The 56913-nt window shown below is 61.7% G+C and carries 53 protein-coding genes and 1 riboswitch (2 of these 54 running past the window's edge); of the genes, 19 read left to right on the top strand and 34 right to left on the bottom strand.

The window, feature by feature from the left end; genetic code table 11:
- The 5 genes from I6E81_RS14145 to I6E81_RS14125 all read right to left on the bottom strand — a co-directional run.
- Positions 1 to 832: the 5' portion of an ABC transporter permease gene (locus I6E81_RS14145; RefSeq protein WP_231600222.1), read on the bottom strand. Its footprint begins 104 nt before the window's first position; only the first 832 of its 936 coding nucleotides appear in the window; it begins with the start codon at positions 830 to 832; the stop codon falls past the left edge of the window.
- 147 nt (positions 833 to 979) lie between these two features.
- Positions 980 to 2059: an ABC transporter permease gene (locus I6E81_RS14140; protein ID WP_197109007.1), complete on the bottom strand. Its 1080-nt coding sequence runs from the start codon at positions 2057 to 2059 to the stop codon at positions 980 to 982.
- Positions 2056 to 2865 carry an ABC transporter ATP-binding protein gene (locus tag I6E81_RS14135; RefSeq protein WP_197109006.1) on the bottom strand — a complete coding sequence of 270 codons (810 nt, stop codon included), beginning with the start codon at positions 2863 to 2865 and terminating at the stop codon, positions 2056 to 2058. Before I6E81_RS14135 ends, I6E81_RS14140 begins: the two co-directional genes overlap by 4 nt.
- Complete coding sequence (locus I6E81_RS14130; protein ID WP_197109005.1) at positions 2862 to 3686, bottom strand: ABC transporter ATP-binding protein; 825 nt, start codon at positions 3684 to 3686, stop codon at positions 2862 to 2864. The genes I6E81_RS14135 and I6E81_RS14130 overlap by 4 nt, the downstream gene beginning before the upstream one ends.
- Positions 3687 to 3822: 136 nt before the next feature.
- On the bottom strand, positions 3823 to 5475 hold the full coding sequence (locus I6E81_RS14125; RefSeq protein WP_197109004.1) for an ABC transporter substrate-binding protein: 1653 nt from the start codon (positions 5473 to 5475) through the stop codon (positions 3823 to 3825).
- 207 nt (positions 5476 to 5682) lie between these two features.
- Here I6E81_RS14125 and I6E81_RS14120 point away from each other — a divergent pair, with 207 nt between their 5' ends.
- The 3 genes from I6E81_RS14120 (at position 5683) to I6E81_RS14110 (ending at position 8126) form a co-directional block, all read left to right on the top strand.
- Entirely contained in the window at positions 5683 to 6315 is a 633-nt protein-coding gene (locus tag I6E81_RS14120) for a TetR/AcrR family transcriptional regulator (RefSeq protein ID WP_197109003.1), read from the top strand.
- Positions 6316 to 6465: 150 nt separating this feature from the next.
- Positions 6466 to 7371 carry a dihydropteroate synthase gene (gene folP / locus I6E81_RS14115; protein WP_197109002.1) on the top strand — a complete coding sequence of 302 codons (906 nt, stop codon included), beginning with the start codon at positions 6466 to 6468 and terminating at the stop codon, positions 7369 to 7371.
- A gap of 5 nt (positions 7372 to 7376) precedes the next feature.
- Positions 7377 to 8126: a pyrimidine reductase family protein gene (locus I6E81_RS14110; protein WP_197109001.1), complete on the top strand. Its 750-nt coding sequence runs from the start codon at positions 7377 to 7379 to the stop codon at positions 8124 to 8126.
- 30 nt (positions 8127 to 8156) lie between these two features.
- Here the strand turns inward: I6E81_RS14110 and I6E81_RS14105 are convergent, their stop codons facing one another.
- The 7 genes from I6E81_RS14105 to aroA form a co-directional block, all read right to left on the bottom strand.
- Positions 8157 to 9554 carry an L-serine ammonia-lyase gene (locus I6E81_RS14105; RefSeq protein WP_197109021.1) on the bottom strand — a complete coding sequence of 466 codons (1398 nt, stop codon included), beginning with the start codon at positions 9552 to 9554 and terminating at the stop codon, positions 8157 to 8159.
- A 204-nt stretch (positions 9555 to 9758) separates the two neighbouring features.
- Positions 9759 to 9854: riboswitch (glycine riboswitch) on the bottom strand.
- A gap of 133 nt (positions 9855 to 9987) precedes the next feature.
- Complete coding sequence (locus I6E81_RS14100) at positions 9988 to 10818, bottom strand: siderophore-interacting protein (RefSeq protein WP_197109000.1); 831 nt, start codon at positions 10816 to 10818, stop codon at positions 9988 to 9990.
- 80 nt (positions 10819 to 10898) lie between these two features.
- Complete coding sequence (locus I6E81_RS14095; protein WP_197108999.1) at positions 10899 to 12170, bottom strand: alpha/beta fold hydrolase; 1272 nt, start codon at positions 12168 to 12170, stop codon at positions 10899 to 10901.
- 144 nt (positions 12171 to 12314) lie between these two features.
- Positions 12315 to 12815 carry a septum formation family protein gene (locus tag I6E81_RS14090; protein WP_197108998.1) on the bottom strand — a complete coding sequence of 167 codons (501 nt, stop codon included), beginning with the start codon at positions 12813 to 12815 and terminating at the stop codon, positions 12315 to 12317.
- Positions 12816 to 12911: 96 nt separating this feature from the next.
- On the bottom strand, positions 12912 to 13703 hold the full coding sequence (locus I6E81_RS14085) for an inositol monophosphatase family protein (protein ID WP_197108997.1): 792 nt from the start codon (positions 13701 to 13703) through the stop codon (positions 12912 to 12914).
- Between the two features lie 2 nt (positions 13704 to 13705).
- The gene (gene rsgA / locus I6E81_RS14080; protein WP_197108996.1) at positions 13706 to 14767 is read right to left on the bottom strand and encodes a ribosome small subunit-dependent GTPase A; all 1062 of its coding nucleotides are present in this window, start codon (positions 14765 to 14767) and stop codon (positions 13706 to 13708) included.
- A 2-nt stretch (positions 14768 to 14769) separates the two neighbouring features.
- Entirely contained in the window at positions 14770 to 16176 is a 1407-nt protein-coding gene (gene aroA / locus I6E81_RS14075) for a 3-phosphoshikimate 1-carboxyvinyltransferase (RefSeq protein WP_197108995.1), read from the bottom strand.
- A gap of 109 nt (positions 16177 to 16285) precedes the next feature.
- Between aroA and I6E81_RS14070 the strand changes: the two genes are divergently transcribed.
- Together I6E81_RS14070 and I6E81_RS14065 are read left to right on the top strand one after the other, a co-directional pair.
- Positions 16286 to 16912, top strand: a complete 627-nt coding sequence (locus I6E81_RS14070) for a sigma-70 family RNA polymerase sigma factor (protein ID WP_231601028.1) — start codon at positions 16286 to 16288, stop codon at positions 16910 to 16912.
- Positions 16909 to 17139 (top strand): anti-sigma factor, encoded by a 231-nt coding sequence (locus tag I6E81_RS14065; protein ID WP_197108994.1) that lies wholly within the window; start codon positions 16909 to 16911, stop codon positions 17137 to 17139. Before I6E81_RS14070 ends, I6E81_RS14065 begins: the two co-directional genes overlap by 4 nt.
- Positions 17140 to 17238: 99 nt before the next feature.
- On the opposite strand, the gene I6E81_RS14060 is transcribed toward I6E81_RS14065, so the two are convergent.
- The gene (locus tag I6E81_RS14060; protein WP_197108993.1) at positions 17239 to 21063 is read right to left on the bottom strand and encodes a multifunctional oxoglutarate decarboxylase/oxoglutarate dehydrogenase thiamine pyrophosphate-binding subunit/dihydrolipoyllysine-residue succinyltransferase subunit; all 3825 of its coding nucleotides are present in this window, start codon (positions 21061 to 21063) and stop codon (positions 17239 to 17241) included.
- 180 nt (positions 21064 to 21243) lie between these two features.
- On the opposite strand from I6E81_RS14060, the gene I6E81_RS14055 reads away from it, so the two are divergent.
- The 6 genes from I6E81_RS14055 (at position 21244) to I6E81_RS14030 (ending at position 27668) form a co-directional block, all read left to right on the top strand.
- Positions 21244 to 22680 (top strand): GuaB1 family IMP dehydrogenase-related protein, encoded by a 1437-nt coding sequence (locus I6E81_RS14055; RefSeq protein ID WP_197108992.1) that lies wholly within the window; start codon positions 21244 to 21246, stop codon positions 22678 to 22680.
- Between the two features lie 149 nt (positions 22681 to 22829).
- Positions 22830 to 24152 carry a hemolysin family protein gene (locus I6E81_RS14050; protein WP_197108991.1) on the top strand — a complete coding sequence of 441 codons (1323 nt, stop codon included), beginning with the start codon at positions 22830 to 22832 and terminating at the stop codon, positions 24150 to 24152.
- Positions 24152 to 25186, top strand: a complete 1035-nt coding sequence (locus tag I6E81_RS14045) for a hemolysin family protein (RefSeq protein WP_197108990.1) — start codon at positions 24152 to 24154, stop codon at positions 25184 to 25186. The genes I6E81_RS14050 and I6E81_RS14045 overlap by 1 nt, the downstream gene beginning before the upstream one ends.
- A gap of 27 nt (positions 25187 to 25213) precedes the next feature.
- Positions 25214 to 26068: an ADP/ATP-dependent (S)-NAD(P)H-hydrate dehydratase gene (locus I6E81_RS14040; RefSeq protein WP_197108989.1), complete on the top strand. Its 855-nt coding sequence runs from the start codon at positions 25214 to 25216 to the stop codon at positions 26066 to 26068.
- The gene (locus I6E81_RS14035; protein WP_197108988.1) at positions 26062 to 27360 is read left to right on the top strand and encodes a glycosyltransferase 87 family protein; all 1299 of its coding nucleotides are present in this window, start codon (positions 26062 to 26064) and stop codon (positions 27358 to 27360) included. The genes I6E81_RS14040 and I6E81_RS14035 overlap by 7 nt, the downstream gene beginning before the upstream one ends.
- Positions 27357 to 27668: a thiamine-binding protein gene (locus I6E81_RS14030; RefSeq protein ID WP_100389925.1), complete on the top strand. Its 312-nt coding sequence runs from the start codon at positions 27357 to 27359 to the stop codon at positions 27666 to 27668. The genes I6E81_RS14035 and I6E81_RS14030 overlap by 4 nt, the downstream gene beginning before the upstream one ends.
- Positions 27669 to 27831: 163 nt before the next feature.
- On the opposite strand, the gene I6E81_RS14025 is transcribed toward I6E81_RS14030, so the two are convergent.
- The 6 genes from I6E81_RS14025 to I6E81_RS14000 all read right to left on the bottom strand — a co-directional run bounded on the left by I6E81_RS14025 (position 27832) and on the right by I6E81_RS14000 (position 34924).
- Positions 27832 to 28503 (bottom strand): response regulator transcription factor, encoded by a 672-nt coding sequence (locus I6E81_RS14025; protein ID WP_197108987.1) that lies wholly within the window; start codon positions 28501 to 28503, stop codon positions 27832 to 27834.
- A 38-nt stretch (positions 28504 to 28541) separates the two neighbouring features.
- Positions 28542 to 29795 carry a hypothetical protein gene (locus tag I6E81_RS14020; protein WP_197108986.1) on the bottom strand — a complete coding sequence of 418 codons (1254 nt, stop codon included), beginning with the start codon at positions 29793 to 29795 and terminating at the stop codon, positions 28542 to 28544.
- Positions 29792 to 30955 carry a sensor histidine kinase gene (locus I6E81_RS14015; protein ID WP_197108985.1) on the bottom strand — a complete coding sequence of 388 codons (1164 nt, stop codon included), beginning with the start codon at positions 30953 to 30955 and terminating at the stop codon, positions 29792 to 29794. Before I6E81_RS14015 ends, I6E81_RS14020 begins: the two co-directional genes overlap by 4 nt.
- 116 nt (positions 30956 to 31071) lie before the next feature.
- Positions 31072 to 32277: a homoserine O-acetyltransferase gene (locus I6E81_RS14010; RefSeq protein ID WP_197108984.1), complete on the bottom strand. Its 1206-nt coding sequence runs from the start codon at positions 32275 to 32277 to the stop codon at positions 31072 to 31074.
- A gap of 132 nt (positions 32278 to 32409) precedes the next feature.
- The gene (locus tag I6E81_RS14005; RefSeq protein WP_197108983.1) at positions 32410 to 33729 is read right to left on the bottom strand and encodes a bifunctional o-acetylhomoserine/o-acetylserine sulfhydrylase; all 1320 of its coding nucleotides are present in this window, start codon (positions 33727 to 33729) and stop codon (positions 32410 to 32412) included.
- A gap of 100 nt (positions 33730 to 33829) precedes the next feature.
- Positions 33830 to 34924 (bottom strand): acyltransferase family protein, encoded by a 1095-nt coding sequence (locus tag I6E81_RS14000; RefSeq protein WP_197108982.1) that lies wholly within the window; start codon positions 34922 to 34924, stop codon positions 33830 to 33832.
- Positions 34925 to 35030: 106 nt separating this feature from the next.
- Here I6E81_RS14000 and I6E81_RS13995 point away from each other — a divergent pair, with 106 nt between their 5' ends.
- Both I6E81_RS13995 and I6E81_RS13990 read left to right on the top strand, forming a co-directional pair.
- Positions 35031 to 36023, top strand: coding sequence for an NAD-dependent epimerase/dehydratase family protein (locus I6E81_RS13995; RefSeq protein ID WP_197108981.1), 993 nt, complete (start codon positions 35031 to 35033; stop codon positions 36021 to 36023).
- Positions 36024 to 36092: 69 nt separating this feature from the next.
- Positions 36093 to 36866, top strand: a complete 774-nt coding sequence (locus I6E81_RS13990) for an SDR family oxidoreductase (protein WP_197108980.1) — start codon at positions 36093 to 36095, stop codon at positions 36864 to 36866.
- On the opposite strand, the gene I6E81_RS13985 is transcribed toward I6E81_RS13990, so the two are convergent.
- Positions 36863 to 38392, bottom strand: a complete 1530-nt coding sequence (locus tag I6E81_RS13985) for an MFS transporter (protein ID WP_231604412.1) — start codon at positions 38390 to 38392, stop codon at positions 36863 to 36865. The genes I6E81_RS13990 and I6E81_RS13985 overlap by 4 nt on opposite strands.
- A gap of 44 nt (positions 38393 to 38436) precedes the next feature.
- On the opposite strand from I6E81_RS13985, the gene I6E81_RS13980 reads away from it, so the two are divergent.
- Both I6E81_RS13980 and I6E81_RS13975 read left to right on the top strand, forming a co-directional pair.
- On the top strand, positions 38437 to 39117 hold the full coding sequence (locus I6E81_RS13980) for a uracil-DNA glycosylase (RefSeq protein WP_197108979.1): 681 nt from the start codon (positions 38437 to 38439) through the stop codon (positions 39115 to 39117).
- A gap of 77 nt (positions 39118 to 39194) precedes the next feature.
- On the top strand, positions 39195 to 39701 hold the full coding sequence (locus I6E81_RS13975) for a GNAT family N-acetyltransferase (RefSeq protein WP_197108978.1): 507 nt from the start codon (positions 39195 to 39197) through the stop codon (positions 39699 to 39701).
- 110 nt (positions 39702 to 39811) lie between these two features.
- On the opposite strand, the gene I6E81_RS13970 is transcribed toward I6E81_RS13975, so the two are convergent.
- Genes I6E81_RS13970 through I6E81_RS13960 form a run of 3 tightly spaced genes read right to left on the bottom strand, consistent with a single transcriptional unit; the run spans position 39812 to position 41825 of the window.
- Entirely contained in the window at positions 39812 to 40582 is a 771-nt protein-coding gene (locus tag I6E81_RS13970) for an ABC transporter permease (RefSeq protein WP_197108977.1), read from the bottom strand.
- Positions 40579 to 41469 carry an ABC transporter ATP-binding protein gene (locus I6E81_RS13965; protein WP_197108976.1) on the bottom strand — a complete coding sequence of 297 codons (891 nt, stop codon included), beginning with the start codon at positions 41467 to 41469 and terminating at the stop codon, positions 40579 to 40581. Before I6E81_RS13965 ends, I6E81_RS13970 begins: the two co-directional genes overlap by 4 nt.
- Positions 41466 to 41825: a GntR family transcriptional regulator gene (locus I6E81_RS13960; RefSeq protein WP_100389938.1), complete on the bottom strand. Its 360-nt coding sequence runs from the start codon at positions 41823 to 41825 to the stop codon at positions 41466 to 41468. The genes I6E81_RS13965 and I6E81_RS13960 overlap by 4 nt, the downstream gene beginning before the upstream one ends.
- Positions 41826 to 41966: 141 nt before the next feature.
- On the opposite strand from I6E81_RS13960, the gene I6E81_RS13955 reads away from it, so the two are divergent.
- Entirely contained in the window at positions 41967 to 43382 is a 1416-nt protein-coding gene (locus tag I6E81_RS13955; protein ID WP_197108975.1) for an amidase, read from the top strand.
- A gap of 2 nt (positions 43383 to 43384) precedes the next feature.
- On the opposite strand, the gene I6E81_RS13950 is transcribed toward I6E81_RS13955, so the two are convergent.
- Entirely contained in the window at positions 43385 to 43804 is a 420-nt protein-coding gene (locus I6E81_RS13950; protein WP_197108974.1) for a hypothetical protein, read from the bottom strand.
- 835 nt (positions 43805 to 44639) lie between these two features.
- On the opposite strand from I6E81_RS13950, the gene I6E81_RS13945 reads away from it, so the two are divergent.
- Positions 44640 to 44993, top strand: a complete 354-nt coding sequence (locus I6E81_RS13945; protein WP_010205043.1) for a siderophore-interacting protein — start codon at positions 44640 to 44642, stop codon at positions 44991 to 44993.
- Positions 44994 to 45014: 21 nt separating this feature from the next.
- Here I6E81_RS13945 and I6E81_RS13940 read toward each other — a convergent pair whose 3' ends face one another.
- From I6E81_RS13940 to I6E81_RS13930, 3 genes are read right to left on the bottom strand one after another with little or no spacing between them, the layout of a single operon-like run.
- Entirely contained in the window at positions 45015 to 45482 is a 468-nt protein-coding gene (locus I6E81_RS13940) for a hypothetical protein (RefSeq protein WP_307784180.1), read from the bottom strand.
- Positions 45479 to 46891: an NAD(P)/FAD-dependent oxidoreductase gene (locus tag I6E81_RS13935; protein ID WP_197108973.1), complete on the bottom strand. Its 1413-nt coding sequence runs from the start codon at positions 46889 to 46891 to the stop codon at positions 45479 to 45481. The genes I6E81_RS13940 and I6E81_RS13935 overlap by 4 nt, the downstream gene beginning before the upstream one ends.
- Positions 46892 to 46949: 58 nt before the next feature.
- Complete coding sequence (locus tag I6E81_RS13930; RefSeq protein WP_197108972.1) at positions 46950 to 47750, bottom strand: crotonase/enoyl-CoA hydratase family protein; 801 nt, start codon at positions 47748 to 47750, stop codon at positions 46950 to 46952.
- An 84-nt stretch (positions 47751 to 47834) separates the two neighbouring features.
- Here I6E81_RS13930 and I6E81_RS13925 point away from each other — a divergent pair, with 84 nt between their 5' ends.
- The gene (locus I6E81_RS13925; RefSeq protein WP_197108971.1) at positions 47835 to 48152 is read left to right on the top strand and encodes a DUF4333 domain-containing protein; all 318 of its coding nucleotides are present in this window, start codon (positions 47835 to 47837) and stop codon (positions 48150 to 48152) included.
- Here the strand turns inward: I6E81_RS13925 and I6E81_RS13920 are convergent.
- From I6E81_RS13920 to I6E81_RS13895, 6 genes are all read right to left on the bottom strand, one after another.
- The gene (locus tag I6E81_RS13920; RefSeq protein WP_197108970.1) at positions 48110 to 48973 is read right to left on the bottom strand and encodes an arginase family protein; all 864 of its coding nucleotides are present in this window, start codon (positions 48971 to 48973) and stop codon (positions 48110 to 48112) included. The two genes, I6E81_RS13925 and I6E81_RS13920, sit on opposite strands and share 43 nt — an antisense overlap.
- Positions 48974 to 48997: 24 nt before the next feature.
- A complete protein-coding gene (locus tag I6E81_RS13915) occupies positions 48998 to 49735 on the bottom strand; it encodes a PspA/IM30 family protein (protein WP_197108969.1) in 738 nt (245 codons plus the stop codon).
- A 37-nt stretch (positions 49736 to 49772) separates the two neighbouring features.
- Entirely contained in the window at positions 49773 to 51824 is a 2052-nt protein-coding gene (locus I6E81_RS14525; protein WP_197108968.1) for a TPM domain-containing protein, read from the bottom strand.
- A 57-nt stretch (positions 51825 to 51881) separates the two neighbouring features.
- Positions 51882 to 52619, bottom strand: coding sequence for a hypothetical protein (locus tag I6E81_RS13905; RefSeq protein ID WP_197108967.1), 738 nt, complete (start codon positions 52617 to 52619; stop codon positions 51882 to 51884).
- Complete coding sequence (locus I6E81_RS13900) at positions 52612 to 53151, bottom strand: sigma-70 family RNA polymerase sigma factor (protein WP_197108966.1); 540 nt, start codon at positions 53149 to 53151, stop codon at positions 52612 to 52614. The genes I6E81_RS13905 and I6E81_RS13900 overlap by 8 nt, the downstream gene beginning before the upstream one ends.
- Positions 53152 to 53255: 104 nt before the next feature.
- Positions 53256 to 55085, bottom strand: a complete 1830-nt coding sequence (locus I6E81_RS13895) for a phosphoenolpyruvate carboxykinase (GTP) (protein ID WP_197108965.1) — start codon at positions 55083 to 55085, stop codon at positions 53256 to 53258.
- Between the two features lie 125 nt (positions 55086 to 55210).
- Between I6E81_RS13895 and I6E81_RS13890 the strand changes: the two genes are divergently transcribed.
- Positions 55211 to 56647, top strand: coding sequence for a helix-turn-helix domain-containing protein (locus I6E81_RS13890; RefSeq protein ID WP_197108964.1), 1437 nt, complete (start codon positions 55211 to 55213; stop codon positions 56645 to 56647).
- Between the two features lie 30 nt (positions 56648 to 56677).
- Here the strand turns inward: I6E81_RS13890 and I6E81_RS13885 are convergent, their stop codons facing one another.
- Positions 56678 to 56913, bottom strand: the 3' portion of a protein-coding gene (locus tag I6E81_RS13885; RefSeq protein ID WP_197108963.1) for a rhodanese-like domain-containing protein. Its footprint extends 205 nt past the window's final position; 236 of the gene's 441 nt are visible here — the last part of the coding sequence; its start codon lies off the right edge, out of view; the stop codon is at positions 56678 to 56680.

Genomic DNA, 56913 nt, shown 5'->3' with positions numbered 1-56913 from the left:
GTGCCCGTTCTCCGGCAGACCTCAATCGTGGGTTGACGTATTCGTCGATACCGAAATTGATCAGCGACAGGGCGACGCCGATGGCCGCGATGCAGAGTCCCGGAGGCATGTACCACCACCACTGATCTTGGCGAAACGCGCCTTGGGCACCTGCCCAGTTGAGAATCGTGCCCCAGTTGTAGGTTGTGACAGGGATAACCCCGATGTACGACAGAGTCGTGAGCCCGAGGATCGCCGCGGTCACGGTCCCCACGAAGCTCGCAGCGATAAGCGCCATGAGGTTGGGAAGCATTTCGACCAGGATGATTCGGTGGAGCGGCTCGCCGTTGGCGCGGGCTGCTTGAATGAAATCGCGATTGCGCAGAGACATCGTCTGGGCGCGCAACACCCGCGCGCCCCACGCCCATCCGATGACACCAAGTACCGCAGCGATCAGGATCAAAGGTGGATCATCGAACATCGATGCAACGATGATGATGAGCGGCAACCCCGGGATCACAAGGAAGACATTCGTGAGAGCAGAGAGTCCCTCGCTGCGCCAGCCTCGTACGTAGCCAGAGATAACTCCGACGATAATCGCGATCGTGGTGGCGATGATTGCAGCAAGAAAGCCCACAACGATGACACCACGAGTGCCGTGGATTACTTGACTCAACACATCCTCGCCGATGTGGGTGGTGCCCAACCAGTGCGCCGCGGACGGGGGTTGAAAGCGAGCGGTGTTGTCGATGGCTGTGGGCGAATATGGCGCCAGCACATCAGCGAAAATTGCCACGAGTACGAAAAAGCCGAGGATCGACAGTCCCGCGATCGATTTGCCGTTACGGAACATCGCAAAGGCTGAACCCAGCTTCGTCCAGAACGTTGGCTTCTCGGGACCGTAGCCACCGCGGCGCTTGTGGAGTGTATTGATTAGCGCAGTTTCTGGAGTCCACGCCGGGCGGCTGGTCGAGGTATCGTTCACACTTGTTTTCATGGCTCAGTCCTCCGTCTGACGCGTGCGCGGGTCAAGGAATGCGTAGGCAATGTCTGCGAGCACATTCGCCAGCAACACTGAGAGAGTGATCACGAGGAAGACACCCTGCATGAGCGCGTAGTCCTTCGCATTGGTGGCATCGAGGAGCAGTTTGCCCAGCCCCGGGTAGCTGAACACCACCTCCATCACGATCGTGCCGCCGACTATGAATCCGATCGATAAGGCAAAGCTCTGAATCTGGGGGAGCACAGCATTGCGTGCCGCATATCCCCAGAGCACTCGGCTGTTCGGCATTCCCTTGGCCTGCGCCACCATGACATAGTCCTCATCGAGCACGGTGAGCATCATGTTGCGCATGCCGAGCATCCATCCGCCCAGTGACGCGATGACGATGGTGAGCGCTGGCAAGGTTCCGTGATGGATCACTTGGCCGATGAACTCGAACGAGAGCTCCGGCGAGATCCCGACACCGTATGCCTTGCCGATCGGGAACCAGCCGAGGTTCACCGAGAAGAGGGCGATTGCGAGTAGGCCAAGCCAGAAGTAAGGGATGGTGCTCAGGAATGTGGTGATGGGAATGAGGGCATCGAGCTTGCTCCCGCGTCGCCATCCGACAATCGCGCCGCCAATGGTTCCGATCGCGAAAGAGATGAGGGTCGCGAAGCCTACGAGACCCAGAGTCCAGGGGAGGGATTGACTGATGACTTCAGTGACGGGGCGCAGGCCGTGCAGCAGCGAGACTCCGAGATCGCCGCGAAGCAGAAGACCTAGGTACTCCACATACTGCTGCAGAAGTGATTTATCGGTGTCGAGGCCGAGGAGCGAGCGCAGCGCCTCGGCGGCCTCGGGAGTGACGTTGCGGTTTCGGGCGAGGTATTGGGTGACCGCGTCGCCCTTCATCATGCGGGGCAGGAAAAAATTGATCGTGATCGCGGCCCATAGCGTGAAGAGGTAGAACAGCGCGCGGCCGCCGAGGAACCTCCAGGGGATACGCGAGTGTCCCTTGACGGCGTTCGTGGGGGTGGTGTCAGCATCGACGCTGTCAGAATCGTCGGTGAAAGGCTGAGGCTGGATAGCGGTCACTGGGTTCCTCCGAGAATGCCGGTTGCCGACCCGAAGTGCCTATCGGGATCGGGGGATGCCGCACGAAGCCTTTGTGTGTAGGGGTTTTGCGGGCGAAGTATGACGTCATCGGCGGCTCCGCGTTCGACCACCCGACCCTGGTTGAGCACGATAATCTCGTCGCTGAAGTGGCGAGCGGTCGCCAGATCGTGGGTGATGTACAGCACCCCGAGGCCCTCTTCGCGTTGAAGATCGGCGAGCAAGTTGAGCACCCCGAGACGGATTGACACATCGAGCATCGAGACTGGTTCATCGGCGACGAGGAACTGTGGCCGAGAAGCAAGCGCGCGGGCAATGGCAACGCGCTGCCGCTGGCCTCCGGAAAGTTCGTGGGGCCGTCGGTCGATGACGGTGTTTGGCTCAAGGTGCACGCGGCCGAGAAGGCGTCGCACTTCGTCGTCGAGCTGTTCCTTCGGCACGACATTGTCGAGCTGAAGCGGACGCTGGATGTGGTAACCGATCGAGTGGTACGGGTTGAGCGAGGCGAACGGATCTTGGAAGACCATACGCAGCTGCTGGCGGTAGGAGCGAAGACCCTTCCCGCGACGGGGGATCGGCTTTCCCCCCAAACGCACCTCGCCGGTCGTTGGCGTTTCGAGTTGAGTGAGAATCTTCGCGATTGTCGACTTGCCGCTTCCTGACTGGCCGACAAGCCCGGTTGTGTGGCCGGACTGGAGCGTAAAGCTCACATCATCCAGCGCCTTAATCTGGCCGGCGCCCCGTACAGAGTAAATCTTGGTGACAGCATCGAATTCGAGAAGGCTCATCGCGAAACCAGGCCTTTCTCACCGGTGAGGCGCGGGAAGGATGCCAGTAGTGACTTTGTGTAATCGTTTTGCGGATTAGTCCAGATTTGCTCTGCCGTGTCGAGCTCAACGATCTCGCCGTCTCGCATGATCGCGATGCGATCGCTGATTTCGAGGAGAAGGGGGAGGTCATGTGTGATGAAGATGACAGAGAAGCCGAATTCATGGCGCAAAGCAGAAATTTGACGCAGAATCTCGCGCTGCACGAGCACATCGAGTGCTGTGGTCGGCTCATCCATCACCATCAGCTGCGGGCGGAGGGCGAGTGCCATAGCGATCATTACGCGCTGGCGCATACCGCCGGACAGCTCGTGGGGAAAGGAGCGGTACCGCTGTACGCCAACTTTGACGATCTCAAGCAGTTCACTAACCGCGGTGCGTCGCTCCGCTTTGGTGTGTGTCGGCCGGTGGACCTCGAAAACGTCTTCGAGCTGTGATCCGATCGTCGCTACGGGGTTGAGAGAGTTCATGGCGCCCTGGAACACCATAGAGATCTTGTCCCAACGAAACCGGCGCATGTCTTCGGGGTCTAGCGCGTTGATCTCAATGTCCTCGCCCGACGAGTCGTGGAAGACGACGGAACCGCTGGTAATTACCGCGGGGGCTTTGAGTAGTCTCTGGACCCCGTAGGCAAGGGTGGTCTTGCCGCATCCGCTCTCGCCGGCCAGCCCGAGGATCTCGCCGCGACGAAGGTCAATGTTGACGTTGGTAACGGCCTCCACGGGCGGATCGACGTCGTAGACGACCGAGAAGTCTCTGACGGAAAGCAGGGATTCTCCCATTGGTTCATGCTCGCTTTCTTGGTGCCTAGCGCTTGGTGTGTAGCGCCTGACGACTTATTCCTGCTGGTTGGCTGGCTGGCGGGGCGAGTGCGATAGCCGCACTGCCCCGCCAGCGGTGGAGTTGTTAGCCCGTTAGCTAACTAGTTGGTGTCAGCTTCGCAAGGATCTGCACAATTCCCGGTTGAGTCGGATCCGCTGACGCGTACTGATCGTCCTCGGTGGGGAACCCAACGTAGTTCCGGGTGTTGTATTCGCCGAGGAGCGGGTGCGCCCCGAGCGGAATCGCGGGAACGTTGTCTACGAAGGCTTTCTGGATAACCTCGAGAGCAGCCGTTCGCTCATCGTCGGAAGCGGTGTTCGCGTAGGTGTTCAACGCTTCAGTGACCGCGGAGTCGTCGAATCGTCCGAAGTTGAACTGAGCGCGATCATCGACGATCCACTTGGTGTCCATGGTCGAGGTGTACAGGCCATATGCATTGCCCGTGTCCTCGAGCCAATGGATGATCGCCTGGAACGTTCCTTCTTGACGCGCGGCGTCCCAGCCGCCCCAGTCAGGCTGGTCAACGTTGACATCGATGCCGAGGCCTTCGCTCAGTTCTTCAGCGATCAAAGCCTGCTCAGTGTTCCAGTCGCTCCAGCCAGCAGGAACCGAGATCGAGAACGAGACGGCCTCGCCATCAGGGTCGATCAGACTGTCGTTTTGCCAGGTGTAGCCGGCATCCGTAAGGATTTGCTTCGCTTTATCGACGTCGACCTTGTAATTCTGGCCGCTGTACTCGGGCAGGATTTCATTCTCGAGAAGATCGCTCAGCCCGGTCACGCTCCAAATCGCCTCGCTCGCTCCTTCACGCGCAATGTCGACGTAGGCCTGACGATCAATAGTCCATGCCAACGCTTCGCGGAGAGCCGGGTCATTGAACGGCTTCGTCTGAAGGTTCATGAACAGGGTGCCTGCTCCCGCGGTGGGCGACACGAGGAAATGATTCGCCTCATCCGCGGCTAGGTAGCTCGCCTCGATTTGTGGGATGAACGCCTGCGCCCAGTCGGCTTCGCCAGAGACGAGCGCGGTGGTGAGGGCTGCGTTGTCGCCGTACGAAACGTAGTGCAGTTCCGGCACCGCAAGGTCGCCGCCCCAGTAATTCGGGTTCGCCGTGAGGGTGACAGATTCCGTCGACCAGTTGTCGAGAACGTAGGGACCGGTGCCGACAGCGAGACCTTCTTCGGTGAGCGGGTCAGTGTTGGGGTCTTCGATGTTCTCCCAGATGTGCTTGGGCACTATGGGGGTGTGCAGAACGCGAGCCTGCGCGACATACTTCGAGTCGCCGAACGTGAGCGTGATGGCGTCTCCGTCGACAGTCGCACCCTCGTACTTGAGGCCGCTGGTGTCGGCGAGCGTACCGTTGAGGAACTGGTCAAACGTGAACACGATGTCGTCGCCGGTAAAGGCGGTGCCATCACTCCAGGTCACGCCGCTGCGGGGCACGACAGTCAGCTCGGTGTAGTCGTCGTTCCACTCCACGGACTCCGCGAGCCACGGGGTAGTGCTGAGGTCACCTGTCGGGTTGACGAGAGCCAGAGTTTCGAAAATGACTTTGGCATAGCCATACTTCGACGCTGACGAGTCGCCTAAGTAGGGGTTGTGGGATTCGGTGGTGATCGCGCCGTCTGGCTTTGCGATTGTGAGTGCCGCGCCGCTACCGCTAACGCTATCGCCGGCGCTCGTGGCGCAGCCGGTCAGCGCCAGCGCCGCCGCGATGCCGATGGCACCGATGGATGTTCTTAGCCTCATTGCTATTCTCCTTCGTGTGGGCGCACGACCCTGTGCGTGTGAGTGTATGACGCCGGGCGTGTCCGAAGGACGACGACGGCGTCGAACTGAGTGCGGGTTTACCTTACAATCAAGTAAGTAAGTTAAGCAAGCATCCGTTTAGTCGATCTCGATGCTCGTGTGCAGATATACTTTCATCCGGAAAGCAGCTAAAGGGGGAGGCGAACCATGGCAGTTAATCGGCGGCCACCCCGTTCCCGGCCTGAGACGCTCGCTCGGCGCCGTGACATCCTCGATGCCGCGGTCGAAATCTTTGGCAACAAGGGCTTTACCGGCGGAACGCTGCAAGAGATTGCCGACGAAGTGGGCATGACTCACGCCGGAATCCTGCATCACTTCGGTTCAAAGGACAAACTTCTTCTCGAAGTGCTTGCCCTCCGCGATGAGACAGACGTTGCTGATCTCGAAGAGCAACATATCCCGGACGGGATCGCACTTTTCCGCCACCTAGTTCGCACGGCGTTTATCAATGAGGGCCGCCCGGGTATCGTTCAGGCCTATGCTGTGCTGTCTGCGGAGTCGGTGACCGACGATCACCCCGGGCGCGACTTCTTCGAAAAGCGGTATGAAGTGCTGCGCGGTGCGGTCTCCGACGCCTTTAAGATTGTGTGCGCCGAGCGCGGAATCAAGTCGAAAGAAAAGATCGACCTCGCATCCGCCAGCATTTTAGCGGTGATGGACGGGCTGCAAGTGCAGTGGCTCCTCGACCCCAAGACCGTCGACCTCGGCCGAGCATCGGAATTCGCTATCGAAGCGATCGTCGACTCCGTGATTGCTCCGGCGCGGTCAGCGCTGTCCTGAGGGGCGGCGAACGTGAGCGTCGCCATGCTCCGCGCTCGTGAGCTCACGCGCTAGCCCGCGCAATTTATCGCGGCGAGACTAGCCCTCCGCTCTGCGCGGCCCGGCGAGGTTGAGATGCACTTGTCAGCATCGTCGCCCAGTATGGGGAGTATGAGTTTTGACCTCCCGCCGCTGCGGAATCCACGACGGACTATTGGCGATCGAACCTTTGATTTCTCGCGCAACGTTGCGGTGATGGCGATCGTGAATCGCACGCCCGATTCCTTTTACGATGCGGGAACCAACTACGCGCTCGAGGATGCTGTTGCCGCGTCGCTGCGGGCTGTCGAGCAGGGGGCCGATTGGATCGACATCGGCGGCGTTCCGTTCGCTCCGGGCGACCCGCTGAGTGTCGAGGAGGAGTGCGAGCGCGTCGTTCCCGTAGTGCAGGCGCTTCGCGAAGCATCCGACGTCGTGATCTCGGTCGACACCTTCCATGCTGAGGTTGCTCGCCGGAGTATCGCGGCCGGTGCCACGGTGATTAATGACACCACGGGCTTGAGCGACCCTGACCTCGCCGGCGTTATTGCCGCCAGCGATGCATCACTCATTCTTGTTCATTCGCGGGCGCAGCCACGCACCCAGTTCGCGCGGCCGCAGTACGACGATGTAGCGACAGAAGTGCGTGACTTTCTTCAGAGCCGAGTGGAACAGGCTCGTGCCGCGGGCGTTCCCGACGAGCGATTGTTTGTCGATCCCGGTCACGACCTCAACAAAAACACCGTGCATAGTCTCGAACTCACCCGTCGCCTCGATGTAATCACCGAACTCGGGTTGCCGACCCTCGTCGCTCTCTCCAATAAAGACTTCATCGGCGAAGTGCTTGATAAGCCGAAGCGCGAACGCCTCGAAGGTTCACTGGCTGCCGCCGTGGCATCCATCCTCAATGGCGCGCGGGTCGTGCGAGTTCACGAAGTAGCGGAAACTGTTGCGGCCGTGCGCATGACCGAAGCCATTCTGGGGCTCCGCGAACCCGCGCTGCTGAAGCACAACATGTCCGACATCAACGAAAGGTAGGCACTGTGGCCGACGCATCCGAAATTCACTCCCTCAGCGCTGGGGCGCCGCTCACCGACGAGCAACTTCTCGCGAGCTACGCGGTGGCTGATCGATCAGTGCCGTGGTTGCGCGCGAACTTCGTGTCGAGCATTGATGGCGCTGCCACCCACGAGGGAGTGTCTGGTGGGCTTGGCACGGACTCAGACGGTCGTGTCTTCGGGCTGCTTCGACGGCTTGCGGATGTCATCGTCGTTGGCGCAGGGACAGTGCGCCAGGAGGGTTACCGCAACCTCGCTCTCGACGAGGAATCTGCCGGCTGGCGGACTTCGCAAGGACTCGCCGCTCAGCCACCGTTTGCCATTGTGACGGCATCACTGCGGCTGGAGCCGGGAGACCTGGGCAGCTATGCGACGCGCCCCCTCGTGGTGACCACCGAGAGCGCACCCGCGGAGAGCCGCAAACGAATCGAAGAGGTTGCTGACGTGATCATTGCGGGAGACGCTGCCGTAGATACCGTCGAGATGAAACACCTTCTCGCGGAACGCGGACTTGTGCAGCAGCACAGCGAAGGCGGTCCGACACTCTTCGCGACCATGATCGCTCAGGGCGTTGTTGACGAACTCTGTCTCACCGTGAGCCCGCGGCTCGAAGGCGGGTCTGCTCGGCGAATTGTGGATGCGGCGGATGCGACACCGCAGAATATGTCGCTCGCGCACGCACTGTCCGCGCCCGACGGAACACTGCTGCTGCGCTACCTCCGCGCCGCTCGCTAGCGCGCTGTCGTTGCGGTATTTTCGTGCGCGCTAGCACTCGACGACGTTGACGGCGAGGCCACCCATCGACGTTTCCTTGTAGCGCGAACTCATATCCTTGCCGGTCTCGGCCATGGTGATAATGACCTCATCGAGCGAGACACGGTGCTCGCCATCGCCCCACAACGCCATCTTTGCAGCGTTGATCGCCTTCGAGGCAGCAATCGCATTGCGTTCAATGCACGGGATCTGTACGAGACCGCCAATGGGATCGCACGTGAGGCCGAGGTTGTGTTCCATCGCGATCTCGGCCGCGTTCTCGACCTGTGCGGGAGTTCCACCGAGAATTTCTGCGAGCCCCGCAGCCGCCATAGAGGAGGCCGAGCCAACCTCGCCCTGACATCCGACCTCGGCGCCCGAGATCGAAGCCATGCGCTTGTAGAGCACGCCCACGGCCGCGCTGGCCAGCAAGAAGCGAACGGTAGCGTCATCCTTCGTCGCTTGGTCGGCATCTTTCATGCCAGGCGCATAGTGGGTCGCATAAAACAGCACAGCCGGGATGATGCCGGCAGCACCGTTAGTGGGGGCAGTGACGACCCGGCCACCCGAGGCATTTTCTTCGTTGACGGCAAGGGCAACGAGGTTGACCCATTCCTGCCAGAAGTTCGGATCGCGGTTGGGGTCTTCTTCGCGCAAGCGTCGGTGCCACTCGGGAGCCCGGCGACGCACCTTCAAATTGCCGGGGAGGTTGCCGGTGCGTTCAAGGCTATTGTTCTTGCACTCATCCATGACATCGCGGATGTGCAGGAGGCCAGCAACCACCTCAGACTCGGGGCGGCGGGCCAACTCGTTGCGCAACATCACACCGCTGAAGCTGAGCCCCTCGGTGCGGCAGTGCGCGAGCAATTGCGCTGCAGTGCGGAACGGCAGCGGATCCGCGACGGCGGCTGGGCCGCTAGAGGAGCTGCCATCACGGTTGTCGCCCTCACGATAGATGAAACCGCCACCGATCGAGAAGTACGTTGCCTCCAGAATTGCGGCGCCATCCGCATCGTATGCTGCAAAACGCATGCCATTGGGGTGCCCGTCAAGCACGGTAAGCGGGTGCAGGGCAATATCGGATTCGCGGAATGGCACGTCGCGGCTCGCGCTCACGTGCAGCAGCCCGGATTCTTCGATGCGGGCCAGAATCTGGTCCATCTCGGCGGGGAGAACCTGGTCGGGGAGCTTTCCCTCCAAGCCAATGAGCACCGCGCTCATCGTGCCGTGGCCAGCACCGGTTGCGGCGAGAGAGCCGTAGAGGCGAACGCTGAGAGTGGCGACAGCGTCGAGCATCCCGTGTTCGGAAAGATCAGCGGCGAAGGACGCAGCCGCGCGCATGGGGCCGACGGTGTGCGAGCTGGAAGGGCCGATGCCGACAGTGAACAGATCGAAGCTGCTCAGGGGCACTTCTTCGAGCGAGGGCGTCGGTACTTCAGTTCGGGGGGTCAGATTGCGAATGGCCACGGTGACTCCGTTTCTTCACCACACTGCGTCGTGCGGGCGTCGTTGAGTCCTCTCCGCTCTGTATTGGGCCTGAGAGTTTCCGCACGCTTGTGGCGTTGCGTTGCCCCGTCGGCGAGTCGGGCAGGGCCGACTACTTTTCAGAGTTGCCTATCCACTGCGGTACTGGGGCCTGAGAGATTCCCGGAGAGGGTTTGCTCCTACGGCGCCAACCATCGATCGGAAGGACTCTCCCGCAGCGGAATGACGGCTGTTCACTTGTGCCATCAGCATACACTTGAGCCTGCCTCGCAGACCCGTCAATCTCGCGCCGGGGTTGTGCTCAGGCGAGCATGCGTGCCGGGCCTCTCAGCGAGAAACGCACGCTCGCAAAGACCGTTTAGTCCTCGGGGTCTGAGGGGTCGATCGGCTCGTGGTGGTCAGCGTTCGTCACGCCACGACGCCAGTAACCGTCGGCCGTCACCTGCTGTTTGGGCAATCCCAACTCGCGACGCAAGTAGCGGCGGAGCGGCACAAGTGTGGTTGCTTCGCCGGCGAGGAACACGAAGGTCGACTCACCAATTTCGCCGAGCGCTCGGAGGGCAGCCTCCAGCTGGCCGAGGCCGTCGCGACGGTAGTACCACTCGGCATCCATTCGAGCCTTCTGCTCGTCACTGAAGTAGCTCTCAAGGCTGTCGTCGGCGACATCGAACAGGGCGGTGATGTTTACCGAGGTGGGGAGCATGTCGATCCAGCGCGAGGCTGCAGGAAACGCAGTCTCGTCCGCGATCAGGATGACGTGGGTTGCGCCAACAGGCAGCAGTCGTGATCCGCGCGGGCCCGCGATCACGAGGCTGTCGCCAGCGGCGGCTGAGCCGGCCCAGGCGGAGGCAGGCCCCTCATCACCGTGGACGACGAAGTCGATATCGAGCTCGTGACGACCAGCATCGCTGCGGAAGCCGAGCGGGGTGTAGTCACGCGAAATAACCTTGCCCTCGCCCTTGGGCTTCTTGATTCCATCGGCGGTCATCGTGGGTGCAGTGAGCACGCCGGTTGCGGGATCGGGAAAGAATACCTTGACGTGGTCGGTGGGGCCGCTGCTGACAAATCCGGCGAGTTCATCACCGCTGAGGGTGATGCGCGCAATCGACGGCGCCGGGTGGCTGACGGCGCTGACCGTCAGGTGGCGGATAACGAGGGGATGCTTGACGGAGTCACGTTCAATTGTCATAGGCGATGGGCGCGGGCGCCGGCTCATTTCACTAAAAGTTAGGCTTACCTAACTACTGTAACCCTCGGATGCCGAGAGGGCTAGTGAACCGAGGAGCGTTCTGTAGTCGTGATCGAGATCTCGCCCTCGAGAGAGCGGTGTACAGGGCACTTGTCGGCAATGACGAGCAGAGAAGCTCGTTGCTCATCGGTGAGTTCACCCTCGAAGGTGAGCTCACGAGTGAAATGCTCGACCATGCCCTCGGTTGAGGTGCAGTGCTCGCACGTGGCCGCATCGATCCGCTCGCGAGTGAGGCGCACGCTTACCGACTTCAGCGGCATCTTCTTGCGGTCGGCGTACATCCTGATCGTGATGGAGGTGCAGCTTCCGAGACCAGCCAAGACGAAGTCATACGGTGCAGCGCCATGATTCTCGCTCAGCGGTGCAGGCTCATCAGAGATCAGTTCGTGCCCCGACGCGAATACTCGCTGTTCGTAGCGCGCCGGACCGCTCTCGGTGACGATCACCGAGCTGCCGTCGGCAGTAACAACCGCGCTCGGGTTGACAACCGCAGCGGTTTTTGTGCCAGTGTCGCTCTTTGTCGGCTGAGGAGCCGCCGCGCCGTCGAAAGCGTAGCGAGCTGACCACGCCGCGATCATGCTCGCCGCGAAAGCAGCATCGTCCCGATTGCTCAGGAGATGATCCGCGCCATCGAGCGCCACAAAAGACTTGGGGTGCTTCGCTGTTTCGAAAATCTCTCGCGCGTTGTCGACCCCCACCGTCTGGTCGATGGGGGAGTGCATAACCAACAGGGCGGCATCAAGATCGCGCAATCGAGCGGACTGCGGTTGGGCGGCGATGTCGTCGAGGAGTTGCTTGCGGATGCGGAACTCGCGACCGCCCAGCTGAACCATTGCTTCTCCCGCAGCCGCAATCTCGGCGCTGGCGTGGGCGAAGAGATTCGTGATGTGCGCCGGATCGCTTGGGCTGCCGAGTGTGACGACAGCACGAGTCGACGGCATGCGGTGCGCGGCAGCGAGCACGGCGGCTCCACCGAGTGAGTGCCCGATAAGAATCGTAGGCGCACGGTAGTTGGTGCCGAGGTATTCGGTGGCGGCGACGACGTCGTCGATGTTCGAGCTGAAGTTGGTATTCGAGAAATCACCGTCGGAGCCGCCCAAGCCCGTGAAGTCAAAACGCAATACGGCGATGCCGTAGTCAACAAGTGCTTTCGAAATGCGTGAGGCAGCGAATGAGTCTTTCGAGCACGTGAAGCAGTGCGCGAAAAGGGCGAAAGCAGAAGGAGCGCCATCGGGGAGGTCGAGACGCGCCGCCAGCATGGAACCGTTGGAGCCGGGGAATTCGATCTTCATTATCCGTTACCACTTTCGTATCGACGTGCTCCAGCGTTTCTTATCCGGATACCGGATGCAACGTCCCCATGCTCTCAGTTCTTCCCGTTAACGCCAGAACGGCCGACAAAGACGGTGTCTTGGTCGGCCGAACGGGTAAGAAAATTACTCTGCTGCACCTGCGAGCGAACCACTGATCTGGTTGCCTGAGGGGTCATAGACGAGGCACAAGATTTCGCGGTCGCCCTCTGACCAGCTGCCCTCAGTGGGGTAGTACCAGGAGAAGTCGTAGACCGAGTCTTCGTAGTCCGCGCCAATAAAGGTTCCGAACTCTGCGTAGCAGTCAGCCGTCGCCTGATCTTCGATTGCGGAGTCACCGGGGAAGTCGCCCTCGGCCATGTAGGACGCAGCGTAGACCTCAGCATCGTGCGGCTCCGCGCAGTCGACGGTTTTGGTGCTGGAAACTTCGCCACCGTCTTGGTTGCCGACTTCACAGTCGCCAATAACGAGGCTGAAGATGTCTTGCGTGGTGCCGGCTCCGGGGTCGACGGCATCCGAAATTTGGTTGGTAACTTGATCGAGGATGCTGCAGCCACTGAGCGCCACTGCTGCAACAGCAATGGTGGCGATGGCGAGCGTCCGGCGCCAGATGTTCTCTGTCGTCATGGAAGTGGGTCTCTTTCGTCTGAGGTAGTCACGCTTCGTTCTGGTCAAGCTTAGTGAAACTCAGCGTATTCACAGCTAACAGAAGCGGGCGAAACCTTAGTGAGAGCCCAAAAACCCCAGAACTTCGTCATGAAGTACGCCATTTGTTGCCAGAGCGTTACCTTCCCACGGTCCCGGAACGCCTTCAACAGAAGTGAAACGACCACCCGCCTCCAACACAATGGGGATCAACGCGGCCATGTCATACGGCTTCAAGTCGAATTCGCCCACGACGTCGAGCGCGCCTTCGGCGAGCAGCATGTACGCCCACATATCGCCGATCGCGCGCGAACGCCACGTGGCACGAGTTAACGCAACAACAGCATCGAGGCGACCAGCTTCATCCCAGCCCGGCAGGCTGTTGTAGCTGATGGATGCCGCCTCTAGCGAGGAGACCTTGCTCACCGAGATCTGTTCAGGCTCGCCACCGTGGGCTTGGGCGAAGGCGCCGTGACCTGTTGCTGCCCACCAACGCTTGCCGAGAGCGGGAGAGCTAACAACGCCGACCTGTGGCACGCCATCGATGACGAGAGAAATCAGGGTTCCCCAGATGGGGACGCCGCGCAAAAAGTTAGAGGTGCCATCGATGGGGTCGATGATCCACTGGCGGTTCGAGTCGCCGGCCTCGCCATACTCTTCTCCCAGAATGGAGTCTCCGGGGCGGGCAGCAGCAATTCCGGCACGGATGCTGCGCTCAACAGCCTTGTCGGCATCCGTCACAGGCGTGCGGTCGGGCTTTGTCGTGATCTCAAGGTCCAGCGCGGTGAAGCGGTCGAGCGAGATGAGGTCAGCATCGCCGGCGAGGGCGAGCGCGAGGGAAAGATCGTCGGCGAGAGTGTATTCGGTCACGACTACACGCTAGCGGAACCGAGTGTCGTGATGAGCCGCTGGAACGAGTCGAGGCGCAACTTGCCGACCTCGCCGAGCGCTCCGCCAGCGACCGCTTCTGCAATCGCGCAGTCGGGAGCATCGGGCAAATGAGTGCAGCCGCGCGGACATTCTTCGGCAAGCTCGGCCAAGTCAGTAAAGGACGACAAGATCTTGCTCGGGTCGATGTGACCGAGGCCAAAGGATCGAACTCCGGGAGTATCGACAACCCAGCCGGTGCCCACGCGATACGAAATGGTCGACGATGACGTGTGACGCCCACGCCCGGTGACCGCATTGACATGGCCGACCGCGCGATTAGCGTCGGGTACAAGAGCATTCACGAGCGTCGATTTGCCCACTCCCGAGTGGCCGACCGCAACCGTAGTGTGGCCTTCCAAGAGCGCGCGCAGCTCGTCAAGGGGAACCTCATCTGAACGGCTCTCGATCACTGTCAGATCGAGACCCGCAAAGTTCTCCAAGAACGGCGCCGGATCTTGCAAGTCAGTCTTGGTGATGCACAGGATGGGATCAATCCCCGCATCAAAGGCCGCCACGAGATAGCGGTCAACTAGGCGCGGCCGTGGCTCCGGGTCGGCGGCGGCGACAACAATCAGCATCTGGTCGGCGTTGGCGACGATGATGCGTTCAACGGCATCCGTGTCGTCGGCGCTGCGGCGAAGCAGTGTGGTGCGTTCGCGGATGCGAACGATGCGCGCGAGAGTACCATCGGTGCCGCTCGTATCGCCCACGAGATCGACCCAGTCACCCGTCACGACAGACACTTTGCCCTGCTGGTTGCGACCGAGTTCGCGGGCCCGAGCGGCAATGATTTGGCGTTCGTCTGGCGTGCCCTCGTCTACCCAAATTCCGTAGCGACCGCGATCGACGCTGAAGACGCGCCCCTCAATGGCGTCGGCGTGGTCGGGGCGAATCTTGCTTCGCGGCTTGTTGGCTTTGGGGTTCGGCCGCATGCGAATCGAGCTCTCGTCGTATTCGCTGTACTTGCGGTCGTCATCGTCGTCGTCGCCGGTGAGCCAACTCATCGTTAGAGCAATCCGAGAGTGTCGGTGGTCAGCGGTGCGTCGCCGACGAGCGTGCGCCACAGCTCCGGGAACTGGGGGAGCGTCTTGGCGGTCGACTCGATGCCCTCGATCTCTACGCCCTCAATGGCGAGACCGATGATGGCGCCGGCGGTCGACATCCGGTGGTCTTCGTAGCTGTGCCATACGCCACCGTGCAGTTCGGCCGGCTCAATGTGAAGACCGTCGTCGAGTTCGGTGACGGATCCGCCGAGTGCGTTGATCTCGGCGCGGAGAGCCGCGAGGCGGTCAGTCTCGTGTCCACGCAAGTGGCCGATTCCGGTGATCGTACTCGCGGATGACGCCAGCGCAGCAATCGCCACGATTGCGGGAGCGAGTTCGCCACCGGTAGAGAGGTCGAGCTCAATGCCGGGGTAGCGCTGGCCGCCCACGACGCCTACGCCGCCATCGACAGTGAGCGCACCATCTTTGCGCGTGACCGTCGCGCCGAAAAGGGGAAGCAGCTGCTCAAGGTCAGCACCGACCTGAGTGGTTGACTCTGGCCAGCCTTCGATCGTGACGGTTCCGCCGGCCACGATCGCAGCCGCCAAGAACGGCGCGGCATTAGAGAGATCGGGCTCGAGCGCCACGTCGATCGCACGGATCGGGCCAGCGGGAACAACCCACACCCCGGGTTCCGGACTCTCCACCGTGACCCCACGTGCAGCTAGGCATGCGACCGTCATCTCGATGTGCGGCATGCTCGGCAGCTTATCGCCGGTGTGACGAAGCGTCAGCCCCTTCTCAAAGCGTGCTGCCGCAAGAAGAAGACCAGAAACGAATTGGCTGGATGCCGAAGCATCGATGCTGACGTCGCCGCCAGCAACCGTGCCCATGCCGTACAGGCTGAAGGGGAGGGTTCCGCGACCGTCGTCGGACACATCCACGCCGAGCGCTCGCAGCGAGTCAATCGTGGTGCGCATGGGGCGACGAAGGGCAGCTTCGTCGCCATCGAAAGCCACCGGTCCCAGGGCGAGCGCCGCAACGGGCGGCAGGAAACGCATGACCGTTCCTGCGAGACCACAATCGATCGAGGTGCCACCTTCGAGTTCGCCCGGGGTGACGTGCAGATCGGGACCGAAGGCGTTGCCGGTCGGGATCTCCGTGATCCCGACGCCAAGCGCACGCAAAGCTTGAATCATGAGGGCGCTATCGCGCGAATGAAGGGGCGAGTGCAATCGCGATGGGCCATCGGCGAGGGCGGCCAAGACCAATTCGCGGTTCGTGAGGCTCTTGCTTCCCGGCAAACTCAGTGATGCGGAGAGTGCGTGAGTGACGGTCGGCGCCGGCCAGTTTCCGGGCACCGTGGTGTCTGGCACCGTCTCGTCGTCATACGGGCTGAACTCTGGGTTGGAATACTTAGATACGAACATCAGTTACTAAGAGTATCGGCGTTTAAGACCCCACGGAGGAGGCGCCCGTATGACCGTAGTACTGAATACTCAGCAGGATGCCGTCATCAGCGAACTAGAATTGTCGCTAATGACTACCGACAGAGTTGAGCCCAGCGCCACCGATGCTGCCGCTGACGAGAAGCGACGACAGTTTGAAGAGCAAGCGCTGCCCTTTATGGACCAGCTTTTTGGCGCTGCAATGCGGATGACCCGCAACCCTACGGACGCTGCAGATCTCGTTCAAGAGACCTTCATCAAGGCGTTCCAGGCGTTCGGACAATTCCAGCAGGGCACGAACTTGAAGGCCTGGTTGTATCGCATCCAGACCAACACCTTCATCAATATTTACCGCAAGAATCAGCGCAACCCTTATCAGGGCACGATCGATGATCTTGAAGACTGGCAATTGGGCGGCGCAGAATCCGTCACTCAGTCTGTCTCGACGCGGTCGGCTGAAGCAGAAGCTATCGATCACTTGCCCGACAGTGCGGTGAAGGATGCTCTGCAGTCGATTCCCGAAGACTTCCGCCTTGCGGTCTACTTCGCCGACGTCGAAGGCTTCTCCTATCAGGAGATCGCCGACATCATGAAAACCCCCGTAGGCACCGTAATGAGTCGACTGCACCGTGGCCGTCGCATGTTGCGTGAACTACTAGCCGACTACGCGCGTGACCGCACCCCCGGCACGCCAGCAGCATCAAGGAGCACGAAATGACCGACTGCGGTTGCGAAAAAGCAAAAGCCGAACTCGAGGAATACCTCGACCGTGAACTCAACGAGGCCGACTTTCAGGATGTCTCAAACCATCTCGACAACTGCGAGTCCTGCTCAAGCGAACACCTTGTGGCGCTCGCGTTGAAGCTCAAGGTCAAGCAGGCCTGCCGCGAGACGGCCCCGGATGATCTGCGCAGCGCGATCTTGTCGAAGCTGGCGGGCGCCTAAACACTCTCTAGCGCTGAGCGCCTACGGTTGCTCACCGCGAACACGAAAGCGGGCACCCTCCTCGGAGGATGCCCGCTTTAGTGGTTAACGCGGTTGCGGTTACGGCTGGGTAATCGCGTGGTCGATCAGTTCGGCCTGCTCGAGCGCGCTGCGCTTCGACGAACCGGTCGCCGGTGAGGCGGATGCCGGACGCGATGCGAGCTTGATCTCACGCGACTGAATGTGGCGCTGGAGTTCCAGGCTGATGAACGGCCAGGCACCCTGGTTCTCAGGCTCATCCTGAGTCCACACGATGTCAGCGTTCGGGTACTTGTCAAGAACCTCGGTCATGTCGGCAACGGGGAGCGGGTAGAACTGCTCCATGCGCACTACAGCAATGTGCTTGATCTCGCGCTTGTCGAGCTCAGCGGCAATGTCGTAGTAGGTCTTGCCTGACGTCACGATGACGCGGGTGACGGCTGACTTGTCGTCGAGACGCACGTCGTCGAGAACGGGCTCGAAGCGACCACTCGTGAAGTCAGCAACGTCGCTGGTGGCACCGCGCAGGCGAAGCATCGCCTTGGGGGTGAACACGATCAGCGGACGGCGCGGACGCGAGTAGGCCTGGCGACGTAGCAAGTGGAAATACGATGCCGGCGTCGACGGGCGAGCCACGATCATGTTGTTCTCGGCACACATCTGCAGGTAGCGCTCGATGCGGGCGGAGGAGTGGTCGGGACCCTGGCCTTCATAGCCGTGCGGCAGGAGCATGACGACGCTTGAACGCTGAGCCCACTTCTGCTCGGCGCTCGAAATGAACTCATCGACGACGATTTGGGCACCGTTGGCGAAGTCACCGAACTGGGCTTCCCACATGACCAGAGCATCGGCGCGTTCTACCGAGTAGCCGTACTCGAAGCCGAGAGCGGCGTACTCGCTGAGCAGCGAATCGTAGATCCAGAAGCGCGACTGGTTCTCGGAGAGGTTCTGCAGCGGCAGCCACTCTTGACCGTTTTCGCGGTCGTGGAGCACAGCGTGGCGCTGAACGAAGGTGCCTCGACGAGCATCCTGACCGGCCATGCGCACCGGGGTTCCTTCGAGGAGAACAGAACCGATAGCGAGCAACTCGGCAAATGCCCAGTCGATTCCGCCCTTGCGGCTCATGTCAGTGCGCTTCTTCAACAGAGCCTGCAGCTTCTTGTGCACGGTGAAGTTCGCCGGCGGGTTCGCGTGAGCATCACCAATGAGGTGAACAACGCTCTCGTCGATGCCCGTCGTGATGGGCTCTCCGATAGCATCGTCGCGCTGCGAGCCGGGACGCTCAAGGTCAGAAACTCCGTTGCCATCCTTGCTGAGGATCGGCATCGAACCGGTCTGAGCGGCATGCGTCTCGGCAAAGGCGCGCTCAAGGCGGTCTTGGAAGTCCTGGTGGCTGGCTTCGTACTCTTCCTGAGTGATGTCGCCACGACCGACGAGACCCTCGGTGTAGAGAGTACGAACGGAACGCTTGGCTTCGATCAGGTTGTACATCAGCGGCTGCGTCATCGAGGGGTCGTCGCCCTCGTTGTGACCGCGGCGGCGGTAGCAAATCAGATCGATAACAACATCGCGGTGGAACTTTTGGCGATAGGCGAAGGCGAGCTCAGCAACGCGAACAACAGCTTCAGGGTCGTCACCGTTCACATGGAAGATCGGTGCCTGAACAGTCTTGGCAACATCCGTCGAGTACTGCGACGTGCGGCCCTCGCTCGGCGGAGTCGTAAAGCCAACCTGGTTGTTGATGTTCACGTGGATGGTTCCACCCGTGCGGTAGGCACGCAGCTGCGACATCTGCAAAATCTCAACGACGATGCCTTGACCGGCCATGGCCGCGTCTCCGTGCACCATGACGGGCAGAACAGCGTAGGAGCCAATCGGGCGACGGTCTTGCTTGGCGCGGACGATTCCCTCGAGAACGCCATCCACCGCTTCAAGGTGCGAAGGGTTAGCGGCAAGGTAGACAGGGATCTGACGACCGTCAGCTGCCGTAAAGGTGCCCTCGGTGCCGAGGTGGTACTTGACGTCACCCGAACCCTGAACGGTGCGGGGGTCTTGGGTTCCCTCGAACTCACGGAAGATTTGACCGTAGGTTTTTCCGGCGATGTTCGTGAGAACGCTCAGGCGGCCGCGGTGGGCCATGCCGATAGCAACCTCTTCAAGGTTTGCTTCTGCGGCCTTCTGGATGACAGCATCCAGCAGCGCAATCGTCGACTCTCCACCCTCAAGGCTGAAGCGCTTCTGACCGACGTACTTGGTCTGCAGGAAGGTCTCGAAAGCTTCGGCTTCGTTGAGCTTGCCGAGGATGCGCATCTGCTCGTCGTGGCCAGGCTTGCTGTACGGCTTCTCGACGTGATCCTGGATCCAGCGGCGCTGCTCCGGGTTCTGAATGTGCATGTACTCGATGCCAACGGTGCGGCAGTAAGCATCACGCAGGGTGCCAAGAATCTCCCGCAGGAGTGCTTGGCGCTTGCCACCGAAACCGCCAGTGACGAACTCACGGTCGAGATCCCAGAAAGTGAGGCCGTGACTCGAGATATCGAGGTCAGGGTGTGAGCGCTGACGGTACTCCAGCGGGTCAGTGTCAGCCATGAGATGACCACGAACGCGGAACGAGTTAATCAGTTCCTGAACGCGCGACGTCTTGTTGATGTTGTCGGCGAGGTCGACGTTGATGTCGTTGGCCCAGTGAATGGGGTCGTAGGGGATGCGCAACGCCGCGAAGATGTCTTCGTAGAAGTTGTTGGCACCGATGAGGCGCTCGTGGATCTTCTTGAGGAACTCACCCGAACCAGCGCCCTGAATAACGCGGTGGTCGTAGGTGCTCGTGAGGGTAACCGTCTTGCCGATACCCAATTCGGTGAGGGTGCGGAGGCTTGCACCCTGGAACTCGGCCGGGTACTCAAGCGCTCCTGCACCGACGATCGTTCCCGAACCGCGCATGAGGCGGGGCACAGAATGCTCGGTGCCGATCCCACCCGGGTTGGTCAGCGAAATCGTGTTGCCCATGTAATCGGGGCCGGTCAGCTTGTTCGCGCGAGCGCGGGACACCACATCTTCGTAGGCAGCAAGGAACTCGCCGAAGCCCATGGTCTCGGCGTTCTTGATGCCGGGAACAACAAGCGCACGGGTGCCGTCCGGCTTCGGCATGTCGATGGCGATGCCGAGGTTGATGTGCGCCGGAGTGACAACAGACGGCTTGCCGTTTGGCTCGTCGTAGAAGACGTTCTGGCTGGGGAACTCTTTGAGAGTTTCGATGATGGCCCACGCGATGAGGTGGGTGAACGACACCTTGCCACCGCGAGCACGCTTCAAGTGGTTGTTGATGACAATGCGGTTGTCGATCATGAGCTTCGCGGGAATGGTGCGAACGCTCGTAGCGGTCGGAACCGTGAGGCTCGAGTCCATGTTCGAGGCGAGGGCTTTCGCAGCGCCTCGCAGGGGAGCAACCGCGTTTTCCGTCTTGGGCTTAGCAGCGGCCTCGGCCTTGAGGGTCTCGATCGGAGTGGTTGCAGGGGCCTCGGCCGGGATCGGCTGTGGCTTCGGCTCAATCGACGTGGTGCGGGCGATTGGCTGGCTGCCCGTGCTGGGGTTCGCCTCATCGACGAAGGACTTGGCGTCGGCTGCGGGAGCTGCGGGAGAAGCAGCGGCGGCGGCGGGCTGCGGTGCAGCGGGCGTCGTCGCCGGGGCTGCGGCCGGAGCATCCGGAGTCGTCGACGTGGGAACAGCGCTTGACGGAGTCAAGTCAGCCGAGGGCTGGTAGCTCTCGAGAAAGGGCCACCAGGATTCCGCTACTAGATTCTTGTCTTCGAGGTACTTTTCGTACATCTCGTCGACCAACCATTCGTTGGCCCCGAAGTCGCTCGAGGAGTCTCCGTCCGCTGCGGTTCCGGTTACTTGGCCTGACACGTCAAACCGCCTACTTTCAGTTCTGGTGTTCACAAAAACGGCGCGCGGTCTGCGCGCCAGACATCCCTCCCAATGTTAATCGCTTTGTTGTGCGTCTGCTGGTCGTGGGGCGGCGATCTCCGTTATTTTCCTGACTTTTCTGCAGATTGTTTTCATCTGGTGGCAATTAGGCTCGTCACCATGGATTTCTACGAGACCAGACCCACGCACGACTTGACCTACTCAGACGTGTTTTTGGTTCCCAGCCACTCCGCGGTGGGGAGTCGGATGGCAGTTTCGCTGGCACCCGGTGACGGAACGCCCGCGACCATTCCGCTCGTAGCATCCAACATGAATTCCGTGACAGGGCCACGGCTGGCCGCCAGCCTCGCACGCCGCGGCGGACTAGGCGTGCTCCCGCAAGACCTCAGCGACGATGACATGGCCGACGCCCTCGCGTGGGTGCGCGATCAGCCAAGCGACCTCGACTCGGCAGTTTTCTTGAGCCCGCACGACGCCGTCGAGAAGGCGCTTCTGCTCGTGCCTCCGCTGCCAGGGCACGGGGTTGTGCTCCTGAACGACGGCGAACTCGCCGGAGTCGTGGATGCCGAACAGCTGGCCTCGGCAATGCCCGGTGCAGCGCTCGGCGATATCGCTCGCGCTGACACGCAGGCGATCGAGCGGGCCGAGTTTGGTAGCTCCCGTGAACTTTTCGACCTCCTCGTAGAGCGAGGAATCTCCTTCGCGCCCGTCGTAGTGGGCGCGACAGTGGTGGGAACCACAAGCAAGACAAGTGCGCTCCGCTCGACGCTCTACACACCAGCCCTCGACAGCCACGGCAAGCTTGCCGTCGCTGCAGCACTCGGCATCAACGGCGACGTTGGGGCGCGTGCGCGCGCTCTCGTCGCTGCCGGTGCGTGTGCTCTCGTTCTTGACACCGCCCACGGACACCAAGAAGGCATGGTGCACGCGATCGAAACCGTCGCCGCCCTCGACCTCGGCGTACCGCTAGTTGCAGGCAACGTGGTGACGAGCGCCGCCGTGCGAGACCTTGTCGGAGCAGGAGCAACCATCATCAAGGTCGGTGTCGGCCCCGGCGCTATGTGCACCACGCGCATGATGACCGCGGTCGGTCGTCCGCAGTTCTCCGCAGTGCTTGAGACGGCGGCAACCGCGCGCGAACTCGGCGCCCACGTGTGGGCTGACGGCGGGGTGCGCTACCCGCGTGACGTTGCACTTGCGCTCGCCGCTGGCGCAGCATCCGTCATGATCGGTTCGTGGTTTGCTGGCACGATCGAAGCCCCAGGCGAACTGCGTCACGATGATGCCGGTGCGCTCTACAAAACCAGTTGGGGGATGGCGTCGACCAAGGCAGTGCGGGCTCGCTTTGGTGGCCTCGATGCTTACGATCTCGCTCGCAAAGAACTCTTTGCTGAGGGGATTTCTGGCTCCAAGATCTATCTTGATCCTGCTCGACCGTCTCTCGACGACCTCGTCGACATGATCACGTCGGGGGTGCGCAGCTCGTGCACCTATGCCGGGGCGGCCACTTTGACGGAGTTCCGCGAGCGGGCGTTGGTGGGCATCCAGTCGGCTGCCGGGTACGAGGAGGGAAAAGCCCTGCCCGTCAGCTGGTAGTAGATCGGCAGTTCCTAAGGAATCTGTCCTATAATTGGGCCCATAATGGACGACCCTCCCTCTAGTTGTCGCCGGGGCCCTTCTCCGTGCGACCATCACCTGTTTCTCGCCCGTTCTCTACCTACCTCCGCGGCTGGAGGTGAACTGTCATGAATGAATGGCTTCTCCTCGCCGCCGGCCTCGTGCTGACCGTCGGCACTGGCTTCTTCGTCGCCTCTGAATTTGCTCTCGTCAACCTCGATCGTTCCGATCTTGAGTCACGACAAGAGCGGGGCGAAAAGCGACTTTCCCCCGTAATCGCGGCGCTCAAGCACACGTCGACTCACCTGTCGAGCGCCCAGCTGGGAATCACCCTCACAACTCTTCTCGCTGGCTATACCCTCGAACCGGCCTTCAGTATTTGGCTATCGGTTCCGCTCGGCGAAGTGCTCCCCGAGGGCGTTGTGGTCGTGCTTGCTAGCGTGCTGGCGATCACCTTTGCCACGCTGCTCTCTATGATCGTGGGCGAGCTGGTTCCCAAGAACTTTGCTCTCGCGTTGCCACGCGCCACCGCAAAATTTGTCGTGCCATTCCAAGTTCTTTTCACGACGGTGTTCAAGCCGGCCGTGAGCCTGCTCAACAACACGGCAAACGCGATCCTCCGTTCCGTGGGAATCGAGCCGAAAGAAGAATTGTCGGGCGCTCGCACGGCAGAAGAGCTGACATCCCTCGTTCGCCGCTCGGCTAGCCAAGGCAGCTTGGAAGCGGACACGGCCACCCTGCTCGCGCGCACGCTCGCCTTTGCCGATCACACGGCGCAAGACGTGATGACGCCGAGGCCGCGGGTTGACAGCATCGACCGCACCGACAGTGCGCAAGACGTCATTGACCTCGCCAAGCGCACCGGCTTTTCTCGCTTCCCTGTAATCGACGACAGCATCGACGATGTTGTGGGCTTTGTGCACATCAAGCAGGCCGTTGCGGTGCCCCACAAGAAGCGAGCCGACGTGCCCGTTTCTGCGCTGCAGACCGAAGCGCTCCAAGTGCCAGAAACGATGCGATTGGATGCTCTGCTCTCAGAACTGCGCGGACGCGGCTATCAGATGGCTGTAGTCGTTGACGAATACGGCGGGACTGCCGGAGTCGCTACTCTCGAAGACCTCGTGGAAGAGCTCGTCGGTGAAGTGTCCGACGAACATGACCGCTCCAAAGCGGATGTGGTGCGTTCTCGTGACTGGTTCACGTTCCCCGCAATTCTGCGCCCCGATGAGCTTCTTGAGCGCACGGGCGTTGAAGTTCCCGAAGAGGGACCGTATGAAACGGTTGCGGGGTGGCTCATGAGCGAACTCGGCCGTGTGCCGCGCACCGGCGACACCATCTCCGCCGCCGGCGGAGTGTTCCGCATTGAACGACTGGAAGGTCGACGCATCGACCGCGTGAGGTTTACCCCCGATCCGATTGACGCCACAAGCGATGCCGAGGTGGTGCGCTAATGGACGTCTGGGGAATCATCTGGCTTTTCGTTCTACTCATCATCAATGCCTTCTTCGTGGGGGCAGAGTTTGCCGTCATTTCGGCGCGACGCTCACAGATTGAGCCGCTTGCGGCATCCGGTTCACGTTCGGCAAAGACCGCGCTGTGGGCGATGGAACACGCAACGCTCATGCTCGCGGCGTGCCAACTGGGCATCACCGTGTGTTCGCTGCTGATTCTGAACGTGTCAGAACCTGCTATTCATCACTTGCTCGAGGTGCCGTTGGCGCTGACCGGGCTAAGCGAAGAACTGATCAGTACTGTGGCGTTTATTCTCGCGCTGATCATTGTCTCGTTCTTGCACGTCGTGCTCGGAGAAATGGTGCCCAAGAACTTGTCGTTCTCGATTCCTGATCGTGCGGTGCTCATCTTGGCGCCGCCGCTCGTGTTCATCGCGACAGTCTTCCGCCCCATCATCGTTGCCCTCAACGCGATCGCGAACGGCATCCTGCGGCTCTTCAAGGTTGTGCCGAAGAACGAAGCGAACAGCGTATTTACTCTCGACGAGGTCGCCACGATTGTTGCCCAGTCGAAGCGAGAAGGCGTACTGATGGATGCCGGTGGCACTCTCACCGGTGCGTTTGAGTTCACCTCCAAAAAGGTTCGGGATGTCGCAATCCCGATGTCGGGGCTCGTCACGCTGCCCGAAGCTGCCGCACCTGCCGATCTCGAAAAGGCGGTCGCGCAGCGTGGATTTTCGCGCTACATCCTGCTGAACGATGCGGGGGAGCCCACGGGCTACCTGCATTTGAAGGACGTCATTGACCTCGACGAGAGTGAATTCTCGGAGCCAGTGCCGCCGAAGCGGATTCGTCAGCTCATTTCGATGTACTGCGAGACTGACCTCGAAGATGCGCTGGCGACAATGCGTCGTTCGGGAGTGCACGTTGCTCGCAGCTTCGATGCCACCGGCGAGACAACGGGTGTGCTGTTCCTCGAAGACATCATTGAAGTGCTCGTCGGCGAAGTGCAAGACGCCACCCGGCGTCGCTAGCGGCGTTCTCAACTATCGTTGACATCCATGGAGACTGAGCCGATGTGGGGTGCTGCTGAGGCGGCACGTCACATCGCTCTGCCCCAGGACTCTGATGACAAGTACTCCCGCGGGGTGCTTGGCTTGATCACGGGATCTGCGCAGTATCCGGGGGCCGCCGTTATCGGTGTCGAAGCTGCCGCTCGAACCGGGGTGGGCATGATCCGCTACCTCGGTGCTGAGCGTGCCGAGAACCTGATTTTGCAGCGTCGCCCCGAAGCGGTCATGGCTGACGGCCGGGTGCAAGCCTGGCTGATCGGGTCGGGCATGGACCATGCCGACCGTGAGCCGGATGCTGAGAAACGCATTGCCGCGGCGATCAGTCAGAACGTGCCCATTGTGCTCGACGGGGGAGCCCTTGACGTAGTGCACCGCGTGAACACCCCGACGGTGATCACCCCGCACTACCGTGAACTTTCCCGGCTGCTTGGCGAACCTGTCGACGATATCGCTGCGGCGCCGCGTGACTGGGCGCAATCCGCCGCGACCACACTCGGCTGCACCGTGCTGCTCAAGGGCCACACGACGTACATCTCCGACGGAACAACGACAGTCGCGGTTGCGGCTGCACCGGCCTGGTTGGCTACCGCTGGCGCCGGTGACGCTCTCGGCGGCATCCTCGGGGCTCTGGTCGCAACTCACAGTGACGCGGTGCTCGCCGATCCGGCACAGCTCGTGGGGCTCGCTGCCGCCGCGTCTTACGTTCACGGCCGCGCCGCGCAGGTCGCCAGCGCTGGCGGCCCGCTCACCATTCTCGACCTGTGTGCTCACGTTCCGCCGATCGTCGCGGAACTTGCGGCGATCGCTGGCGGCACTGCACCTGCTTCTGCAGCGGCGTGCTGAACCGCCACACCGTCAGCGCCTTCGCGCTCTGGCTTCTCTTTATCGCCGTGCATCTCGTGCTGGGGCTGCTCAACCTTCAGGGCCCCGGAAACCCCTTCGGGGACGTCACTATCGTGTACGCCGGCTGGGCGCAGCAGGCCTACGCCTCGGGCATCGTGGTGGGCGTCGATATGCCGTGGGTGTATCCGCTGCTCGCGATCGTGCCGATTCTCGCGTCTGTCACCTTCGGGATCGGGCACATTGGCGCGACCTGGCTGGCCCTCGTGATGCTCCTCAACCTCGTCGCGCTTGGTTTTCTCACCCGCTGGGGTCGCTCGCGCGCGGGAGTGATTATCGGATGGTGGTGGCTGGTCTTCTTGCTGGCGCTCGGCCCGATTGCGCTCGGTCGCATTGACGCGGTGACGGTAGCTGTCGCGCTTGTCGGAGTGCGGCTGCTGAGCAGGCACCCGCGAGCGGCAGGAATCGTGTTGGCGTGTGCCACCTGGATCAAGGTGTGGCCTGCAGCACTCCTGCTCGCGGCGTTCATCACGCTGCGCGATCGCTGGGCCATTGCGATCGCTGCCGCGGGAACGACTGCCACGGTCGTGGTGTTCGCGCTGTTGGCAGGCTCCGGGATGAACATCTTCAGCTTTGTCAGCGAGCAGACGGGCCGCGGCATCCAGATTGAATCTCCCGTCGCCGCGTTCTGGCTCTGGCAGGCCGTCGCCGGCGTGCCCGACACCTTCATTTACTATGACGCCTCGATTCTCACTTTCCAAGTGACCGGAGCTGGAGTGCAACTCGCGGCGGCCCTCATGACACCGCTGCTGGGAGTGGTCATTCTTGTTATTGCTGTGCTGGGCGTGCGAGCAACGCGCGCGGGCTCCTCAACTCTTGGCGTTTTTTCGATGGTGAGTCTCGCCCTCGTGACTGCGCTCATCGTGGTCAATAAGGTCGGTTCGCCTCAGTTTGTTGGCTGGCTCGCGGTACCGATCGTTCTTGGGCTGCTCACCGCTCGCGCCGAGGGGTCGCTTCGGTTCCGGAAGCCCGCGGTGCTCGCCCTCGTCATCGCTGCCCTTACCCAACTGGTGTATCCGTACTTTTATGACCAGCTCTTGGCTGCCGACCCCATCATGGTTGCCATCCTGACAGTGCGAAACGTGCTCCTTCTCGCCCTGTTGGTGTGGGCAATCGTGCAGCTCGTACGGCTCGGTTCTCGCTCGTCTGCGAGCGGGGAACACACGCCGCAGCCGTTCTTCTCAACCCCCTACAGCCCGCCCCTCGAACGCCCCACGGCAAAGGAGTCAGCATGATCGTCGCATTCTCAATCGCACCCAGTGGTGGTTCCGACGGAACCGATTCGGTCCACGATGCCGTAGCTGCCGCCGTAAAAGTGGTGCGCGACTCGGGGCTTCCGAACCAGACCGACTCGATGTTTACGACCATCGAGGGAGACTGGGACGAAGTCTTTGCCGTCGTCAAGGCCGCGACAGAAGCTGTCGGGCAATTTGGTTCCCGTGTCTCGCTCGTGCTGAAGGCCGACATCCGCCCCGGTCGCACCGGGGAGATGACCGGCAAGGTTGAGCGCCTCGAGCAAGCGATCATCCGCGCTGAGAGCTAGTCGCTGAGCGCCAGCATCAGCATGTGCGCGAGCACGCATTCCGTGCATTCCGTGCATTCCGTGCATTCCGTGCATTCCGTGCAACCCGCGCAACGCAATCGCCCTGTCCCACACGCAGTGGGACAGGGCGATTGCGTTGAAGCGTGGTGCCGAGCGGTGCAGCCTAGAGGTGGTGCATCGTGTCGGTCTCGATGAGGATGCCGTCTTCGAGGGCGCGCTTGCGCAGCGCTACCTTGGTGCCAACATCGAAGCCTGCGACGCGGTACTTCTCGCGAATGCGCTTGAGGTAGCTCTTGGCGGTCTCTTCAGAGATGCTGAGTTGGTAGGCGACCGACTTGACGGGCTCGCCGCCGCCGTAGAGCGCCATGACGCGACGTTCTTGGGCGCTGAGCTTGGGGGCTCCACCGATTTCGTCGGCGTTGATCGCCAAGTCGAGTTCGGCGGAAATGAACGACTCACCCTTGGATGCTGCGCGGATCGCTTCCACGATCATGTCAGCGTCTTCGCTCTTGACGAGGTAGCCGAGGGCACCAGCGGCGAGAGCTTCGCGAACCACGTTGGGCTCGGAATAGGTGCTCATGAGGACGACGCGCACGTTCATCGACTTGAGGGTGTTGATCTTGAGCGAGACCGGGATGTTGTCTTTGAGGTCGAGGTCGAGAAGCACAACGTCGACGGGGAACTCGGGGTGGATCGTGAGTTCGGGCCACGTCGGCACGGCAACAACCATGTCGATGTCGGCGGCGGCCTGGCGAATCCACTCGGTGAGCGCACCGAGCAACATTCGGTGGTCGTCAACGATGGCGAGCCGGATGCGCTTTGTTGGTTCAGTCACGATTAGGTCCTCTGGTCGTTCGTCTTATCTTACGAAAATTATTGGTCGGCGGGGTTCTCGACGAGGCATTCAATGTCGAGGCGCACGCTGGAGTTCTCGATGGAGTCGGTATAGGTTCCGACCTTTGCGACCGCTTCCCACGTGGAGGCGTCGACACGATTTCGTGCCACTCCGGTTGAGCTGATCGAAATTCCGACCGCCACTTTGTCTTCGAAACCGGACGCCAAAACGGTAGTTGATGGCGCGATTGTGATGTGGACGGAGTTCTTGGCTCCGCGTTTGGTGGTGTCGGTCACAAAGAGCCACGCAGTGGACAGCAAGCCATCTCGCTGGGTGGGGTCGAGCAAACCGGCAAGGCTTCCCTTGTCGGTGAGTGTTACGGATTTGCCGAGCAGGTCAGACTCGGTGATCGCGTGATAAAGCCAGGTTTCGCGGCGCCCCTCAATGAGGTGCAGCCGCAATTCGGTGGCGAGGGATGCTGCGGTCGAGGCAATTTTGGGTTGCAACGGCAATTTGGTTGAACCGTTTGCCACGGAGTCGAGCAGCTTTTCAGCGGCGAGGTCGAGGCGGGCAAGTTCTTCGGATGCCATCATGCCGACGGCAAAGCGTGGCGCCGTGAGGGTGCTCTGTACGAGCACTCGGTCGAGTTCGACCTGCACGAGTTGGCGGAAGTTGACGATGAGGGAGAGCCCGATCACGGTGGGGAGCACGGCGAACGCCACGGTCGTGATCTGAGGCGCGATGTTGTCGTTGGTCAGGGGCACATTGACCACGATGGCGGCGGCTAAGCCTGCGCCGACGGCAGAGACAGCGATGATGATGTCGGCGCTGGGGCGAACCGTCAGCACAAGAAGCAGCGCCATTCCGGCCGCAACCGCGGAGGTCGCGTGGCCGCCGATGTTGTGCAGATCCCAGATGGCGAAGATGTCGAGCGCCATGACGGCGGCGAGACCCCCAAGGAAGAGCACGAACATCCAGAGCGGAAGTTGGCCGCTCGTGAGCTGCACCACCGTGATGGTGCCGATGATGATGATAATCAGCAGCACCCACGCGATAGCTGCGGTGACGGGGTTGGGGTAGATGTCCCATTGGATTACGAGCCACACAAGACCGTAGATCGCGCGAAGGCTCACCAGAATGGCCGCTCCGACGCCGACGAAACCGGTGCCGAGGCCAATGAGTCGGGGCGTGTCGTCGCCCGCGAGGCGCCGGACAGCGGCGCTCTTGGCATGGCGTGGTTTGCCGCCGACGATGACGCCGAGAGTGTTTTCTTCGGGGGGAGCGTAGGTCATCGGGGAACCTCCAAGACGACGGTCGTTCCGGAACCGGGCGTGGAGAACAGTCGTGCTTGCCCGCCGACTTCTTTCAACCGTGCGACGACGGACTCTTTGAAGCCGAGGCTTGCCGAATCTACATCGTCGAGGATGAAGCCGACACCGGAGTCGGTGATCATGGCGCGAACGGTGGTGTTGTCTTCGGTGATCGTGACGTGAGCTTCTGTAACGCCGGAATGGCGGCGAACGTTTTCGAGACACTCAGCGAGCGCGAGAAGGAAGGCATCGAGGACGTCGCTGGGGAGCAGGACTTGGCCGGTGCCGTGCCAGCTCACTTCGAGGCCCATGCGGCCGAAGCGCTGCTTGACCGACTCGAGCGTGGTGCCGAGCACCGTCTCGCTCACCGGGGCGCTGAGGTTGTAGTCGCCGGATGCTTGCGGTGTGGGAGTGGCACCGAGACGCAGCTGACGCAAGAGGCGGGCATCGTCGCCCGCTTGCTGACGCATTGCCTCTGCTGAAACGCCGACACCGGAGTGGGCGAGCAGAGTGAGGGTGGCCAGAACCGTGTCGTGAAGTAGTCGAGCACCCTGGCGACGCTGGGCTTCAGTCTCGCTTGCTTGACGTTCTGCCCGGTGGGCGCGACCGATGCTGGCGATGCGGCGCACGGCCTGCGGAACACCAGAGCTAATCCAAAAGCCGATGAGTGCCGCGAGGATCCAGCCGAAGATCACGAGGGCGAGAGTGCGCACGGGCGGTTGGAACGGCGCGAGCGAAATAATCGTGACGCTCGCGACGGCGAGAAAGCTGACGAGCAGCACGATGCGGCGCAGCAGGGTGGTTGTCAGCACGATGGCGAGGCAGGCGAGGGAAGCCGACGAGAGCTGGGCAACAGCGGAGAGCCCGGCCTGACTTGGCCCACCCGGTGTGCCGGCGATAAGCAGGATGGCGACGATGCCAACCACGAACGACGGGATGACCCAGCCGAGCGACCGGCTGTTTCCGGTTTGGAACTGCACAACGCCCATCACCACGTACAGCGGGAGGCATAGCAGCAGTGTTGTCGTCGACACTGCGTCGGGGATGCTCAGGCACACGACCGAAACGATCAGAAAACTGAGACTCGCTACTCGCGCAGTGCGCTGAAGTAGGCGATCTCGTTCTTTTGTGGTGAGGTCCATTTGTGGCAATGTTTGCACATTCCGCCCCTCCATCGGGGGTGACGCACCGCCGTTTGTCATGAGAAAGCGACATTTTTTCGCCCAACACGCTCGATGCGGGGTGATTCTCAGGAGATTTAGAGGGCGAGCAGGCGTTTTAGCTGGGCGCTCACGAGCGCATCTTCAATCAGGAAGCCGTCGTGCCCGAAGGGCGAATGGATGACATGCGGCAGCGCTCCATCGATATTGCCTGGCAGGTGCTCGGCAATGATCTCTTGGCCGGACACGGGGAAGAGTCGATCGCTGTCGATGCCCAGCACGAGCGCGGGCATCGTGGCGCGAGCCAGCGCTTGAGCGACGGTGCCGCGACCGCGCGCAATGTCGTGGGAGCTCATTGCTTCGACGAGGGTGACGTAGCTATTGGCATCGAAGCGGCGCGCGAATTTGTTGCCGTGAAAGTCGAGGTAGCTTTCGATGGCGTAACGGCCACCCTTGCCCCACGGGCTCACGTCGCTTTGCCACGTGCGGGCAAAGCGTTCATTGAGCTCGTCGGAAGAGCGGTAGTTGAGCAGTGCGAGGCGACGCGCCAGAGCGAGCCCGCGGTGGGGCCCGTCGCCATCGGCGGCATCGTAGTAAGCACCATCGGCGAAGGCAGGGTCGGTACGCAACGACTCGACCTGAACCGAGTTGTGAGCGATCTGGTCGGCCGTGGAGACCGGCGGTGCGGCCAAGATGGCAACTTTGTCGAGGCGATCCGGATGCGCGACCGCCCATTCCAGCGCGTGCATGCCGCCCATCGAGCCACCGATTACCGCCGCCCACTTGTCGATGCCGAGGGCATCGCTGAGGGCGACCTGGGCGGCTACTTGGTCGCGGATCGTGATGAACGGGAAGCGGGCGCCGAACTCGGCTCCGTCGGGGGCATGGGATGCCGGACCGGTGCTGCCTTGACAGCCGCCCAAGATATTGGGGGAGACGACGAACCAGCGGTCCGTGTCGATGGCTTTGCCTGGACCCACAAGATCGTTCCACCATCCGGCGGTAGCGTGTCCGTTTCCGGGGTTGCCCACAATGTGGCTGTCACCGGTGAGGGCGTGGGCGACGAGGATCGCGTTTGACGCGTCGTCGTTGAGAGCGCCGTGCGTTTCGTAAGCGATACGCGCTGAGGGAAGGCGGCGGCTGAACTCCAAAGCGAGATCGGTGACGGTGACGAACTGACGGTGACCTACCGGATCGCCCTCGCGCCACGCGCCCGTCGCCGGGGGCTTGCCGAGGAGCGAACGCACGTTTGCGTCAGTGATGAATGCCGAAGGAACAGTGTCTTCAGGTGTCTGCCAGTCCATGTCGTCTTAAGTATCGCGAACTATTCTGTGTGGCACGAAATTATTACGGAGCCGGTGGCTGCCGACCGCGTTAACGAGGCAGTGGCGGCAGCGCTCCGAAGAGCACTGCCGCCACTGGTGAAGCCAGCAGTCTTAGACGCGGGCGCGCGCCTCTGCGGCGGTAGCGCGTGCGGCATCAAAACCGGTTTGCAGGTCGGCCTTGATGTCCTCGATGTTCTCGAGGCCCACCGAGAGTCGCACCAGTCCTGGTGTTACTCCGGCGGTCAACTGCTGCTCGGGGGAGAGCTGCGAGTGGGTCGTCGATGCGGGGTGAATGATGAGGCTGCGCACGTCACCGATGTTGGCGACGTGGCTGAAGAGCTCGACACTGTTCACGAACGAGCGGCCAGCATCCACTCCACCCTTGAGTTCGAAGGAGAGAACTCCACCGACACCCTTGGGCGCGTACTTGTTGGCGTTCGCGTACCACGGGCTCGAGGGCAGTCCGGCGTAGTAGACCGTGTCAACGTCGTCGTGGCTGTCGAGCCACTCGGCGATTGCTTGAGCGTTCTGCACGTGACGCTCAATGCGCAGGCTGAGTGTTTCGATTCCCTGGATGAGCGAGAAAGCGCTGTCGGGGGAGATGGCCGAGCCAAGGTCGCGCAGCAACTGAACGCGGGCCTTGATGATGTACGCGATGGCATCGCCAAGAACGCCGGTGTAGCTGGCGCCGTGGTACGACGGGTCAGGCTCGGTGAGACCGGGGAACTTGTCGACGTTCTTCGACCACTCGAACTTGCCGCCATCGACGATGACTCCACCCAGAACCGTGCCGTGGCCGCCCAAGAACTTGGTGGCCGAGTGAACGATGATGTCGGCGCCGTGCTCGAACGGACGAATCAGGTACGGAGTCGCGATGGTGTTGTCGACGATCAGCGGAACCCCAGCAGCGTGGGCGACGTCGGCGACGAGCTCGATGTCGAGCACGTTGATGCGCGGGTTGCCGATGGTCTCCGCGAAGAGGAGCTTGGTGTTGGGGCGGATAGCGGCAGCCCACTCGGCGGCGTCATCCTGATTCTCAACGAAGGTGGTCTCGATGCCGAGCTTCGCGAGCGTGTACTTGAAGAGGTTGTAGGTTCCGCCGTAGACGGACGACGACGAGACGATGTGGTCGCCAGCCTGCGCAATGTTGAGCACGGCGAACGTCGTTGCCGACTGGCCGGAAGCGAGCAACAGCGCTGCGGTTCCGCCTTCGAGCGCGGCTACGCGCTGCTCGACGACATCCTGGGTGGGATTCTGGATGCGGGTGTAGATGTTGCCGAATTCGGCCAGCGCGAAGAGGTTCTTCGCGTGATCCGCGTTGTTGAACACATACGCGGTCGTCTTGTAGATCGGTGTCGCCCGCGAGTTGGTCGTGGGGTCAGGCTGCGCGCCCGAGTGGATCTGCTTGGTTTCAAAGTTCCAGTCGCTCACGGCGGCCTCCTAGGTCGGTTGGTGGATCGGGATGTCCGCCACACTGTGAGCCTAAGCAGGCCCCGTGGGGTGGTCAATCACTCGTGAAATATGTCGTAACTCACCGTTTTTTAGTAGACAGATCTGTCTCTTTCGGTAAGGGGGCGAATACCCAGTTGGGTTTGGGCTCAATAATGGGCCGGAAAATCTTCTTGATCAGCGGAGTCGACAGCACGAGCGCGATACCGATGGAGCCGAGCACCATGCTCACGAGCCACATAGCCGAGGACCGTTCATCCATCAGTAGTCCGCTTTCGCGCAGTGGATAGAGGACGAAGCTGTGCAGGAGGTAGACGTACATGGTGGCCTGGCCGGCATCCGTTATCCACGTGTGGCGGCGAGGCACCAGAGCGAAGAACGCTGCGCTCAGCAGGATAGCGAGCGCGATGAGGCCGAGCCGGACCGCACCAGCCCACCACTGGTCTTCGCCAAGGCCCTGGTAGGAGTCGTCGTAGAAGAACCAGAAGCGCAGATTGATCGTGCGCCACAGTTCAATGTTGCTGAGGATGATGGCGATCCACCCGAAGAAGATCGTGACGGCGAGTGCCCGAATGAGCCAGACCGAGCGTTCGGCGACCTTCCAACGCTCCATGAGCTTCCACTCATTGAGTTTCCACCCCAGCACGAAGAAGGGAAGGATGCCGATGGCGCGAGAGAGCGAGAAGGTGCTGTCAACGTTGTCGAAGTAGCCGACCCCGACAGAGCCGATGATTGCCCACAGCAGCGGCCAGCGCAATAGTGCGAGGTACGGGAGCACCAGGCGGAAAATGCCGAGAGCGAGAAGGAACCAGAGCGTCCAGCTGGGCTTCGACGGGTTGAGGTCAGTCGTGCCCTCCGCGAAGAACTTCACGATCGACCAGATGGCTTCCATGATGAAGTACGGCAGCAGAATGTCGGTAAGAACCCGACGCATCTGAAGCGCCGATGGCGGGCCTGGCTTGGAGAAATAGCCACTGATAATCGCGAAGGCGGGCATGTGGAACGCATAGATAAAGAGGTACAGCGCTAAGGCGTTGTTGGAGTCGTACGTGAGCCGCTGGATACCGTGGCCAATCACCACGAGGGTGACGGCGAGAAAGCGGGCGTTATCCCAGTGGGGGAGTCGCACTTTGGGGGCGCGCGCAGGCGGCGAAGTGGTGAGAGAAGCTCCGGTCATTCGTCGAAGTGTAATCTGCGAGGCCGTGAGGTTCGTGTGCCTTTTCTCCAGTTGTGGGAACTAGATTGAACCGACAGCTCGCTGCAGGAACCCTTCGAGGAGACAAATGACTACCGTGCTCGTTACCGGCGCCTCGGGCTTCATCGCTAAACACATCGTCCGTGAGCTGCTGGAGCATGACTACTCGGTGAAAGCCGCAGTGCGCTCACACACGCGACAAGCCCAAGTTGAGGCGTTGTTTCCCGGTGCCGACCTGAGTTTTGTCTCCCTCGACCTGCTCTCCGACGAGGGCTGGGCCGAGGCGATGGTGGGGGTAGATGTGCTTCTCCACACTGCGTCACCCTTCCCGGTCGATGAGCCTAAGGACCCGCAGGAAATCATTCGCCCCGCTGTCGAGGGCACTCGGCGGGCGCTCGTCGCCGCGCAGGCCGCCGGCGTGCATCGTGTCGTCCTCACCTCCAGTTGCGCCGCAATCTATAAAGATTCAGCCAAGCCGCGAATGGATGTCTCGACGCCCGCGAATTGGACAGACCCGAAGCATCCTGACACCACCGCCTATGAGGCATCGAAGACCTTGGCGGAGCGAGCTGCATGGGCATTCGTAGCGGAGCACCCCGAGATGCAACTCACGACGATCAACCCCGGTGCCGTCTTTGGCCCGCCCATGGATGAGTACTACGCCACCTCGTTGGCGTATGTTGAGCGATTCCTCGGTGGCGTGGATCCGGCTTACCCCAAGTCGAACCTGCCCATCGTGGATGTTCGTGACGTTGCCCGCATGCACGTCACAGCGATTGACAGTGCGGTGGCGATCGGCAAGCGGTATCCCGCGAACGCAGGGGCGATGATGATTACCGAAGCCAGCACGGTGCTCAAGAATGCCTATCCGCAGCGCAAGATCACCACCCGGCAACTGCCCGACTGGCTCGTGAAAGTTGTTGCTCCCTTCAACCCCGCAGTGCGGGCGCTTGCCGGCTCCATCCAGCGCAACCTCGATGTTGATGGTTCTGATGCCCCGCGTGACTTGGGCTTTACCTATATTTCCTCCACCGATGCGATTCTGGCGTCGGCCGAATACCTCGTCGCGAACGAACACTAAAGCCCGCTTGCCTGCCGCGTGGGCGGCATCCGGTGGCTGGCCACTGCTCCAAGCCACTACCGTTAAAGGATGGCGATCAAGCGAGTAGTAGTTACCGGCGCAAGTTCAGGAATCGGCGAAGCGACTGCACGTCGTTTTGTGAAACATGGCTGGCAGGTGGTTGCTGTCGCGCGACGGGAGGAACGGCTTGCGGCGCTCGCGGCCGACACCGGCGTTGACACGTTCGTTGCCGACGTGACGAAACAGGATGACGTCGAGGCGCTCGCTGCCTACCTGCGTGAGCTTGGCCCCATCCACGCGCTCGTCAACAATGCGGGCGGTGCGCTCGGCGTCGCGAGCGTGGAGGAGAGCGACGCGGATGACTGGATCCGGATGTTCGACGTCAACGTTGTGGGAACCAAGCGCGTTACCAGTGCGCTCTTGCCATTGCTGCGCGAAGCGATCGTAGAGGGCGACACGGCGAGCATCCTCATGATTACGTCAATTGCGGCATCCGTGCCTTACGAGGGCGGCAGCGGCTACAACGCGGCCAAGTTTGCCCAGCACGCCCTGACGGCTGTGTTGCGGCTCGAGCTTGCTGGCGAGCCGATCCGAGTGATCGAGGTTGCTCCCGGCATGGTGAAGACCGAAGAGTTTGCGCTCGTTCGTTTCGGCGGCGACGCGGCCAAGGCTGACACCGTCTACGAGAACGTGCCCGACCCGCTCGTCGCCGATGACATTGCCGAAACAATTGTGCACGCCCTTGAACTGCCGCCGTTCGTGAACCTTGACCTCATCACGATCAAGCCTGTTGCCCAGGCCGCACCGTTCAAAATGATCCGCGGCGAACTGAAGGTTCGTTAGTCGTTGCTATTTCCTGGGGCTGTCGTAGGTTCGGCGCTCTCGGTCGCAGCGTCGTCCGCTCCGGCTCCTGCCACTGGAACGAGCTCCTCGATCTCGTCCACGACGTCGGCGAACGCGAGCTTTGGCACCAAGAACAGGAGCACGGCTGCGACGAGTGCACCAACACCGCAGATGGTGAACACCGTCAGGTAGCCGAACAGGCTTGAGGCGGTTTCGGTGACAGCGGATGCCGCCCCGGCCAGCAGAACGATGGCGAAGATCGCCGAGGCGAACGAGCCACCAATTGTCTTGGTCGTGTTGGTGAGAGCGGTTGCGATGCCGGTCTGGCCTCGCGGAGCAGCGGCTGCGGCCGCAGCGGGGAGTGCCCCGACGAGGGCACCCGAGCCGAGGCCCGCGATGCTCATGTTGAGGAACACGCTCAGCACTGTCGCGTGGAATGGCAAGAACATCAGGTAGCCGGTTGCGACAAAGAAGGTGGCCACGATGAGCGCGACGCGCGGGCTCTTCCACTTCGACAGAATCGGGAAGAGAAGCGCTCCCACGATCATCGAAACGAGGTAGGCGCCGATGATGTACGAAATCTCATCCGATTCCATGCCGAGGCCGTACCCATTGATCGGGTCGGTGCCGGCGAAGGTCGCGAGCGGTGCCTGAGCGCCGAGCAAGCTAATGCCGACGAGCCCCGCCGTGAGTTGGATGGGCCACATGCTCGGGTCGCGCAGCATCCGAAGATCGATGGCGGGGTCTTTCTGACGTAGCTCGTAGCGGCCCCATGGGATAAAGGTGGCGACACCGGCGAGCATGACGAGGTAGACCCACCATGCCGAGGGGCCGTTGATGCGCAAGAACGTAAGCCCCGATGTGATGAGTAAGAGGCCGATCGTGAGGATTACGAAACCCCAGAAGTCGAGGGTGCGGCCGGGCAGCGGTTTCGATTCGGGAACGCCGAACAGGATCACGAAGAAGACGATCGTTACGGCGATCGCGGGGATCATCAGAGTCTGTTGAACGTTTTCGCCGAAGGCTTTGAAGATGCGGCCGCCACCGATGGCGCCCATGATTGCACCGGCTTCGAGGGCAACCACCAGGAATCCTGCGGCCCGACGGGTCTGTGATGCGCCCATGCCGGTGACGCGTCCACGGTCAAAGATCAGTGCGACTTCGAGCGGGAGCCAAACAACGTAGAAACCTTGCAGAGCCCACGCGATCAAGAAGCTCGTGAAATCACCGGTGAAGGCGAGCCACCAGGTTGCGCCGGCGGTGAGAACGGTCGAAATGAGCAGGATGCGCTTGTGGCCGTGCATGTCGCCGAGCTTCGCCAGAATCGGCACCACAATGGCGCTCAGCAGCAGCTGCGCAGCCTCGAACCAGTTGAAGTCTGCATCGCGGATGCCGAGGTGATCGACAATGTCAGGGATCAGTGGGATGTAGTACCCCTGAATGATTCCGCTCACCAGCTCGACAAAGAAGAGGTAGCCGATGAGGCCCATCGTGATGGCCCCGGATTTTCCGCGCAGGAATGACATGAACGGATGCTATCGGTAGACAGGGCGCGCATTAGCGTAGTGACATGGACTTGAGCAGTGTCGACCCCGGGTGGTCTCGCGAATTGCACCCGTTCGAGGGTCAACTGGACGCTGTTCAGGCATTTCTTGAGGCAGAGACCGCCGCTGGCCGCGACTGGCTCCCCGAACCGGATGCCGTGCTGCGCGCCTTCGAAGCGCCCCTTGATGGCGTGCGAGTACTCATCGTCGGCCAAGACCCGTACCCCACGCCCGGGCACGCCGTGGGGCTCGCGTTCTCGGCCGACCGGGCGGTGCGACCGCTACCGCGGAGCCTCGGAAACATTTACAAGGAACTGAACGACGACCTCGGCATCCCGCCCGCTGCGCACCCCGATTTGAGCGCGTGGCAACGCCAAGGCGTGCTGTTGCTTAACAGGGTACTGACGGTGCAGGCGGGGGAGACCGGCTCCCATCGTCGACACGGGTGGGAAGAGGTGACGGCCCACGCGATTCGGGCGCTCGCGGCGAGGCCGCAGCCACTTGTTGCGGTGCTGTGGGGCAAGGATGCGGCATCCGTTGCGCCGTTGCTGGGGGATACGCCGGTGATCGTGAGCGCTCACCCGAGCCCGCTGTCTGCCCGCCGCGGGTTCTTCGGTTCGAAGCCCTTTAGTCGAGTAAACGCTGCGCTCGAGGCGCAAGGGGCTGCGCCTATCGACTGGCGAATCGACCCGTCACCAGCCCCATAAAATAAGAGTCTCGTCACCCTCGGGGCGAGACAGTCTTCACCATTCGCATTCTTTGTCACGACACCTCGGGAGCACCCATGGCACACCACTTCAGAGACGCCATCGCGGCAGATGATGCGGCGCTCGCCGAAATCTATGGCCATTACGTGAGCACGACCGTTGTGACCTTCGACATCGTCGAGGTCACGCCCGAGATCATGACTGCCAAGCGAATCGGCGTCGACGAGTCGGGACTTCCGTTCATCGTCGCTGTCGACGACAACGAGCGCGTGCTCGGTTATGCCGCCATGTTTCCGTGGCGCCCCAAAGCTGCCTACAAGCACACCGTCGAAGGGTCGATCTATTTGTCACCGGCCGCCACCGGTCAGGGCGTGGGCGGCGCACTGCTCACCGAACTGCTCGATCGCGGACGGCAGATCGGTATCCGCGAAGTCATTGCCGTGATCTCGGATGAGGGCACCGAAGCGTCTGTGCACCTTCACCAGAAACTGGGCTTCGAATCCATCGGGCACCTCAAGCGCGTTGGCTTCAAGTTCGACCGCTGGGTCGGCACCTACCTGCTGCAGAAATCGCTCGACGCGTAGAGCTTCGCCCACGAACAAAAACTTCACGAACGCACGGATGCCCGGCCTCCCGCAAGGGGAGAGCCGGGCATCCGCGTCTCTGAGTTGTTCTAGCGACCGCAGCCTTAGAGCTACGCCGCGTTGCGCGGGGTAGCCCGCCGCAGCAGCGTGAATCCGGCCACGCCGCTGATCGCCGTGAGCACGAGACTCCACGCGGCCACTCCGAGTACGCCGAGGTCGACCAACGTGGCGCCCACTGCCGACCAGGAATCGGTGAAGGTGGCCAGCGCAATCAAGCCCACGAGCAGTGCCGCAACGACAATGAAGAACATCGTGACGCCGGTTGCCTTCCACCGCACCCAGACCGCAGCAATCGCGGAACCGAAGAAGAGGAAGAACAGGAACAGCACGAACGTAACGAAGATGCGTTCCGGCGCAGATTCACCGAAATAAATCGGTGCAAACATCGTTCCGCCCATGCCCCAGCCGTGGGTTGCCTTTTCGATTGCTCCGAGCACGGTGAGACCTGTTGTGTAGATCACGGCAAGAGCGATGAAGGCGAGAGCGCTGCCGAGGTAGTAGTCACGACGAGTGACGCCGTAGCCGAGTGCAAACGGGAACGTGATGCTGATCGCTTGAATCGCCACCACCATCATGTAGATGAAGATGAAGAAGCTGGATCCACCAAATTCTGTTCCCTCGAGTGCGCCTTCTCTTTGCTCGGGAGAGAGCGCCGAGTAGATCAGCCACCAGATCGTGAGCGACCCGACAAAGATCACTCCGAGAATGATCCACGGTAAGCCGAGGGTCGTCCAGGGGTTGGCGAAGTGCAGTTTCGTGACGCGCGTGATGCGCTTCAGGGGGCTTGCCGGCTGGGCGAGAGCCGTTGTTGTGGTCGTCATGCGCTGGCCTCGAATTCCTTGGTCTCGGTGCGGGTGAGTTGGATGATGAGCTGCTGCAACGACACCGGTGACAGTTCCAGCCCGGCAGCGTGCGCGTCGCGGCGCTCGCTCTCGCTAAGCCCGGCGACGGTCACGGAGCTGAGCCCGCCGATACCGTCGCGGTGCAACACTTCGCGGTTGCCGATGAACGCCTCGACGGCGGTCTTCATGCCGACAACGTTGGTGGCGCGATTGCGGAGAGTTTCGGCATCCTCGTTGATGAGGAGTTTGCCTTCGTCGATCACGAGAACGTGTTCGAGCAGGTTGCTGACCTCGTCAATGAGGTGAGTGGAGAGGATCACGGTGCGGGGGTGGGTGGCGTAGTCCTCAAGAAGGCGGTCGTAGAAGATTTGGCGAGCCACGGCATCCAACCCCAGGTAGGGCTCATCGAAGAAGGTGAGCGGTGCGCGTGAGGCGAGGCCGACGATGACGCCGATGGAGGAGAGCTGGCCGCGCGAGAGTTTCTTGATGCGGCGGTCGAGGGGGAGGCGGAAGTCGGCGATGAGGCGATCGGCAAAGTCTTGGTCCCAATTGGCGAAGAACCAGGGGGCAGTTGTGAAGACGTCTTTGGGGCGGAAGTCTTCGGGGTAGCGCTGGCTCTCTTTGATGAAGCAGGTGTTCTGCAGAACCTTGGCGTTCTCGACCGGGGGTTGGCCGAACAGTGAGATGGTGCCGCTGGAGGCGAACTCTTGGCCGGTGAGCAGCTGCATGAGCGTGGTCTTGCCGGCACCGTTGCGACCGAGGAGGCCGTAGATCTTGTTCTCTTCGACGGTGAAGCTCACGTCGTTGACGGCATTTACTCTGCCGAAGTGCTTGCTGAGGTTAGTGACCTCGATGGTGGGGGTCATGAGTTGTTCGCCTCCTTGGCGATCATCTGGGTGAGTTGGGCGGAGTCGATGCCGAGCTTTTCTGCTTCGGCCAAGAGGGGGCGAACGTACTCGCTGCTGAAGCTGTCGCGGCGGGCACCTTTGAGTTGTTCTTGAGCGCCGGTGGCGACGAACATTCCGATTCCTCGTTTCTTGTAGAGAATTCCTGCATCGACGAGCACGTTCACGCCTTTGAGGGCGGTCGCGGGGTTGATGCGATAGAAGGCTGCGAACTCGTTGATCGAGGGAGCCTGGCCTTCTTCGGGCAGTGCGCCGGAGATGATGTCGTTCTCAATGTTCTCGGCGACCTGCGCGAAGAGGGGGCGAGAGTCATCCATCTGAGCCTCCTTTCTGAGTGCGGGCGGTGATCTAGCGGTGCCGCGGTCTTGCGGTCACAGCGCGGTGGCTAGTTGGTTAGTTGGTGATGTAACTAACCAACCAGCATGGCGGGTCGTTGTCAACCCCCTTAGGCTGAATCCGTGTCAGAACTTCATCGCCTCACCGCCCTTGAGCAGCTCCATCTCATGCGAGCGGGCGAGCTCAAGCCCAGCGAACTCGTGGAGTGCTATCTCGATCGCATCGAACGGCTGAACCCTGAGTTGGGCGCCTTCACGGTCGTGACTCCGGATGCTGCGCGCCAGCGTGCTGCGGAGCTCGAGGCTTCTGGCTCCCGCGCCTCCGCTCTCTGGGGACTGCCCTCGGGCGAAAAAGACTTGTGGGCCCGCGCCGGAGTGCGCACCGCGTATGGATCGCGCGCCTTCGCCGATTTCGTGCCCGAGGTGTCGGATGAGATTGCCGACGTTCTCGATAACGCCGGCGCGATCAGCCTCGGCAAAACAGCGACTCCCGAGTTCGGCCTCCCCGCCTATACCGAACCACTTTCGGATGCCCCGGCCGTGAACCCCTGGGACGCCACGCTGGGCTCCGGCGGCAGCAGCGGGGGAGCGGCAGTCGCGGTCTCCGCGGGGCTCTTGCCCTTCGCGCCTGGCTCGGACGGCGGTGGCTCGATTCGCATTCCCGCCGCGGCGACCGGACTCGTCGGCCTCAAGCCGTCGCGCGGTCGCGTGCCCGCGGGCAGCGGCTTCGGTAGTCTCGGCCAGCTTCCGGTGACCGGGCCTCTCGCTCGTACTGTGGCGGATGCTGCCCTCCTCCTCGATGGCATCGCCGGCCCTTCGCCGTTCTCTGTTGGCCCGCCCACGTGGGACGGCGGCGCCTTCCTCAACGCCGCGATCCGCGGTGAGGGCACCTTCAACATCGGCGTCATGACCACCTCGCCGTGGGATGACACCTACGAGATCAGCGTCTCGCCAGAAGCTCAGGATGCTCTCACCCTCGCTCGCACCGCGCTCGACCAGCTCGGTCACGGCAGTGAAGATTTCGCGCTCGACCCCTCACCTGAATACGCCAAAGCCTTCACGGTGCTGTGGCAAGCGGGAGCCGCCGGAATCCCGCTCGACGGCGAGCAACTCGAGCTTGTGGAACCCCTCACGAAATGGCTTATCGAAAGCGGGCGTCGGATGAGTGCGCGCGACGTGGGCGTCGCCATCGCGACGCTGTCTCGGTTCGAGCGCAGCGTCATCCGCCAGTTCTCGACCTACGATGCCGTGCTGACCCCGGCGATGGCGATGACACCGCGCCCGCTCGGCTGGTTTCATGCCGAGGATGCCTTCGAGAACTTCGCGAAGCAAGTGCAGTACACGCCGTGGACGAGCTTCGTCAACGTCTCAGGCCTGCCCGCGATCAGCCTCCCCGTGCACGAAACCGCGGAAGGCCTGCCGATGGGCGTGCAACTCATTGGCCGCCCCGGTCGCGAGGATGTGCTGCTCGCGATTGGCTCGCAACTCGAGCGCCGCTTCCAGTGGGGCTCGCGGCATCCGGTGGCGTTTGGGGCTTAGTGCTACTGGTTCGCTTTCCAGCTCTCGTCTTGGTCGGGAGCGAAGTGCACACCTAGCGACTTCGCTAGTGCTCGCATCTGTTTCGAGAGAGTGCGCCACTCCTTCTCGGTGATCTCGCCGATTTCGAACCCGACTCCGCGCACAGCACCGTCGGCGATGAAGATCGTTGCGCCAGCCACGGAACCGAGGGCAAGATCAGCGTGCGCGGCAGAAAGCCACACGGCGGGTTCGGTGATGGTGCCGCCGCCACCCAAGCTCGCATCCATCTCTAGGAGAGCGTGATGCACGACCTCAGAGTCCAACGGCTGGCCGACGGCAAGATCGTCGGGGTCATAGTCGCGAGGCGCGATCATGAACTCGTCCTCTTCCAGTTGCGCAAGGGCTGGAGCCGACTTGTCGGGGGCGACTCTGGGTTCAGACACAAACTCCGGAGGATTGCGCAACGAATCGAAGTCGCTCAGAGGTCGTGTGACCAGCGGGGCGAGGATCGATGCACCACGAGGGTCATCTCGCGCTAGAGCGGTCCAATCACCAAACTCGGTTGAGAACCAGGAAAAGAACTTCTCAAACGAAACCCTCTTCCCATGAAACATTCCAGTCGCAGCCCACATGTCGAGTGAATTCAGCTTTGGAGTGGGGGCGAAATCCGCCCGGTACACCAGCGTGTTGAAATGAGCGTGGTTTTTTCCTCCCCAGTTGTAGAGACTGAAGTGGGTTGACGGCTCAAGGCGCCGCAGAACTTCAAGGATGTAGCTTGGCAATGCTTGAGCGATGTACTGGCGCCGACGGTACTTAACCTTGGGAATGAAGCCGAAGCCAATCGATTCATCTGTTCGCCACTCGGCCGGGATTAGGTTCGCTTCGTCAGACTCGGGAAAGGTCTGGACCCACCTCCATAGCGGCTCCACGCTGGCCAAAGAGCCATCCATCTCATTGATAGGTCCGCCACTAGCGGCCATCCAATGCGCTAACTCGGTGAGCCGAAACTCCCGCGTATTTTCCGCATGCGCCAAGTGGCGTTTGGCTTGCTCGCGACTGAGGTCACGAGGCTTGATGAGGATCACTTGGCTGCCCTTGTGGGCCGCTGATTGGGTGCAGTCTCACTGCTGTTGGTCATACTCGATTGTTGCAGAACAAAAGAAATACTTAGGTTCCTCAAAGCCGCGCGTCGTGCTGTCGTGGCGGCCGCGAAGCCGCTGCTTGGAGTCCGCCGAGAGGGCTTCGTTATTTAGGTAAGGCATGCCTATACTGGGATCAATGTTTCCCGAACTCTTCACCCCGCAGATCGCCTGGAATCCCCAGTCGGCTGACCGCGTGCTGCTCGCGGGAGACGAGACCTCGATCGACGCAATCTCGATGATTCTCGCGACACTGCCGGCCCGTTCACGCGGCCAAGTGTTTATCGAGGTCGATTCGGCTGACGACATCCAGCCGCTTTCGGCTCCCGGCCGTTTCAGCGTGTGCTGGTTGCTGCGCGAGCGCGGTCAAAGTGTTGCCCGTTCGGTCGACGCGTGGCTCAGCGAAATGCTGCCGGTCAGTGCCTTCGGCGAGAGCACCGTCTACGCGTGGGTTGCCCATCAGGGCCCCGCACGCCTGCTCAGCTCCAACTAGCTCGCGCCCAGCATCCGCCCGCTAACTTTTCGGGCTGCCTTTCGGCGCACGCGTTGATTTCGCGCGCACATAGCCACCCAACTCCAGCCCCGCCTCCACCTCAAAGCGGTTCGTCAGCGGGTTCTGTCCCGCCAACAGATACAGCGGGATGAACCACAACCCGTACTTGCGCCACTGCTCGCGGTGCACAGCCTCATGCGCGAGCACGTTATCGCTCGCGTTGTCGCAGGTGAGATACACGGCGCCAATCGTGGTGCCGCCACGACCAAAGGCCCAGCGAGGCACGTGCTCGGCAACGATAACGCCGCCCTGAGAACGCACTCGCAGTCCGCTCAGCACGCCACCCCACAGCAGCCCTGATGCTGTAGCAAACCAGTAGCCGGGTCGGGCAACGGCGGGGTGCAGCAGCACTCGCTGAGCACGCGGACTGTGTTCGGTGCGCGCCAAAGCGCGCCCGAGTCGCGTGCCCAGCGTTAGCGCTCGGCTCACGGGCGCCCGATGGTTTCGAGCAGTCGCAGCCACACCTCACTGATCGTGGGGTACGAGGGAACCGCGTGCCACAGGCGTGCGATAGGAACCTCGCCCACGATGGCGATGGTGGCCGAGTGCAGCAACTCCGCGACATCCTGACCCACAAACGTTGCGCCAATGATGACCTGACGTTCGCGGTCAATTACGAGTCGCGCGTGGCCTTCGTAGCCGTCGGCCTGCAGGCTCGCGCCGGCAACCCAACCGATGTTGTAGTCGACGACCTGAGCGTCAATGCCCTGCTTCTCGGCGTCGTGCGACATGACTCCCACCGAAGCGACTTCTGGGTCGCTGAAAGTGACTTGCGGAACAGCGCCGTGGTCGGCGGTCGCAACATGCGCACCCCAGGGAGCGTCATCCACGGTTTCGCCCTTAGCGCGGGCAGCAATCACGTCACCGGCAGCACGCGCCTGGTACTTGCCCTGATGAGTCAGAAGCGCACGATGGTTGACGTCACCCACGGCGTACAGCCAGTCAGTGTCGTGCACGAGCATCGTATCGTCGACCGAGAGCCAGTCGCCCGGAGTGAGGCCAACGCTCTCAAGCCCGATGTCGTTCGTGCGCGCGGCGCGACCAGTAGCAATGAGAACTTCGGATGCCGTAAAAGTGGCATCGTCGGTAGTGATCACGACGCCGTCAGCGGTGCGTTTCACGCTCGTGGGGGAGGCCGCAACGATCGTGACGCCGCGCTCCTTGAGCGCCTTCGCCACCATTTCGCCGGCGAATTCTTCCTGACCGTGGAGGAGTCCGCTGCGGGCAAACAGAGTGACTTCGGCACCGAGGTCGAGGTAGGCAGTGGCCATCTCGACGCCCACAACGCCGCCGCCGATGATGGCGAATGATTCGGGAACAACTTTCACCGAGGTCGCTTCACGCGGGGTCCACGGCTTCGCATCGATCAACCCGGGAATGTTGGGAAGCTTCGGATCGGAGCCGGTCGCGACGACGACGGCATGATTCGCCGTGAGGGTCGTGACGGTTCCGTCGTCAGCAGTGACGGTGACCTTCTTCTCTCCGTCGAGGCGAGCGTGACCACGCTCGAGCCCGATTCCCGCTTTCTTCACCCACTTCACTTGACCTGCGTCATCCCAATTGCTGGTGAAGCTGTTGCGACGCGCGAGGAGAGCCTCGACGTTGATGCCACCGGTGACGGCTTCGGCGGCGCCCGGTAGCTTCTCGACAGCACGAAGTGCGAGACCGCTGCGGATGAGGGCCTTCGATGGCATGCAGGCCCAGTACGAGCACTCACCGCCCACGAGTTCGCTCTCGATCAGTACGACGCTGAGCCCGCCCTGAACGGCGCGATCTGCAATGTTTTCACCAACCGCTCCGGCTCCAATGACAATGACATCCCAGTTATTCTCGGTCATTTCGAACTCCTTCGCGTTGGTGGTGCGCGTGTTGCCGGGGTTGGTTGTGCCGGCGATCCTACTTGCCGATGAACTCGGCGGTCGTGCGGGTCATAAAGGCTTCCATGCCAATTCTGGCATCTTTACTCTGGGCAACGGCTACGAGTGCCGGCTGAAGGCCAGCCTCAGCTGCGGCATCGCCTTCGCGAATCGCAAGGTTGGCATTGGCGAGAGCCGCCTGAACCGCGAGGGGAGCCTGGGCTGCGACGCGGTGCGCCAGTTCGAGGCCGCGCGCATACTGCTCACCGTGCGGAACGACCTCTTGCACCATCCCGATGCGGTACGCCTCGGCGGCATCGAAGCTGTCGCCGGTGAGAATCCAGCGCATCGCATTTGACCAGCCGACCTGGCGGGGGAAGCGGATGGTGGCTCCACCAAAGGGCAGGATGCCACGCGATACTTCGACCTGACCGAAGACGGTCGAATCAGCGGCGACGGCAATGTCGCTCGCCAACAGCAGCTCAATGCCGAGCGTGAGGCACGTGCCCTGCACCGCAATCACGACGGGCTTGGAGAGCTTCTCGCCCGAGACCTGCCACGGGTTGATGCCGCCCTCGGGAACCATATCGAGCCCGTCCGCTCCGATGCGGGGGCCGATGTCAGCGAGGTCGAGGCCACCCGTGAAGTGATCGCCGTGAGCAAAGACGAAACCGGCCCGCAGCTCGGGATCGCGCTCAAGCTCGCCATAGGCCAGCGCCAGCTGCTCCAACATCTCCATGTCGGCGGCATTGCGCTTGTCCGTGCGATTGAGTCCGATGAGCAAGACGTGACCGTCTCGCTCCACAGTGATTTTCGGCGTGCTCGTGTTGGCGTCAGTCATGTCTTCAGACTACGACTCACCGACCGTTCTGTCGCCGGATGCTGGCAATAAGCTCATACCCACACCAACTTTTCGGAGGCTCCTGTGTTGCGATCCGCAATCCTCGTACTTACGCTCGCGTCGACGGCGCTCATCGCCGGCTGCTCGAGTGAGCCTCCGGTAGAAGTCCCCGCGAGTGAGATCGCCGCCACGGCAGCAGGCGCGCTCGAACAATCCACGGGAGAACTGCCCGAAATGGACTGCGGTGACGACAGCATCCCGCTCAAGAACGGCACCAAGCTCGATTGCGTTCTCACCGACACCACGCTCGGTGAAGACTTCGACAGCCGTGTCACCCTCAGTGATGTCAACGGCGCGAACTACTCGGTTTCTGTCGAGGTTTCTGAAGAACCACGCGAATGAGTGTTGGCGCTGCTCAGGGCGCCAATCAATCGCAAAATGGTCGGCAGATCATCCACGGCATGGGCTGCGGATGACGGAGCAAACTCGGTAATGCCCGCTCCCGCAAGCGGGAACTTCGCGAGCACCGCGCGAATGGCTTCGGTGAGCGCGGACGCTTCGAGCCCGAACGGCACGGGGGAGCCGAGCCCGGCTAGTGCGGCAGGATCGAGCACGTCGAGGTCGATGTGCAAGTAGACGCTGTCGGCACCGGTGGCGGTGATGGCCTCGAGCAACGCTTCCGTTGAGAAGGTGGCAGGGCCCAGCATCCGGATGTCGGACTGCGTGATGTATTCATCTTCAGCAGTGTCGATCGAGCGCACTCCGGCCAGAATGACCCGATCAGCGCGCACCGGATGCTCGGGAACAAGTTCTGCCGGCCCATCACCCAGCAGGGTGCGCAACACCATGCCAGTGAACGCGCCAGACGGGCTGGAAGCCGCGGTGTGCAGGTCGGGATGCGCGTCAAACCACACCACGGCCGGTTGCTGAGCACTCACATGCTCGATTGCGGCGAGTTCAACGCCACAGTCGCCACCAATCGTGAGGTGAGGTGTGTCATCGGCAGCGAGAGCGTTGCGGGTGCGATCACGCACGAGCAGCAGCGAACTGTAGCGGTGGATGCCCGTGCCCTGGTGGTCGCCCGCCTCAAGCGGGACATCGACGGAGCGAGTCGCTGCGGAGGGAAGATCTCCCCGAATCGACTCGGCTCCGTCGACCAGCTGCATGGCTCGAGAAGAACCCGAACCCTGCCACTGGGGCACGACAACATAAGTGAGTGCCATGGTGTGAACTTTCGTGCGGGCGAACTATTCGCCGGCGGTGAGTGCCTGGGCGCCGCCAGCCTTCAGGGCAGCGAGTCGTGCTTCGACTTCGGTGACCTTGCCGAGGTCTTCGAGACCTTCGAACTGAGCATCGAGGCTGGATGCTGCAAGCTCCTGCTGACCGAGAACCTTGGCTTCTTCGCGACGGATCTTGTCTTCGAAACGACCGAGGTCGCTCGTCGGGTCGAGGAGGTCGATCGACTTGAGGGCATCGTGAACCTGCGACTGAGCTTCGACAGTCTTGGAACGGGCGACGAGCTCGTCGCGCTTTGCGGTGAGCTCGCTCAGCTTGGCGCGCATTCCGTCGAGGCCGCTCTTGAGCTGGTCGACGACCTGCGTCTGGGCAGCGATCGTGGGGGCAGCGGCGCGAGCTTCGTTCTCGGCAGAAACCTGACGTCCGATGGCGATCTTGGCAAGGTTGTCGAACTTGTCGGCGTCAGCGGCATTGCCGGCGGCGCGAAGTTCGTCTCCCTTGACGCTGGCGGCAAGAGCCTTGCGGCCCCAGTCCGAAGCAGCGTTGCGGTCTTCAACGTGGTCCTGCTCCATGAGGCGCAAGTTGCCGATGGTCTGAGCGACGGCGCTCTCCGCATCCGCAATGGAGTTGGTGTAATCACGAACCAGCTGGTCGAGCATGAGCTGCGGGTCCTCAGCCTGATCGAGGATTGAATTGATGTTCGCCTTCACCATTTGTGAAATACGACCGAGAATCGACTGCTTTGCCATGCGAAGTGCCTTTCGTGAGTTTTCGAAGAAACCGTACTTAGAATCTACCGCCGCGACTGCGACCGCCACCACTGCGTCCAGAACTTCCACCGGAACGTCTACCGCCGCCACCCGAGAATCCGCCCGAGCGGGAGCCCCCGCCCCACGAACCGCCACTGGACGGTCGTGACGACCGCGACCCGAGGCTGCCACCGATCAAACCGCCGATGATGCCGCCCAAGAGGTCGCCACCACCGCTGCCGCCAACCGCGCCACCCAGGCCGCCAAGCATTCCCGAACCGGAACTGCTGCCCGTCGAGAATTGCGACACCTCACGCTGAGCGAGGTCATAGGCGCTTGCTGCCAACTGATCAGCCTGACGCGCATGCGTCAACGCCGTCACGGGATCGGAAGTCTGCAACGCCAACGCCTGCTTGAACTGACGGTCTGCTTCGCTGATTCTCGTTCGCGCCGTCGCCCCCACACCGCCGCGGCGGGTGGTGATGAACTGCGCCGTGGTCGTAATGCGGGACTGCGCTGCGGCCAAAGCCGCCGACAGCTGCGTAGCGGCGTGGGCGAAGGCAGCTTGCTGATCGCGCACGCCGACAAAAACTGTCTCGAGCGCCGCATTGGCATCACCCAAGATGCTGAGGCTCGCTACGGGGTTGTTCGTCGCGGACTGCGCCGTCGCGAGAGCCGCTTCGGCAGCCGCGATCGCCGGCTGCAACGCTCCGGCAGTGGCATCGCTCGGCAGCGCGCGAGCAGCAGCAATATCGCCCGTGGTGTCAGTGATCGTGGCCGCAAGCTGGGTCTCGGCAGACTGGAGCTCTGTCGCCAAGGAATCAACGGCATCCATGAGTTGGATGGCCTGGCCGAGTTCTGCTTGAGCCGTGCGAACACCGACGGCGGCCTCGCTCGGCTTCTGCGCCTCGATGGCAGCGCTGGCGGCGGTGGAATCGGCAACGGCCGAGGCGAGCAAGGCGCGAGCGCGCTCACCATTGTCAGTCACGGCTTCGATAGCAACCGGCGCATAGCGACCTCGGAGCGCTTCGAGGGCTCTCTCGGTTGCGGGCAATCGCTCCGACGCCTTCGCGATCAGCGTGGACGTTTCGGCGAGGGCTGCGGGGGCATTCGTTTCGAGCTTGCGCAGCTCGTCGAACGCGGCCGCTTGAGCATCAAGCAAATCGTCTGCGCGCTCACACAGCTCGATGATCTCGATCGTCATCGCCCGCTTCTGCTCAGCAGTCTCGGGCTCACTGTCATCGAGCTTCTGACGGATGCGGAACGCCTGCGCCACCGCAGCGCTCGCCTCTTTCAACGATGCTGCGAAGTTAGTCGTGGCCGCCGCGCCAAACTGAGCCTCAGCAAAACCGAGCTCTTGCTCGCTTGTCTTGAGAGCGTCATCCAGCTCGACCAGCGCACTGCCGGCCCGGCGGTCGAGTTCCTCTTGCGAGACGCTCTCGACAGGGGCGCCAGCAGTGGCACCTTTGTTTCCGCGGCGGCGAACGCGGTAAAATGCGTAAGCGCCGACACCGATCACGGCCACTCCGCCCACGATCGGCAACACCGAAATGCCGCCACTCGACGACTCGGTCGTGCCGGATTCCGTGCCTGTGCCGGAGTCGCTGCCTGAGCCGGAGCCCGCAGCAGAATCGCCGGCGAGTGAGTCAGCGCCCGCGATCGCAGCCTGACCCCAGTTATCGTCGCGCAGTTGCGACTCAATGGCGGCTTCCGCTGCATCCAACTCGGCATCGGTGAGGAGAGCATCGGCGGCAACGGACAGCGCGTACTGGCGCTGCGAGACGGCAACAGCGAGCAGCAAATCGTCATCACCGAGCCCGTTAGCTTCGGCTGTGGCATCCGCCCAATCAATGGGAGACGACGGGTTAGTGAACTCGTCGACATACACAACGAAGAGTTGGATGCCGGCCCGGTCATACAACGAATCCAGCGCGTCGGTGACGTCGCCGCTATCGCCCGCAAGTGCTCCCGCGGAATCGACGACATACGCGCCATCGAGGCTCACCGGGTCATCGGCCAGGGCAGGGGTTGCAGTGAGTAAAGCTAATGCCGCAGCGAGGGCGAAAACGGTGCCCAATCGTGCCTTCACAGGGTGCTCCTTCGTCGACAAAAGTGACACGGCGAGTCTAACGACAGGAACCTTGGGTTATTGCAGAACGATCGGCATCTGTTCGCTGCGCACCTCAGCGGCGGCGCCGTCGGCAGGGTCGGTGGGAACGAACGCGAGTGTGCTGCTGACCGCATACGTGCCGGGGTCAACCATTCCGCCCGTGTCGATCGTCGTGCAGTCGTAGATGGCGATTGCCACAGAGAACTCGATGCTTTGGCCAGGCTGCAAATTCACCGGCATGACCGAGAGAATCTGCGCATCGGGGCTGTGGGAAATCACGATGGAATCGTCGAGGAGATTCACGTCAGGCACCGACGCGGTTGTTCCCTGCACGGGGGCATCCGAGTCATTGGTCAGTCGTACCGTTCCGAAGGCGCTGCCCGACGCCACGACTTCTGCCGGTAGTTCGAGTTCGAGCGTCAAGCCGAAGGGCGACGCGGACTCCACCGGAATTGTTGCGCCGCACAGACCCACAACGCGAGAATCATCGGGCGCAGCCTGCGCTGCTCCCGTGTCAGCCGAATCTGCTGCAGACTCCGGCGCAGAGTCGTCCGCCAACATGCTCACCGCGGTATCGCTGCTCGAGAACAGAGGAATAACGTTGGCTCCTGTAAAGATCAGCGAACTCACTGCGAGAGCCCCCACCACGCCCACAGCCCACTGGCGCGGTCGACGACGTGACTTGCTTCGTGAAATTACAGCCGCAGTATCAATAGCTATGGCGGGCGGTTCGCCCGACGTCAGGTGTGCGCGAAGCTCGTTTTCATCAACCACGGTGGCCTCCTACGGTGTCGGCAGCATCGCGATCAAGGCTCACAGCCATGCGGCCGAGTGCGTCGCTCAAATAACGTTTTACAGCCCCTGAGCTGATATCTAGCGTCGCAGCGATGTCGTCCACCTTGAGGTCTTCGTAGTAACGAAGCACAACACAGGCGCGCTCGCGGGGTCGCAACTTCATTAGTTGAGACTGCAAATCCAAGCGAGCCTCAGTGTCAGCATCCGCAGATTCGTGGATGTCGGGCTCTACTGTGAGGTGGGCAATCTTGCGCCAGCGGCTGATCTTTCGACCGCGGTCAAGGTAGGTGTTCAGAATCGCTCGACGCACATAGGCTTCGGCGCTGGCGATGCCAAAACCGTTGCGCAGGCGACCGAATGTTTTCACGAGGGCATCGTGCACAAGGTCGGAGGCATCGTCGCGGTTCCCCGAAATGAGGTACGCATAGCGCGTCAGTGCTTCGCCGCGCTCTTCGACGAGTTGAGTAACTACGTCTTCCCAGCGGGCAGGGGTGTTTTCGGTCTCAGTCACTGAGCCCCTCCTCGCCGTCGTCTCTATTGTGGCCGAGGAATGGCCAATAGTTAGCGCAATTGTGGTCACACTAATAAAGACGAACGGCGAGGCGGTTTCGTTGGTTAGCTCTGGAGACGCGTTTTCAGCTGCTCAAGTTGGCGAGAAACTGCGGCAGGAACACGGTCTCCGAATGTGGCGAAGAATTCTTCGGTGGCTTCGGCTTCGGCGATCCACGAGTCATTATCGATCGCGAATAGCTGTTCCATGGTGTCATCGCCGAGTTCGAGGCCGTCGATGTTGAGGTCGCCTTCACGTGGCATCAACCCGAGGGCACTTTCGCGGGCGGCAACCGTTCCGTCAACGCGGTTGAGAATCCACTCGAGCACGCGTGAGTTTTCGCCAAATCCTGGCCACAGGAAGGAACCATCGGCACCCTTGCGGAACCAGTTGACTTGGAAAATGCGTGGCACTGTGCCGGATCCGCGGAGATCCTGGCCGACCGAGAGCCAGTGGGCCCAATGGTCTGCCATGTTGTATCCACAGAAGGGCATCATGGCGAACGGATCTCTCCGTAGTTCACCAATGGTGCCTTCGGCAGCCGCCGTCCGCTCAGATGAGATAGTGGCGCCCAGGTAGACGCCATGCTCCCAATCTCGTGCCTCCACCACTAGCGGCACGTTGGTCGCGCGGCGACCGCCGAAGATTATGGCGTCGATAACGACGCCCTGTGGCGATTCCCAGTCATCTGCGATGCTGGGACATTGTGCTGCTGCCACAGTAAAACGTGAGTTCGGGTGAGCCGACGGGGTGCCAGATTCTGGCGTCCAGTCGTTACCCTGCCAATCGATAAGGTGCTCAGGCACCTCATCGCTCATGCCTTCCCACCACACGTCGCCGTTATCTTTCAGGCCGACGTTGGTGAAAACGGTGTTACCCCAGATGGTGTCCATCGCGGTTTCGTTGGTGGCGTAGCCGGTGCCCGGTGCCACTCCAAAGAAGCCAGCTTCAGGGTTGATGGCGCGTAGGCGGCCATCAGCTCCCTTGCCGAGCCACGCGATGTCGTCGCCAATCGTCTCGGCCTTCCAGCCGGGGATGGTCGGCTTGAGCATGGCCAAGTTGGTTTTGCCGCAGGCGCTGGGGAATGCTGCAGCGATGTGGAACACGCGACCGCGGGGGTTGGTGAGCTTGAGGAGCAACATGTGCTCAGCAAGCCAGCCCTCTTCGCGAGCGATCACCGAAGCGATGCGCAGTGCGAATGACTTCTTCGCGAGAATCGCGTTGCCGCCGTACGCGGAACCGAATGACCAGATTTCGCGAGTCTCGGGGAAGTGGCTGATGTATTTGGTCTGGTTGCAGGGCCACGGCACGTCAGCCTGGCCGGCATCCAGCGGTGCACCGACCGAGTGGATGGCGCGCACCCATTCAGTGGAGTCATCGATGGCATTGAGCACGGCGGTTCCCATTCGCGTCATGATGCCCATGCTCATGACGACGTAGGGGGAGTCCGTTACCTGCACGCCGATCTTGGCGAGCGGGGAACCGAGCGGGCCCATGGAGAAGGGAACGACGTACATCCGGCGACCGCGCATGCTGCCGGCAAAGAGGCCGTCAAGCGTGTTGCGCATATCTGCAGGCTCGGCCCAGTTGTTGGAGGGGCCAGCGTCTGCTTCGTCGGCGGAGCAAATGAAGGTTCGCGCTTCGACACGAGCGACATCACTCGGGTCGCTGCGGGCGAGGTAGCTGTGGGGGCGGTACTCGTCATTCAGGCGGGTGAGCGTTCCGGCAGCGACCATCTCGGCTGCGAGTTCGTCTGCTTCTTCGGGGCTTCCGTCGCACCAGACAATGTCGTCGGGTTGCGTGAGGGTGGCGATCTGTTCCACCCATGTAATAACGCTTTGGTTTGTTCCGTCGGGTGCGGAGAAGTGCGTCCTTGTCATCTCGGCGATGCTCATTTCTACCTTCCGCTGAAGAGTTGTAGTGCTGAAAAAACTGTTGTTATTCGATGATGACCCAGTTTTGCTGGTGATGTTGGCGAATCGAGTGGAAAGAATCACTATTCTTTAGTTATAGTGAACGTGTGAATGATCTTGTGACTCTCGGGCAACGCATCCGACATTTCCGCACAACCTCCGGCATGACCCTCGATCAGTTGGGAGACAAGGTCGGTGTGGCCGGTAGTCAGCTCTCGCTGATGGAGAACGGGCGACGAGAACCCCGACTCACTCTTCTGTCGGCGATTGCCGCAGCCACGGACATCCAACTTGCTGATCTCTTGGAGGAGTCGCCGCCTACCAAGCGCGCAGCCCTCGAAATTGAGCTGGATCGCTTGCAACGCAGCACTATCTACGCCTCGCTGGGGTTGCCCAAGATTCGCCCATCAAAGGGCATTCCCGATGAGACGCTTGAGGCAATCGTGGGTCTTCACCATGAACTTTCGACGCGATCACGCAAAGCAATTGCCACGCCAGAAGAGGCCCGTCGTGCCAACACCGAGTTGCGGATCCGCATGCGTGCCCTCGACAACTACTTGCCTGAGCTTGAAAAAGAAGCCGAAAAGTTGACGATTGCCGGAAATCACACCTCGGGTGCCCTGACTCACCGGGCCGTGAGCCTGATGGCAGAATCGCTCGGCTTTGAGCTCGTGCATGTGCACGACCTGCCGCATTCAGCACGCTCGGTAACGGACCTCAAACATGGGCGCATCTACTTGCCACCGGCATCCATTCCTGGCGGTCACGGCTTGCGCTCCATGGCGCTTCAAGCGATGGCGCACCGCGTTCTTGGGCACACCGAACCCACCAGCTATGCCGAGTTCTTGCACCAGCGTCTCGAAATTAACTACTTTGCGGCGGCAGTGCTCATGCCCCTCAAGCAGTCCGTTGCATTCTTGAGCGAAGCCAAGACGAATCGCAATATCGCTGTTGAAGATTTTCGGGATGCCTTTGGCGTCACCCACGAAGCGGCTGCGCTGCGCTTCACCAACTTGGCAACCTCGCACCTCGATCTCGAAACGCACTTCTTGCGCGTCGGTGACGATGGGGCTGTCTACAAGGCCTACGAAAATGATGGCCTGCGGCTGCCCGTTGACGTCACCGGTTCAGCGGAGGGCCAGTTCGTGTGCCGCAACTGGAGCGCGCGAACAGCGTTCACGCGCACCAACCGCACGACAGAGTTCTACCAATACACCGACACCCCAGAAGGCAGCTTCTTCGAGTCAGCCCAAACGGGAACAACGGATGCGGAAGAATTCTCCATCACCATCGGGGTGCCCTTCGCGCACTCCAAATGGTTCCGCGGCCGGGCTACGGACGTGCGCCAGTCGTCAACCTGCCCCGACGAAAGCTGCTGCCGCAAACCCGAAGACGAGTTGCGCGATCGCTGGTCAGGCAACGCCTGGTCGAGCGCCAAGCTTCACGCCCACATTCTCTCGCCGCTGCCCTCGGGAACCTTCCCGGGAGTGGATGATCGCGAGCTCTACGAATTCTTGGAGTCGCACGCGAGCGACGCGCACTAGCGGCGCACCGCGAGGCTAGGCTCCTCGCGGTTAGCAGTCGCAGGAGATCGCTGAAACGGGAGCGGTGAGCGGATCCTTTTCGCGGATTACTGGTCCGTTGCTGTCAGCGACGGGGTAGCCTTCGCGCGCCCAGTATTCGAAGCCGCCGATCATTTCGCGTACCTCGTAGCCGAGTCGTGCGAACTCGAGGGCGGCTTTCGTGCCGCCATTGCAGCCCGGGCCCCAGCAATACACGACAACGGGCATATCGAGGGCGATCTCGTTGC

It is taken from the genome of Salinibacterium sp. NG22, from assembly GCF_015864925.1.
In the GTDB taxonomy this organism is placed as follows: Bacteria; Actinomycetota; Actinomycetes; order Actinomycetales; family Microbacteriaceae; genus Rhodoglobus.
This window is presented reverse-complemented; position numbering and strand designations above follow the sequence as displayed.

Coding starts and splice junctions, on each gene's coding strand:
- I6E81_RS14090 (WP_197108998.1), bottom strand. CDS start 12,815: ATGACGACAGAGAACATCTGGCGCCGGACGCTCGCCATCGCCACCATT.
- I6E81_RS14040 (WP_197108989.1), top strand. CDS start 25,214: ATGGAGACTGAGCCGATGTGGGGTGCTGCTGAGGCGGCACGTCACATC.
- I6E81_RS13990 (WP_197108980.1), top strand. CDS start 36,093: ATGGCGATCAAGCGAGTAGTAGTTACCGGCGCAAGTTCAGGAATCGGC.
- I6E81_RS13935 (WP_197108973.1), bottom strand. CDS start 46,891: ATGACCGAGAATAACTGGGATGTCATTGTCATTGGAGCCGGAGCGGTT.
- I6E81_RS13965 (WP_197108976.1), bottom strand. CDS start 41,469: ATGACCCCCACCATCGAGGTCACTAACCTCAGCAAGCACTTCGGCAGA.
- I6E81_RS13895 (WP_197108965.1), bottom strand. CDS start 55,085: ATGAGCATCGCCGAGATGACAAGGACGCACTTCTCCGCACCCGACGGA.
- aroA (WP_197108995.1), bottom strand. CDS start 16,176: ATGTTCGTATCTAAGTATTCCAACCCAGAGTTCAGCCCGTATGACGAC.
- I6E81_RS14100 (WP_197109000.1), bottom strand. CDS start 10,818: ATGACAATTGAACGTGACTCCGTCAAGCATCCCCTCGTTATCCGCCAC.
- I6E81_RS13915 (WP_197108969.1), bottom strand. CDS start 49,735: ATGGCAAAGCAGTCGATTCTCGGTCGTATTTCACAAATGGTGAAGGCG.
- I6E81_RS13930 (WP_197108972.1), bottom strand. CDS start 47,750: ATGACTGACGCCAACACGAGCACGCCGAAAATCACTGTGGAGCGAGAC.
- I6E81_RS14020 (WP_197108986.1), bottom strand. CDS start 29,795: ATGACCTACGCTCCCCCCGAAGAAAACACTCTCGGCGTCATCGTCGGC.
- I6E81_RS14070 (WP_231601028.1), top strand. CDS start 16,286: ATGACTACCGACAGAGTTGAGCCCAGCGCCACCGATGCTGCCGCTGAC.
- I6E81_RS14095 (WP_197108999.1), bottom strand. CDS start 12,170: ATGAAGATCGAATTCCCCGGCTCCAACGGTTCCATGCTGGCGGCGCGT.
- I6E81_RS14015 (WP_197108985.1), bottom strand. CDS start 30,955: ATGGACCTCACCACAAAAGAACGAGATCGCCTACTTCAGCGCACTGCG.
- folP (WP_197109002.1), top strand. CDS start 6,466: ATGAGTTTTGACCTCCCGCCGCTGCGGAATCCACGACGGACTATTGGC.
- I6E81_RS14120 (WP_197109003.1), top strand. CDS start 5,683: ATGGCAGTTAATCGGCGGCCACCCCGTTCCCGGCCTGAGACGCTCGCT.
- I6E81_RS13985 (WP_231604412.1), bottom strand. CDS start 38,392: ATGTCATTCCTGCGCGGAAAATCCGGGGCCATCACGATGGGCCTCATC.
- I6E81_RS13920 (WP_197108970.1), bottom strand. CDS start 48,973: ATGGCACTCACTTATGTTGTCGTGCCCCAGTGGCAGGGTTCGGGTTCT.
- I6E81_RS14135 (WP_197109006.1), bottom strand. CDS start 2,865: ATGAGCCTTCTCGAATTCGATGCTGTCACCAAGATTTACTCTGTACGG.
- I6E81_RS13995 (WP_197108981.1), top strand. CDS start 35,031: ATGACTACCGTGCTCGTTACCGGCGCCTCGGGCTTCATCGCTAAACAC.
- I6E81_RS13970 (WP_197108977.1), bottom strand. CDS start 40,582: ATGACGACCACAACAACGGCTCTCGCCCAGCCGGCAAGCCCCCTGAAG.
- I6E81_RS14050 (WP_197108991.1), top strand. CDS start 22,830: ATGAATGAATGGCTTCTCCTCGCCGCCGGCCTCGTGCTGACCGTCGGC.
- rsgA (WP_197108996.1), bottom strand. CDS start 14,767: ATGAGTTGGCTCACCGGCGACGACGACGATGACGACCGCAAGTACAGC.
- I6E81_RS13945 (WP_010205043.1), top strand. CDS start 44,640: ATGTTTCCCGAACTCTTCACCCCGCAGATCGCCTGGAATCCCCAGTCG.
- I6E81_RS14125 (WP_197109004.1), bottom strand. CDS start 5,475: ATGAGGCTAAGAACATCCATCGGTGCCATCGGCATCGCGGCGGCGCTG.
- I6E81_RS14055 (WP_197108992.1), top strand. CDS start 21,244: ATGGATTTCTACGAGACCAGACCCACGCACGACTTGACCTACTCAGAC.
- I6E81_RS13975 (WP_197108978.1), top strand. CDS start 39,195: ATGGCACACCACTTCAGAGACGCCATCGCGGCAGATGATGCGGCGCTC.
- I6E81_RS14000 (WP_197108982.1), bottom strand. CDS start 34,924: ATGACCGGAGCTTCTCTCACCACTTCGCCGCCTGCGCGCGCCCCCAAA.
- I6E81_RS14010 (WP_197108984.1), bottom strand. CDS start 32,277: ATGGACTGGCAGACACCTGAAGACACTGTTCCTTCGGCATTCATCACT.
- I6E81_RS13960 (WP_100389938.1), bottom strand. CDS start 41,825: ATGGATGACTCTCGCCCCCTCTTCGCGCAGGTCGCCGAGAACATTGAG.
- I6E81_RS14030 (WP_100389925.1), top strand. CDS start 27,357: ATGATCGTCGCATTCTCAATCGCACCCAGTGGTGGTTCCGACGGAACC.
- I6E81_RS14045 (WP_197108990.1), top strand. CDS start 24,152: ATGGACGTCTGGGGAATCATCTGGCTTTTCGTTCTACTCATCATCAAT.
- I6E81_RS13980 (WP_197108979.1), top strand. CDS start 38,437: ATGGACTTGAGCAGTGTCGACCCCGGGTGGTCTCGCGAATTGCACCCG.
- I6E81_RS14130 (WP_197109005.1), bottom strand. CDS start 3,686: ATGGGAGAATCCCTGCTTTCCGTCAGAGACTTCTCGGTCGTCTACGAC.
- I6E81_RS14065 (WP_197108994.1), top strand. CDS start 16,909: ATGACCGACTGCGGTTGCGAAAAAGCAAAAGCCGAACTCGAGGAATAC.